Source organism: Pseudomonas sp. URIL14HWK12:I12 (genome assembly GCF_003097135.1).
Classification (GTDB): domain Bacteria; phylum Pseudomonadota; class Gammaproteobacteria; order Pseudomonadales; family Pseudomonadaceae; genus Aquipseudomonas.
Map to the genome: position 1 here is coordinate 284257 of NZ_QEQL01000004.1, position 56767 is coordinate 341023.

The window sequence follows — 56767 nt, forward strand, 5'->3', positions numbered from 1 at the left end:
AAGGCCCTAGGCCTTAAGAGAGTGCCCGGAAAATTTCAACCAGCTCGTACTGAAGGTCATCGGCCACAGCTAGCCAATCCTGAGCTTGTTGATGCGAAAAGATCGCCGAGAGGACGAGCGGCCATTGTTCGGCCACCACGGGAGGCGCGCTGGCCAGCAAGGGCGCTGCGCGATCGAGGATATCCACCATCAGTAACGCCGCTTCGATTTCCCGTGCCAGGCGAAACAGCTCGGCGCAGCGCACCAGTTCGTCCACCAGCGTCGGCTCAGGCATCGAAGGGCTCCGGCAGGATCTGGCAGCCGGCGATGGCTGCGCCGTCGCGGCTGGTATTGATGAAGCGCACGTGAGGGCGCTGTTCTATATAGCGCTCAAGCTCACACAGGTAGCTGCGGAAGTTGAGCTGAGTGCGCACGCGCTGGCCATGGCCGTCCAGTACCCAATGGCGAGCGTCGCTCATGGTGGGGCCCAGTTCGCCATCCAGCCAGCCGGCGTGGGTGCGATCACCGGGAAAAGCGAAATCGGCGCCAAGCAGCGCGACCTGGGCCGCCCCCATGCGCACGGCGAGATCGACCGCCGGGTGAATCACGCTGCCCGCCGAATGCAGCAAGGCCATCGGCTGGCGCTTTCGCAGCGCCTCATAAACGGGGCTGGCCGAGCAGGCTACATAACGCGGGCCTCGCCAGCTCTGGATCATCTCCGGGGCCAGCAGCGGCAGGTACACCAGCGTGACCCCTTCGTTGCCTTCAGGGGGCAGGTGCCGGTGGTTGATGCGCTGGTCGAGGGTTACAACTATGTCCGGGACAATGCCTTGCTCGATCAAGGGCCGATAGGCCGTGTCGACCGAAATCAACAAAGGCCGCTCCGGCTGCTGGCGCAATGTGCGCAGGTAATCGAAGTGCTGCTCGAGGGTCGGCCCGGTAGCCAGAACACACGCGCGCATGCCAGGGCGGCTGCCAAACAGTTCTGCAACGCTGGGGTCCTGCGCAAGAAACGGCGCATTGGCCGCCAGGCGCTCGACGATTTCAGGCGTGTCGGCTTTGAACGGCTGGTTGTTGAAGGCCAGGTGCAGTTCGCTGACCAGCCGATCACGCACCTTGGCGTTGGCGTCGTCAGCCAGCACCAGCTCCGGCGGCGGAGCGAAGAACGGCAGGCGTAACTCGCCCCCCTCGAATGCCTGCGCAAGATGCAGCCGCGGGTCGGCGAGCCAGTCACAGTGATCCAGCAGCTCAAGCACCAGGCGAAACAGCGCCAGGTTGAGCACATAGACCTCGAGCCGCTGCAACGGCCGCTGCAATAACGCCCTGGGCAGGTCACCCAGGCCAGGGCCATACAAATGAAGGCAGGGTGCCTCAGGGTAGCTGGCCGCCTGCAGTTGAGCTTCTGCCAAGCGGTCGTGGCGGCTGCTGAGCTGGATACCTTGAACCGAGAGCGTGGAGCCAAGCCCTTCGACCAGCTGAGCATCGAGCGCCTGGGCCTGGGCCTGCTCGACAGCCGCGGCCAGGGCCGGCCAGCGCGCCACCAGCACGGCCATGTTCGCCGCCAAACACTCGCTCATCGCAGGCTCCAGCCAGGGTCAGCGGTAAAGGATAGCCGAACCCCACGACAACCCGACACCGAAGCCGCTGATGGCCACGCGGCGCCAGGTGGAATCGAACAGGTGCCGCTCAAGCAGCAACGCGATGCTTGAAGAGACAGTATTGCCGGTTTCGAGCATATCCTTGACGAACTTGTCAGGGCCTTGCTCCTCATCGAAGCGACGCGCAACCGCATCGACGATGGCTGCGCTGCCCTGGTGGATGCAGAACGCGTCGATCTCGGCCGAGGTCAGCCCTTGCGCGTTGAGCAACTCATTCAGATGAGCCGGCACCTTGACCAAGGCGAAGTTGAAGACCTGGCGGCCGTTCATGTAGAACTGGCCATCGGTGACTTTCAGGTGCTCGGCGCCGCTGCCATCTGTGCCGAAACGCGCGCCGCCAAGTTTCCAGGCCGGGTCGTGGCCCATCCAGGTCGCCGTGGCGGCATCGCCGAAGAGCATCGCTGTATTGCGGTCTTCGGGGTTGACGATTTTCGAGTAAGGGTCGGCGGTCACCAGCAGGCCGTTCTTCAGGCCCGCCGCTTCCATGAACCCCTTGAGCGCGTAGATCCCGTAGACGTACCCCGAGCAACCCAGGGAAATATCGAAAGCGGCCACATGGGTGGGCAGGCCGAGCTTGTGCTGGACGATGGCGGCAGTATGGGGCAGGCCTTCCTCGTCTCCGTTCTGGGTCACCACGATCAGGGCGTCGATCGCATCGAGATTCAAGTCGGGGTTGCTGGCCTGCAAGTTGCGCACCGCGGCCACGCACAGGTCGGAAGTTTCCTGGCCCGGGTCTTTGCGCGGCAGGAAGGCCGAGCCGATCTTGCCGAGTATGAAGGTTTCGTCCTTGCCGAATTTGGCGCCTTGGGCGTAGTTGTCGACGCCAGCGCTGGGGATGTAGCTCGCAATGCTTTTGATGCCAATCATCGTGGCTTCCTGAATCTTTCAACGTCCAGCGGCGCGCGTGGCAGGCGCTGGTTGGAATGGCGGCGCCAAAGCCCCGGCGCGGCCTTATTTATCATGACATGACTGTGAAGATGCGCGCCATGACCAGCAGGTCACGCTTGGACGTCATTTTTCTGCAACCTCTACTTCCACCAACGCCCAGGACAGTGGCGTCCCTCGCGCGATAGGTGCGCGAGCTCGGCTGCCGAGCACCGCATCCAGGTGCCGGGGCGCCAGCCCCAGGCCAGGTCGGATCGCCCGCACGCAACTGGCATCGAGTACCTCACCGGCCGCGACATCCCGGACCACGTAAAGCGAGCGCCGGTACACCAGCGACTTGCGCTCGGCCTCTGTCGGGCCATAGTGCACGCGCCCCAGGGCCTGCCAGGCGCGCTCGGTTTCCGTGACCAGGCACGCCAGCTCGGCGGGCTCAAGCGAGAAACTGGCGTCAACGCCGCCGGCCGCGCGGCTGAGTGTGAAATGTTTTTCAATCACTGTTGCGCCCAACGCCACCGCTGCTACCGCCGCCCCGACGCCAGCGGTGTGATCAGACAGCCCCACTTCGCAGCCAAACAGCTCACGCAGGTGCGGCAGCGTGCGCAGGTGGGTGTTCTGCGGGCTGGCGGGGTAGGTGCTGGTGCACTTGAGCAGTATCAGGTCCTGGCAGCCGGCGGCACGCGCGGTGGCTACGCTGAGCTCCAGCTCCGCCAGGCTGGCCATGCCCGTGGAGATGATCAGCGGTTTGCCGGTGGCCGCTGCGCGACGAATCAGGGGCAGGTCGGTGTTTTCGAAACTGGCGATCTTGTACGCCGGCACGTCCAGGCTTTCGAGAAAATCCACCGCGCTCTCATCGAACGGAGAGGAAAACGCCAACATGCCGTGCTTGCGCGCGCGTTCGAAAATCGCGGGGTGCCATTCCCAAGGGGTGTGCGCCTGCTGGTAGAGCGCGTACAGCGAGGTGTCGGCCCAGAGGCTGTCCGGGTCGCTGATGTGAAACTCCCCCTGGTTCAGGTCCAGGGTCATGGTGTCGGCGGTGTAGGTTTGCAACTTGAGCGCATGGGCGCCGGCTGCGGCCGCGGCATCCACGATCGCCAACGCTGTATCCAGCGACTGGTTATGGTTGCCGCTCATTTCCGCGATCACCAGCGGCGCGTGGCCGGGCCCGATAGCTCGATGGCCGATGTTCATGAATGCTCCTTGGGAGATGTGGTAATGGCCGCCAGGGCGTTCACCACCCGTGCGGTGCCCTGCCCGTCTACCAGTGTGCGGCCGCGTGCGGCCATGGCAGAGGTGGCGATCGGATCAGCCAGCAGCGCCGTGACCGCCCCGCGTAGCGAAGCTTCGCTGACCTGCTCGGCATCGCCCAGATAGCGGTGCGCTCCGGCTGCTGCCAGGCAGGCGGCATTTTCACGTTGATTGGCCGCCACGCTCAGGCACAGGGTAGGCACGCCGATGGCTGCGCGTTCCCAACTGCTGCTGCCGCCTGCCCCTATGCACAGCCCGGCCTGGCGCAGCAACAGGGGCATCTCTGAAGTAAAACCGTACAGGCGCCAGCCCGGCCGTTCACCGACCAGCGCCTCCAGGGCGGGATGATCGGGGTTGCCGGCGCCGGCTACCAGGGTGGCCTGCACCGCGGGGATGCTCGCCAGTGCCCGGGCGACCTTCAGCGTCACCCCTCGCGGGTCGAAGCCGCCCACGCTGACCAGTATGCGCTCCAGCGGCTGCGCAGGCGCCGGTGGCTGAGCGTACTCCGGCCCCAGCAGGGCGTAAGCCGGGCCCAGCAGGCATTGGCCACCCGCCGGTAGCCTTGCAGCGTAGCGTTCGGCGCTGGCGGTCAGGTTCTGATCGAGCAGCAGGTCGCAGGCATGAGGCCGATCAGCCAGGTCGTCCACCACCATCAGGTGCCGAGCCAGCGCCCGCGCGCCCTGCTCCCAGTGATGCGCCAGGTCGTAATGATCGACGATCAGCCAATCGGCCCTGGCTCCTAAACGTTCACGCCAGTGGGCCCAGGCCGGCGCATGGTCACCCGACCAGGGTAACCAGTGCGCGCCGGCTGTTTCGATCTGCTGCGGGTCGAAGCCCGGCAATGGCTGGCACAGAAAGGTCACTCTCGCGCCTTTGGCGATGAGGGCGCGCGCCAGCACCAGGCAGCGTGCAAGGTGGCCGCGGCCTAGGGTGGTGCTGGCGTCGCAGCGCACCAGTACCTTCATCGCTTGAGCTCACCGCTGTGCCAGAGCACCTGCTGCATCAGCTCGGCGCGATGCCAATCTTCCTCGGTGTCGATGTCCTGCACCCGGTGGCGCGGCAGGATTATCGGCAAGCTTGCGCCAGAAAATACCGGTGTGCCGGCTAGCCAGGCCTGGCGGCGGCCCCAGTAAAACTGGCCGGCGTCCTGATACGCCACTGGCAGGTCTTGGGAGCGAGTACCGGCATGTTCAGGGTACAGCGGCGCCACCCCGCTTTCACCCAGCACCAGCGCACGCTGTACCGGAAAACCGAACGCGCACACCGAAAATGCATACTCATGCCGTGGGCTTGCCTGCAGCCGCCAAAGGCCCTCGCGCAGGGTTTCAGGTGCCAGTAGCGGTGCGGTAGCGTAAAGGCAGCAGACTATCTCATGTGCCGGCAAGCGGCTCACGGCGTCTGCGACCACTGCTGAAGTACCGGTGTAATCGTCGGCAAGTGCCGCGTCGCGCATGAACGGCACGTCGGCGCCCTCAGCACGGGCAACCGCAGCGATCGCCTCATCGTCGGTGCTTACCACAATGCGCGCGAAACAGCCGGCGGCCTGGGCGGCACGGATGCTCCAGGCAATCATGGGCACGCCATTGAACAGCCGTATGTTCTTGCCAGCGATGCGCTTGCTGCCGCCACGTGCCGGGATCACCGCCAATGGGCCAGTCATCGTACGCACTCCAGCGCATCAAGCAGTGCTGCAACCACCTGGTCCTGCATCGCATCGGTCAGGTCGGCATACAGGGGCAAGCTGATCGAACGCTTATAGCACGCCTCGGCCTCCGGGAAATCGCCCTCGGCAAAGCCCATGCGGCGGTACCAAGGCTGCAGATGCACCGGGTGATAATGCACGTTCACGCCGATGCCCGATGCGCGCAAAGCGTCGAAAATCGCGCGGCGATGGGCCGCAGGCACCTGCACCACATACAGGTGCCAGGCCGAGTCGGCCAGCGCCTGGGGTTGCGGCAACGCAACGCCGGCGGCCTTGAGCGCCTGCGAATAGCGATCAGCCAGCGCCCGCCGCCGTGCGATGAAACCGTCGAGCTTGGCCAATTGCGACAGGCCAAGGGCTGCTTGCAGGTCAGTGGCGCGGTAGTTGAAACCCAGCTCGATCTGCTGGTAGTACCAGCCACCTTCGCTGGGGCCCTCCATGGCGGCCGGGTCGCGGGTGACCCCATGGCTGCGCAAGCGGCGCAGATGCTCGGCGGTAGCCGCATCGCGCACCAGCACCATGCCGCCTTCACCCGTGGTGATGATCTTGACCGGGTGAAAGCTGAACACCGTCATGTCGGCAAATGCATTGCTTCCCACCGGTGCCCCCGCGTAGCGAGCGCCGATGGCGTGGGAGGCGTCCTCGATCAGGGCGAAGCCATAGTGGTCAGCCAGTGCACGCATACCTTGCAGGTCGCAGCTCTGCCCGGCGAAGGCTACCGGCACCACCACCTTTGGCAGCCTGCCCTGGGCGCGTGCGCGCTCCAGCTTTGCCTGCAGTGCCGGCAGGCTCATGTTGAGCGTGCCGGGGTCGATGTCGACGAAATCCACCTGCGCGCCACAGTAAAGGGCGCAATTGGCAGAGGCGACGAAGGTGTTGGGCGAGGTCCAAAGCCAATCCCCTGCGCCCAGGCCTGCGGCGAGGCAGGCGATGTGCAATGCGGCAGTGGCATTGCAGACAAACACCGCATGCGCAGCGCCGCAGCGTTCGGCAACAGCGCGCTCGAACCGCTCGATGGCTGGCCCCTGGGTCAGCCAGTCGGAGCGCAGCGTCTCGACCACCGCCTGGATGTCGGCATCATCGATGTGCTGGCGGCCGTAAGGGATCATGCCAGGTGCTCATGCATCGCACGGATGGCCTGCACGTCCAGAAACTGCGGGTTTGTGTCGGAGCGGTACTCGAAGTCCTCGGCCACCGGCACACCGGTATCGCCCGTGGCGTCGATGGCAAAATCCACTTCAACCTGGGTGAAGCGCACTGCCGGCTGAATGGTGTAATGCTGGGCGAACTCCAGGGTCATGCGTGCATCGTCCTGCGGCACCATCAACTCATGAAGCTTTTCGCCGGGCCGGATGCCTACGGTGTGTCGCGGTAAACCAGGGGCCAGCGCCGAGGCTAGGTCGGTGATATGGATCGACGGCAGCTTGGGCACGAAGATTTCGCCGCCGTGCATACGGGCGAAGCTGTCCATGACGAATTGCACACCGTGATCGAGGGTGATCCAGAACCGCGTCATACGCTCATCGGTAATGGGCAGATGGTCGGCCCCCTCCGCCAAAAGGCGGCGAAAGTACGGCACCACGGAGCCGCGAGAGCCCGCAACGTTGCCGTAGCGCACCACACAGAACCGCGTAGCATCCCGGCCTGCAATGTTGTTGGCAGCGACGAACAGCTTGTCAGAGAGCAGCTTGGTGGCGCCGTAGAGGTTCACCGGGCTAGCGGCCTTATCGGTCGACAGCGCCACGACTTTTTCCACGCCGTTCTCGATGGCCGCAGCGATGACGTTTTCCGCCCCGTTGACGTTGGTGCGGATGCACTCGCCCGGGTTGTATTCGGCAGCGGGCACTTGCTTGAGCGCGGCAGCGTGCACGACGAAATCAATGCCCCGTAAAGCGGCCTTCAGCCGATCAGCGTCGCGTACATCGCCCAGGAAGTAACGCATGCACGGCGCATCGAAATACTGCTGCATTTCGTATTGCTTGAGTTCGTCGCGCGAGAACACCACCACCCGACGAGGGCGGTACTGCTCCAGCAGGCGGCGGATGAAACGCTGGCCGAACGAGCCCGTGCCGCCTGTGATGAGAATCGATTTTCCGTCGAACATGTGGCTGCCCTGCTCCGGTGACAGATCTTTGACCCCTAGGGGGTCGATGCCCGTTCCGGAGCAAGATACAGGCCAGCGCGCTATTGCAGCAGGCCCTCCCAGGCATTGCTGGCCGCCGGCTCAAGCTGCCAGGGCTCGCCATGCTGGCGATACTGCCGGCTGTAGGCAGGGTCTTGGGCGAAACTGTGAGGCCATTGCTCGCGAAGATGAGCCAGGGCCCCCGGCGCCTGCTGCAGCGCTTGAGCCCTGCGCACTTGCGCGTGGGGCGTGGCCACCAGCAGAAACCCATGGCCTTCAAGGCGCAGGCTCAGGTCGATGTCGCCGCCCTGCTCCAGCCCTGCGTTCCAACCGCCCAGTTGCTGCAACAGGCTCTGGCGTATCAACAGGCAGCAGCCATTGAGCGCGGAGTATTGATGCTCTGCCTGTAGCCGCTGCAGCGGCGTTTCAGCATCCAGTGCCTGGCCGGCGAAGGCCGGCAGCGGGGCCTGGTCGGGCAGCAGCAGCCAGCCAGCGCCCTGCACCTTGCCGTCAGGGCCGACTACCACACCGCCTGCGGCGCCCACCTCGGGGCGTTGCGCGTGGTTGAGCAACGCATCCAGCCAGTTAGGCGTCATCACTTCGCAGGCGGCGTCGAGGAACACCACAAACTCCCCGTTGGCCAAGGTCGCCAGGTGGTTGGCCTGGGTGGCAGCGCCCTGCCCCGCCAGCCCGTCGATGCAGTGCAAACGGCGGTTGATCGCCGCCTCGGTGCGCAGCCATTCGTTGGCACCGGTCAGCGCTTCACTGACCAGCACCTCGTAGCGTTGGTAGCGGGTGCGCTGGAAGATACTGCCCAAAGTGCGTTGCAACTGGTCGGCGTCGGCATCGCCCGTGAGCACCACGCTCACCAGCGGGGCGTCGCCATGGCGGTACTCGACGCTGAGCACGCCCGCGTCGTTGCGGTGGACCAAAGGCGAATAGCCCAGCGCCGCCAGGTGGGCGCGCAGCGCACGAGCATCACTGTCCGTGCCGGCACTGGCTGGTTTGGCGGTAATGCAAAGCGGGGTATCCAAGTGCGCAAGGCCTGCCAGGCCCTGGCGCTCGATCAGCCGCAACAGCAAGTCGAATTCGGCCGACTCGCGATGCTCTGCGCGGTAACCGCCGGCCTCCAGGAACACCTCACGGTTGACCAACCAATGGCTGGCCATCAACTGAGGCACACTTTTGAGCAGGTCCAGGTTCAGCGACGGGCGCACCAGCGCCGACAGCGCGCCGTCTTCGTTGCGCTGCACCAGGTCCAGTGCGACCGCACGGCAGCCCTCGGCACCTTGCAGCTCAAGCGCCGCCTGCAGCAATGCGCCGGGCAGCAGTTGGTCGCCGGCCCGCAGCACTAGCGTCCATTGCCATTGGCCCTGGCGGATCACCTCGTTCATGCGTTCAGCCTGGTCCAGCGCATTGGTGCGAATAAAATGCAGGCGATCATAGGCACTGGTACGCACCGGCACCGCACCGCCGGTCAACACCACGATGCGCAGGTCGGGCCATTCGGACGCGGCCAGGCTGTCGAAGGTAGTTTGCAGGCGGTTCATTTCGCTGTCGGTGTCCAGCACCAGCACGCCGAACACCGGTGCGCCCGGCGCAGCACGCAGTTGCGCCAGCGCCTGATCGCGCTGGGCCGGGCTGGGCGCAGCCTGGGCGATCCATTCCAGCACCGCGCCCGAGGGGCGGGTGGCCAACAGCTCGGCGGCGGGCGTGGGAATCGCCTGATTCAGGCGCAGCTGCCAGGCCGCCAGGCGCTGGGCCAGCTCGCCCTCGCCCTGCTCGGCCAGCAACCGCAGCGCACGGCTGATCACATCCGGGTTAAAGGCATTTTGCTCCAGCGCATCGAGCAACCGGGCCAGTTCCGATTCCGTGGTGTCGTTGGGGTAGCGGCGCAGCAGCTCACGCTGGGTCACCAGTACCCCTTCAAGCTGATCGAGCTGCAGGCGCGAGGCCGGCATGCTGTGCAGCAGAAACTCGATGCGTTCCAGCTCCTCGAAGAATGCCGGGGTGTAGAACGGCAGCTCCAGGCACTGACGGGGGCGGAACAACCGTTGCGGCCCGTCGATGGTCTTCCAAGGCGAGACCAGCAGGCTCTCGACCACCAGCGATCGCCGTGCCTGCAAGCAGTGAAGCAGGTCCTGGAAGATGTCCAGCGCCACGCCTTGGCCTTCGCTGTCGTCCAGGCCCTGGGTGCCCTGGGCAAGGCGCAGCGCATAAGCCTCACGCTCGGCCACCGACTGCGCGTCGGGGTAACCCAACACCGTCATGATGTTGGTGTCGTGCTCGGAAACCCCCAGGTTCACCTCCCGCACCACGTACGGCTGCGGCAGCATCCGTGCGCAGCCGTTGGCCAGCAGATGCCAGGCGTGGGTGATCTCCATCCATTCGAAGCGGGTGTCGGGGGTCTGCGTCGCCGCCCAGTCGCCCAACAGGGCCGTGCGGGTCACGGCATAGAACGGCGGAATGTACTGGCTGAAGAACGACTGCAGGCGCGCAGCAGGGTCGGCATCGTCGTAGTCTTCGCGCACCTTTCGGTCGCGCTGGAAATACTCGACCTTGTTAGCCCCAGCGGCGTACATCAAACAATAGCCATGGCAAACGCCATAGCTGGGGTTTTGCGCCAGGAACGCTGCGGAGTCTGCCAGAGCGTCGTGCAGCAGAAAATCGTCATCGGCCGCAAACGCCATCAGTGGGGTGCTGACCTGGTCGATACCGTACTGCAGCTTGCCGACGATGCCGGTGTAACTGAATTGCGGCAGGTGCCGGTAATCGACATTGGGCGGCAGCACGCCTGCTTGCGCCTGGGTGCTGGAGTCCAGCACCAGTACCCGGCACGGCAGCGTCTTGTAGAACTCCAGCGCGCGCAGCAGGTGCCGCGGGCGGTTGTGGGTCAGCAGTACAAGGGTGAACTGCTCGTCGAGCGAAAGCGTGTCGGTGCTGGCTGGCATGGGGTCCCCGCAGTGTTCGTTTGGGCGCATGGCGTCGATGTGGCTCAGCCGCGGCGCTTGAGGTAGCCGTCGGGCGCGACGGTGATCAGCAGCTTGTGCTGCATGGCATGATCGATCTGGAAGTCTGCGGTTTCCTTGAGCCAGGCGTGGACCGCGGTCTTGGGGTTATCGCCATGGCCCCAGGGGCGGTCGGGGAAGGCATCGGCGGGCATGTCTTCGACGATGGTGTCGAGCACCACGCAATAGCTACCGGGTGACACCATCGGCCCATAGGCCCGCAACTCTCCCAGCACGTGGTCATGGGTGTGATTGGAGTCGAGCACCACCAGCACCTTTTTGCCCTGGGCGCGCTGCGCCACCTGGGCGACAACGGCGGCGTCCACGCTGGAACCTTCGATCAGCGTCACCCGTTTGAACATCGGATGCGCTTCGATGGCCTGGCGGTTGTGCGCACGGATGTCGATGTCGATACCGATCACCTCGCCGTGGCCGATCAACTCGAGCAACGAGGCGTAGTAAAGGATCGAGCCGCCATGGGCAACGCCGCACTCGATCACCAGGTCCGGCTGAACCGACCAGATGATTTCCTGAAGCGCCAGCATGTCCTGCGGCAGTTGAATGATCGGCCGGCCCATCCAGCTGAAGTGGTAGCTGTACTTGTGCCGGGCAGAGGCATTGAAAAAATCCAGAGCCAACTGTTTGAGCGGGGCGTCTTCGCCTTGGGCGCGAACTTCGGCATCGCACTGGGCGGCGAACTGCTGTTGAGGGCTATCGGTCATGGCGGGCTCACTCATGGTCAAGAAATTCGGGGCGGTCCACGGCCTGGCAGGCGAAACGCCCTTGGGTCATGGCGCGGATTTCATCAAGGTAGTTGGAGTTCATCACCAGCATGGGCGAGCCTGCGGGCAGTTCGGCCATCGCCTGTTCAGGCGATATGACCGGTGCAGCGCTCACAGGCAGGTAGCGGCCTTGCTTGGCACGATTGATGTCGACCACCGCGCGCACGCGCACGCCGGCTCGTTGGAGAAACAGGCTGAAGATCACGCCTTTGGAAGAACCGCCCCACAGCGCGATCTCGCCGCCATGGGCCTGTGCCAGCGCCACCGCGCGAGCAAGGCTGGCGGTAAAGGCAGGGCCCGGAGGCGCCAGCCTTGCCAGGCCGGCAGGCTCACGCAGCGTGGCCAGGTCGGCGATCACATAGAGGTACTGCTCGCCGAACACCCGGCCACTGGCGACCACCCGGCCGAACAGCGCGCGCAGGTCATCGAGGCGGAAATAATTCACATGCTCGTAGAACAGATCGAACCAGGCGTTGTGCGCCAGGATCCAGTCAAGGCACGGCACTTCGATGTAGATCAGCCCGCCCCCGTTGGCCTCGGCGATGGCGCGTAAAAACGCCAAGGGCTCGTTCATGTGCTCCAGCACATGGCGCAGGATCACCCCGTCGCCGCGCACCCCCAGGGCCGCATCGAACGGCGCCTTGATCACGTCGGGGCTGTCGCCTTCGTAGGCCGGGTCGACACCGACCACCTCATAACCGCGGCCCTTGAGCAGCTCGATGAAGTGCCCTTTGCCGCAACCCACCTCCAGCAGGCGGGTGCGGCCGATGTGCTGGCCGATCAGCCGCTCGACCTGATCAAGGTGCGCCTTGAACGCCGCCGACAGGCCCTGCTCGTTCTGGTAATCGGCGTCGTAGGTCAGCAGCGACGGATCGAACGCAGCATTTCGCACCAGGCCGCTGCGCTCGTCCTGCACCAGGCGCAAGCGCCCGACAGGCGAAGCCTTTGCCGCCTCGGGGCTGGCATAGGTGCGGTTTTGCAGCACCGGCAATTGCTCGGCATGGTAGAGCTCAGCCATCCACAGGCTCCTTGAGCAAGGCTCGCAAACGGGTTGGGTTGCCCCAGAACGCCAGGGGCTCATGGGCAGCGTACGGGTAATGGCCCAGCACCAGCTCAAGGCTGGCACCGCGCTCGAGCAGGCGCTGCTCGACCAGCGCCCGCAACGAAGTCGGCCTGCCACTGCAGCAGTTGATCACCCCATGATCGCCCGGCACGGCCAGCAGCCGCGCCAGGTAGCCTGCCGCCTCGGCCACCGGGAGGTAATCACGTAATTGATCGCCTGGTGACATGCAGAACTGGTGCTCTCCGGCATCGATGGCGCGGTCCAGACTTGCCAGTAGACTGTTGGGGTTCTGCCCCTGGCCATGCAGGTAAAACAACCGCCACCATTGCAGGGTGAAGGGCTGCTGGCGCTGCAATGCCTGCAAAAAGCCCAGCAGGCTGTACTTCGCCAGGCCGTAGGCAGTCACCGGCTGCGCCGGCATTGATTCGCTCAGCGCGCCGTCGTGCAGGCCGTATTCGAAGCAGGTGCCGGTCACCGCTACCCGCTCGACGCCCGCCTGCACCACCGCCTTGATGAAGCGGTAATGGGCAAACAGGTTGTGTTCGTAATGGAACGCCGCCTGGTAGTTGGGCAGGTTCTGCCAGGCCAAGTGCACGAGCTGCTCGACACCCTCGGCCAATGAGCCGACGTCTAGCGACGGGTCGTCAAGGTCTGCCTGCACCCACTGCACCTGGGCAAAGCCCGGGAGTGCGCGGGCACTGGCCACATCGCGGGCCAGCGCGCGAACCGTATGGCCGGCCGCGAGCAAGGCTCGCAGCAGATGCTGGCCGATGAAGCCGGTGCCGCCGGTAACCAGCAGCTTCACAACGCGACCCCAGTGAAGGCTGGCGTCAGCAGCGGGTGCTGCTTGTCGCGCTCGGACAGGTTCGCCACTGGCAGGGGCCAGGGAAGGTTCAACGCAGGGTCGTCGTGGCGCAGGCCGCCTTCGTGGCCAGGGGCGTAGTCGGCGTCAGTGAAATAGAGCACCTGTACCTGCTCGGTCAGCGCCTGAAAACCGTGGGCGAAGCCTTTGGGGATCAGCAAGCTGCGACCATCCCCCGCTTCCAGCCGCTCGGCGTGCCATTGCAGGAAGGTCGGCGAGCCTTGGCGGATATCCACCACGATGTCCAGGATCGCCCCCTCCAGGCAGGTGATCAGTTTGCTTTCGGCATGGCCCGGCAATTGATAGTGCAGCCCGCGCACGGTGCCCAGGCCCTGGGTGGTGGAATGGTTGATCTGGCGAATGTCGAAGCAACGGCCCTGAAGCGCCAGGCGCCCCTGGCAGAACAGCCGGGCAAAGCGGCCGCGGTCATCGTTGAACACTCGCTGGTGAATACGCGCCAGGCCTTCCAGCGCCAGAGGTTCGAGGGTGTAGTCGCTCATGGTTGCAGTCCGTAGTCATGGAGCTGGGCAAGGGTCAGCGCACGCAAGTCATCGCCCTGCCGCCATGCACGATGCCAGGCCAGGGTCTGTTCGAGGCACTGTTGCAACGACCAGCGCGGTGCCCAGCCCAGCCGGCTACGGGCCAGGCTGCTGTCCAGGCGCAACTGCCCGGCTTCGTGAGGCTGCTCGCCGCTGGCGCGTATCACCCGCACCGGCTCTGGCCAAGCCCGCTCAAGCGTATCGATCACATCGCTGACAGGGCTCATGTCGACATCGCGCGGGCCGAAGTTGAAGGCACCCGCGAACGCCGGGCCTTGCTCGACCAGCCGCTGGGCCAGCCGAAGGTAACCGCTCAACGGCTCCAGCACGTGCTGCCAGGGGCGCACCGCCTGGGGGTAACGCACGTGCAAAGGTTGGCCGGCGTCCCAGGCGCGGAAGATATCCGGCAGCAGCCGATTGGCAGCGAAATCACCGCCGCCCAGCACGTTGCCGGCGCGCGCGGTCGCCAGCGCCAAACCGTGCTGGGCGTACCGGGAGGCGGGGAAAAACGAGGCAGCCCAACACTGGGTCAGCAACTCGCAGCACGCCTTGGAGCTGCTGTAAGGGTCATGGCCGCCCAGCGGTTCGTGCTCTCGGTAGCCCCAGGCCCACTCCTGATTTGCGTAGACCTTGTCGGTGGTGACCACCACGCAGGCCTGTACGCCGGGCACCTGGCGCACCGCCTCGAGCAGGTGCAGCGTGCCCATCACGTTGCTGGCGTAGGTACCGGCGGGGTCGCTGTAGCCTTCGCTGACCAGCGGCTGAGCCGCCAGGTGCAGCACGATCTGCGGTTGCGCCGCCTGCACCGCCGCCAGCAGCGCAGCGGCATCGCGTACGTCACCCCGCAGATCGGTCAGGTCCGCCGCCACGCCCGCCAGCTCGAACAGGCTTGGCGCAGTGGGCGGCGCCAGGGCAAAGCCTGTGACCTGCGCACCCAGGCATCGCAACCAAAGCGATAGCCAACTGCCTTTGAACCCGGTATGGCCGGTCACCAGCACTCGCTTGCCGGCCCAGAACGACGCACTCATGGCCATTGCTTCCAGGGTGCCTGGCCACTGGCCCACAGTTGCTCAAGGTGGTTGCGGTCACGCAGGGTATCCATCGGCTGCCAGAAACCGTCGTGCTGATAGGAATTGAGCTGCCCATCGGCCGCCAGCTGCACCAACGGCTCGGCTTCCCAGGACGTCTCGTCGCCTTCGATGTAGGGAATCACCTTGGGTGAGAGCACGAAGAACCCGCCGTTGATCCAGCCGCCCTCACCGCGCGGTTTCTCGGTGAAGCCCAGCACCCGATCGCCCTCGCGCTCCAGCGCGCCATAGCGCCCCGGGGGCTGCACGGCCGTCACGGTGGCCAATTTGCCATGGGCGTGGTGATGCCGGATCAGTTGCGCGATGTCGACGTCGGAAACGCCGTCTCCGTAGGTGAAGCAAAAAGCGCTTTCGTCCTCGACGTAACGCGAGACGCGGCGCAGGCGCCCTCCGGTCATGGTGCTTTCGCCAGTGTCCACCAGCGTCACGCGCCAGGGCTCGCTGTAGTTCTGGTGAACATCCATTCGGTTGTTCACCATGTCGAAGGTCACGTCGGAGGTGTGCAGAAAGTAGTTGGCGAAAAAGTCCTTGATGGCGTAGCCGCGGTAGCCGAGGCAGATGATGAAGTCGTTTACGCCATGGGCGGAATACTGCTTCATGATGTGCCAAAGAATTGGCTTACCACCGACTTCGATCATCGGCTTGGGCTTGAGGTGTGACTCCTCACTGATCCGTGTACCGAGGCCGCCCGCCAGAATCACTGCTTTCATGCCGTACCCTGTCCGTTTAATTGACACGCACAGGGGCTATTCAGAAACCGTGCCAGCTCGGCAAGCTGGCGGGCTATCTCAGTCGGCGAACCAGCCGTTGAACCAGTGCCGCAGGTTTTCGCCACGCAGCACGTAGTCGCGCATCACCACTTCGTGCAGCGCATCGCCGCGGGCCTGGTTGAAAGCCGGGTCGTCAAGGTGCTTGCGGATCGCCGCCATCCATTCCTCGGTGCTGTTGGTTTCCACCCGAGTGGCAGGCAGATAACCACGGTAGGCCTTGGTGTCGGAGCAGATCACCGGGAAGCCGCAGGCGCCGTATTCAAGCAGGCGCAGGTTGCTCTTGCAGTCATTGAACTCGTGCAATTCCAACGGTGCCAGCGCCAGGTCCAGGTTCAGGCTCGAGAGCTTGGAGGGGTACAGGTTCAGCGGCACCACCGGGTGAAACTCGCGCACGTAAGGGCGCAGCGCTTCAGGGCACATGCCAAAGAACACCCAGTCGACCTCGTCGGCCAGCAGCCGCACCACATCGGCAATCAGCTCAAGGTCGCCCCGGTGGCTGGTTCCCCCACCCCAGCCCACACGCGGCTTGCGCGAGGTGTTGCGCTGGGCGCGCTGGGTCGACCACAGGTGCGGGGCGAGCATGTTGGGCACCACGCGAATATCGCTGTGCATGTGTGCAAGCTTTTCGGCCAAAGGCTGGGTCGACACCACGACCCGATCGCACAAGCTGATGCCGCGGCGCACGAGGGCTTCCATGTCGCCGGGCATGTTCCGGCCATGAGCGTTCTTGGAGGGCACGTTGACCACGTAATCGTCCAGCTCGTACACCCGCTTGGCCTGGGAATACTTGCTCAGCTGCTCCATCTGCTCCACGGTGCCCCGCGAGTAGCGGCATTGCAGCACGATCACCTGCGGGTCCAGCCGCTCCAGCGCGACCATGGTCGGCATGCCGTCGATCAGCCGGCCTTGTACCCACCCGGCCTTTTCAAGCTCAGTGAATGGCTGCACCACCCGATAGTGCCCCACCGCCGAGCGGTCTACGGGCAGCGCCACCACGGTCGGCAACACCGGCTCGACGAAAGGGTCCCAGCCGGTGATTTCGCCCGGTTCCATGCTGAAGGCCACATTGAACACCGCAAGGTTCGGGTTATAGGCCGGGTCGCGGGCGATGGTGGGCAGCCAGCGCCGATACAGTTGCTCTTCATCCTGTTCGTTGGTGGCCATGCCTGGCAGCAGGTCAAGGCCCAGGCGCGCCTCGGGCGTCCATACCACCAGGTAGCCGGCACGGCCAAGGCGCAGGCACAGGTCGGTTTCGCTGAAGTTATCGCGAAAATGCTGCTCGTCGAACCCACCGATGTCGAGGAAGGCCTGGCGGTCGACCATCAGGCTTTCCAGCGCGACGCTGCTCCAGTTCTGGGTCGCTTGAAGCCGCTGCATGTAACCTTTGGCATTGAGCGCTTCGTTGGTAAAAGGCGAGTTTGCCGGGCCGTTGAGCGCCAGCACCTGCCCGGCACGCGACACACGCCCGTCCGGGCGCAGCATCTTGGCACCCACCACGGCCACCTCAGGGCGCTGCCCATGGTTAGCCATCGCGGCCAGCCAGCCCGGCTCGAATACCAGCGCGCGGCGGTCCAGAAACAGCAACAGCTCGCCGCGCGCCGCGCCAGCAGCGAGGTTGCGTGCACTCGGGGCATGCCCGGCGCAGGCGCGAGCATCAACCACCCGCAAACGCTCGCTACCCAGCCCCTCTATGCCACCCAGCCAGCGCACCGTGGCCTCATCGGGCTGGTCGGCAACGAGCAGTACTTCGAATGCAGCCCATTCGGTCTTGGCGAAAAGGTTATCGACGCAGCGCTGCACCACCTCCGGTTCGGTGCCGCACAGGATGACAATGCTCACTCCGGCTGGCTGCCCATGGCCATAGCGCACGTGGCACAAGCCCTGTTCGGCATCGCGCGCGACCTGGGCGCTCAGCCCCAGCCGGCCCAAGTGCGCTTCGAGCAGCGCGACACTCCGCTCGGCCACCGAGGGCGAGCCCAGCCACTGGGCGAAGCTGTAGCGTGACTCCACCAGGAGTTCGGCGATATGGCCTATCACCCCCGGGCCGCGCTGCTCCACCAGGCGCCAGAGCGCATCGTGGGGAGCCAACTCGCCCATCGAATCCGCCAGGCCACCGACACCCTTGAGGGCAGCCAGGTCGAACGCCAGCAAACGGCCCACATAGGGGTAAGCCCGCATCAGGTCAAGGTTGAAATCAGGGCGGAATACCGGCTCCTGGGAAATACCCCCGCGCACCGCGCCCTCATCGCTGTAAAGGCAAGCCACGCCCGGGCGAACGGCAATGCGCTCGGCAAGGATCAGCAGCGCGTCATCAAGCAGGCGATCGCCATCGCGCAGCAGGTAAACCCAATCGGCTTCCAGAGTGTCGAGCAGCGCTTGCACCTGCGCCCAAGGCTGCGCCTGCATGGGCAGGTAGCGCACGCCATCCAGCGCGCGGTGGTCGGCCTGCTGGCGGGCGGAGACCACCACCACCTCGCTCGGGGCATAGCTCTGTGCCGCAAGGCTCGCCAGGGAGATATCCAGTGCGTGCTCGGCGTGGTCCAGCACCACCACCGCCACCCGGGGCTGGTGTGGCCAGCTGGCCAGGCGCCGAGGGATCAGCGCCTTGGCCGCGGGCGTCAGGGTGCGGCATTGCAGCCACTGGGCAAGCACCTCTTCGAAGCTGCTGGCAAAGCTGCCAACCCGGCCGAGCAAGTGCGTCTGCTGGGCCATCAGGATGCGCATCAATGGGTGCTCGGTCCATTCCACCGGCGCCTGCAATGCAGTGTCGGTCAGCGGCCGCATACGTACCCAGCCGTCGGCTGGCGGTTGCTCGCCGCCGCGCTGGCGCAGCATGTCTTCAAGCCAGCGCGCTTCGTCGTCGCGGGCAGCGACGATCGGCGCTGCATCGCTGAAGCGCCCATCGTGCAGGCGCTCGAAGCACAACACGTGATTGATCGTGGCCAGTTGGCCGCGGCGGAACAGGCAGCAATACAACGCCAGGTCCAGCAAGCCGCCGAAGCCGTTGTCACAGAGCACCGGCACCAGTGCCTGGGCTTGGGCGGTGCGCATCAGGGTGGAAGAAAGGCCGCCGTAGACATTGATCGGTGAGCGCTCGATGATCGCCAGGATGTCGACCCCCAGCAGCACCGACCCCTTCGGGGTGATCACGCAGTTGCCCAAACGCGCCGGCAACAGATGGTCGTGCGCATCGCAATATTGGCGCTGGCAGGTGACCAGCTCGACGTCGGGGTTGAGCTCCATCGCCCTGACCTGCATCGCGATGCAGTCAGGCAGCAAGCGGTCATCGTCGCACAGCACCTTGACGAATTCGCCCCGCGCTTGCGCTACCGCCTGGCGTACATTGCCGGCAAAGCCCAGCCGCGCAGGGTTGCGCAGGTAGCGTACTGGCCGAGCCATCTGCTGCTCGGCCGCCTGCACGCTGCGCTGGATGCTGTCGCCTTCGCTGTCGTCGCACACCACCACTTCCAGCGCTTCATAGCTTTGCGCAAGCGCTGTGCGCAGGGCGGCGTCGAAATAGCGCGGGTTATAGGCAGGGATGACGATGCTGACCAGGGCGGGGGAAGTCACGGCTCACGATTCTCCTGAAGCATCAGGTGTGCCCGTGCTGCTGCTCACCTGAGCAAAAATGAAAAAGGCCGGCCTCGCGTTGGCGAGCGCCGGCCAGCAAAGCTTAGAGGCGGTTGAACAGGCTCAGTTGCGAAACTTTGCTGAAAGTCAGCTGCGCGGCCTGCAGCATGGTCTGCTGAAGGGTTACACGCGTCATCACCTCGGCATAGTCGCTGTTTCGGATCGACGACGCCGTATTGGTGTTGGCCAGGGTCAACGACTCATTGGTGGCAGTCTGGATGTCCAGGGCATTGCCGCGCGCACCGATGGAGCTGACCGCATTGCCAAGGGTTTCGGCACCGCTGTTGAGGTTCGAAAGGCTCGCATTCAACTGGGCCTGGAAGTTCTGCTTGGCCGTGGTGTTGCCGTCGATCGGGGTGGTCAGTGCCTGGCGCAGTTGGGTCAAGGTGTCCAGGATGTTCTGGGTCTGATGGTTATCCACCGCGACCTGGAACTGATCACCGGCCTGGGCAGCACCGCTGAGCTGGAAAGTCACACCGCCGACATTTACCGAGGTTCCCGGCGCAGTCACCGGGGCCGTTGCCACCGGCTTGCTGTCGTCGGTGATCGGCGCTGCGTAGAGGGCGACGTTGTTGGCGTCGGTGTATTTGACCACCGCGGTACCTTGTGGAAAGGCACTGTTGTAGGTCGCCGCATTGCTCACGCTGGCGCCGGTGACCACTGCCGTGGAGGCATTGCCGGGGTTGCGGTTCACCGTGAAGGTGTCAGGCGTGGACTGCAACGTGAAACTGCGCCCGGTCAGGGCGGTGGCCGGGTCTTCGCCCTTGGCCAGGTTGACGTCCAGGTTCAGGCTCAGCCCGCGAAACCCAACACTCTGGCCAGTGGTGCTGGTGACCTCACCGTTCTGCGAGAGCTCGCCGGTCAGGTCATTGCCGCTGGCATCGGTGATCTTCAGCTGGGTCGCGCTGGTGAAGGTAATGGTGTAGGGCTCGCCCTTGCGAAAATCGCTATTGAACGTCGCGCTGCTCTGAACCAAACCATTGGAGATCACCGCCTTGCCATCGGCGTTGCCGGCAGTGACGCTGGTACGGGCTGTATTGACCGCCTGCTCGAACACCGAGTAACCGGTTTCGTTGATGCCCACCGACAGCTGGTCGCCCACCTGCAGGCTCTGCACGGTCTGGTCACCGTTGTAGCTGTAGGTGCCGTCGGCGTTCTTGCTGAACGGTGCGACATCGCTCTTGGAGCCGGAGAACAGGTACTGGCCGTTCTCGTCCTTGCTGTTCATCAGCGTCTGCAACTGGTCCTGGATCTGCCCCAGTTCCGAGGCGATCGAGCCGCGGTCGGCGTCGGTCATTGCACCGTTGCCTGCGCTCATGGCCAGCTCGCGTGCGCGCTGCAGCACTTGGGTCACGCTGGTCAGCACGGCCTCGGACTGGCCCAGCTTGTTGGTCACCGTAGTGATGTTGCCCTTGAACTGCTTGAGCATCGAGCTCTGCTGGTCGAGTTGAAGCAAACGGGCGGCGCCCACCGGATCGTCTGCACCGGTTTTCACGCGCACCTGGGTGGTGGCTTCCTCGCTGCTGGCGACCAGGTTGTTGTAGTTGCGGGCGTAGTTGGTCGAGCTGCTATCGAAATATTGGGCGGTAGAGATACGCATCATGGCGGGCAACTCCTCAGAGCGCGTTGATCAGCGTGTCGAAGATCGACTGCGCTGTCTTGATGATTTGCGAAGAAGCGGTGAAGTACTGCTGGTACTTGACCAGCGAAGAAGCTTCTTCATCCAGGCTCACCCCCGAGACCGAGTCGCGGTTGTTCTTGGCCGTGTCGAGCAGGCTGCCGGTGAGGCCTACGTCCGTCTTGGCCTGAGCGGCCTTGGCGCCGACGTTCTCCACCAGGGAGGCATTGGCGTTGGTCAGGCTCATGCCGGTATTGCCGTCACGTACGCCGATAGTGGCCTTGGTTTGCAGCGCCAGCAGTTGCTGAGCATTGCGGTTGTCGGTCTTGCCGGCGGAGTTGAACGCTACGCTGAAACTGTCGGACGCGGCGGGCGATCCGTTGAGGGTCATTTCGGCGCTGAATGTCTTCTGCGCACCACTGCCATCGAGAATCGGGTTGCCGTTGGCGTCGACCATCGGGATGGACAAGCTCAGGGTGTTGGCCTGGCCCGGCACAATGCTGCCGGTACCGATCGACGCACCTTGGGCGTTGTACATCGTGTAGTTCTGGCTGCCACCGCTGGCCGCACTGAACACCAGCTTCACGGGCGTGGAGTTCTTCACTGCGTTCTGCATTTCGCTGAGCGCAACGGGGTCGCTGGTGTCGAGCTGGGTGGTCAGCGTCGGCTGGGTAATCACGCCGGTGCCGGTGTTGCTGCTGCCAGCGGTGCCCACCAGCGGCGCGGCGAAGGCCAGCTTGCTGGGGTCAGTCAGGGTGGTGCCGATGCTGTTGGTACCCGAGCGGGTTGGCTGCACCTTGAAGCTATCGCCAGCGCTCAGGCCACCGCCATTGAGCGACAGCTGGAAGCCGTCGATGGTCGGTGCAGGCGAGTCGCTGAGCTTGTAGCTGCCCATGGAGGTGCCGTCGGAGCGCGTCACGCTGTAGTTGTCGGCGTCGCTGAACTTGACCTGGTAGTCGTAAGTGGTCAGCTGGCTGGTGTCGGTGATCTTGACATCCAGGTTTCCGGAGGCGGCATTGTTGGTGATCGCGCCCACGCTGCGCTGGGTGATGGCAATGCTGTTGTTGATGTCGGCGAACAGCGAGCTACCGAATTGCCCATTGGCATCGAGGCCCTGCCCCAACTGGGTATTGACGGCGTCGCTGACGGTCAGCGCGATGCGCCCCAGCGAGTTGATGGTGGGGTTGAGCACGTCGCTGCGATACCGCAGCAGGCCGCCGATGCTGCCACCGGTGGCCACCGAGGTGACATCGGTGGTGAAGTTGGGCATCTGCAGGGTCAGCGAGAACTGGCCACTGTCGGTGGTGCTTGGGCCAGCACTGAGCTTGTTGGAATTGACCCCGCTCACCAGCGGCTGGCCGGTGCCCAGGTAAACGTCATAGCTGCCGTCCCGCTCTTGCACGGTCACACCCACCAGCTCATTGAGCGAGCGTACGGCCTCGTTGCGCGCATCGAGCAGGGAGTTGGGCTGGGTACCGGAAGCCGAAAGCGCAGAAATCTGCTGGTTGAGCGAAGCCACCTGGCTGCTCAGGTTGTTGACCTGGTCCGACAGCGCCTTGAGTTGCGAATTGATGCCGTCGTTCTGCTGGCTCAACTGGCTGGAAATCGACTGGAAGCGGCTCGACAGGCCCTGTGCCTGGGTCAGCAGCAATTGCCGCGCCGAGCTGTCGTTGGGGCTGGAGGCCGCGGTCTGCAGCGAGGTGAAAAAGCTGGTTAGCGCCGAAGCAATGCCGGTGCTGCTGTCGGACAACAGCGAGTCAGTGGCATTGACTTGGGTCTGATAGGCCTCGGCATCGGCGCTCAGCGACGTGGTGGTCTGAAGCTGCCGCTCCATGTAGCTGTTGTAGATCCGGCGAACGTCGGAAATGGTGGTGCCGCTACCCAGGTAGCCGACGCCGATGTTCTGCATGCCGGTGGCCGCGGTCGAAACCGTCTGGCGCGAGTAGCCCTTGGTGTCGGCGTTGGCGACGTTGTTGCCGATGACGTTCATCGCCGCCTGGTTGGCGGTCAGGCCGCTAAGACCGATATTGATCAGATTCGCCATGGTTCAACCTTACTCACAAAGCCTTAGTGGTGGCGCTGCTGGCCGCGTAATTCTCGTAACTCTGAAGCTGCCGGGCGATCGCAGTGATCTTGCTCGCGTAGTTCGGGTCGGTTGCATAACCGGCCTTCTGCAGCTCTTTCACGAATTGTTCCGGGTTATCGGCAGCCTTGAGCACACCTTGATAGCGATCGTTGTTCTGCAGCAGGTTCACCAGGTCATGGAAGCTGTCGGCGTAAGAGCCATAGGCACGGAACTGGGCCGTTTCCTTGACCACCTGGCCGTTTTCATACTCGCTGGTGACCGCGCGCGCCGAGTCGCCCTTCCAACTGCCGGTAGCCTTGATGTTGAACAGGTTGAAGCTGCTGCTGCCATCGTCCTGGCGAAGGATCGATTTACCCCAGCCGGTTTCCAGCGCTGCCTGAGCGACGAGCACGGTAGGGTCCACACCAATGCGCGCAGCGGCATCCTGGGCCATGGGCAGCATGGTGGCGATGAATTCGTCGGGCGACTTGAACGCGGCCTTGTTCGGCGCCAGCGGCACTTGGGAATAACTGCGCGTGCCGGCTGCGGCCGCCGTACCGCTGGTGATGCTCTGGGTCCAGTCGCCATAGCTGCCCTCGCCCTGCACCGGCTTGGCCGCATTGGCGCCCGCAACGGCCTGGGCAATGGTTGAGGGCGCACTGCCGGGCACGCTGATGCGATTGGCTTTTTCCGGGTGCAGCAGGGTGAATTTGGCAGTGGTCTCGCCGTCTCGTGCCAGCTTGCTGGCGTCGGTAGACGGCACGATGCCGGCCAATAGCCGGTCGGCGGCCTTGCTTGGCAATTGCAGCCGGCGCTCATTGAGCTTGGCCATGTCATTGTGCACTGAAGCGTTGCGGCCATCGGCAGCAGCGTCACGCTGGGCTCCGAGCATGTGCTGGCTGTTGTCCACAGTGCGATTGAACGGGTTGCGGCCATCGCCGACGCTGTGGCCGGCACTCTTGGAAAGCTGGCGCATCAGCACGTTCTGCAGGCCGATGCCGTTGCCCTGGTGCGACATGCTCACGGCCAACTGCTGGTCGTACATGTCCTGGTACTGCTTGACCGTAGAGCTGTTCATCGGGTCGCCTTCGGCGAACACGTTGTTGGCCGACCGCATGGACTTGAGCATCTCACCGACGAACACCGACTCGAACTCCTGAGCCACCTTGCGCAGGTTCGCCTCGCTGTCGCGATCACCGTACTTGAGCGAGCTCAAGCGGTTCAGGTCGGTGTAGGCAGCGCTATCGGTTGCGCCAGTGGCGGTGCTGCCCTTAGGCATGTCCATGGGCCGGCTCCTCAGATCACGATCAGGTCGGCTTGCAAAGCGCCGGCCTGTTTCAAGGCTTCAAGAATCGCCATCAAGTCGCTGGGCGCAGCGCCTACCTGGTTGACCGCACGCACGATCTCGTCAAGCGTAGTGCCTGGGCCGAACTTGAACATCGGCTTGGCTTCCTGCTCGGCATTGACCTTCGAACGCGGCACCACGGCGGTCTGGCCGTTGGACAATGGGCCGGGCTGGCTGACGATAGGGTCTTCGGTGATGGTGACCGTCAGGCTGCCGTGGGTCACAGCTGCCGGCGAAACCTTGACGTTCTGGCCGATCACGATGGTGCCGGTACGCGAGTTGATGATGACCTTGGCCATGGCCTGGCCCGGGTCTACCTCCAGGTTCTCGAGGATCGACAGGTAATCGACGCGCTGATTAGGGTCCAGCGGCGCGGTCACACGCACCGAGCCACCATCGACGGCCGTGGCCACGCCGGGGCCAAGCAGCTCATTGACCTTGTCGACGATGTGCTTGGCGGTGGTGAAGTCGGGGCGGTTCAGGTTCAGGGTCAGGTAATTGCCCTGGTCGAAGCCGCTCGGCACCGAACGCTCGACCATGGCACCACCCGGGATGCGGCCGGCCGACGGGACGTTGACGGTGATCTTGGAACCGTCGCGGCCTTCGGCGTCAAAACCGCCCACCACCAGGTTGCCCTGGGCAATGGCGTACACGTTGCCGTCGATACCCTTGAGCGGCGTCATCAGCAGGCTGCCGCCGCGCAGGCTTTTGGAGTTACCGATCGACGACACAGTGATGTCGATGGTCTGGCCCGGCTTGGCGAAGGCGGGCAGGTCGGCATGGATCGAGACCGCTGCAACGTTCTTGAGCTGGGTAGTGCTGGTGCCGGCGGGCACCTTGATGCCGAACTGGGCCAGCATGTTGTTGAAGGTCTGCAAGGTGAACGGGGTCTGGGTGGTCTGGTCACCGGTGCCGTCGAGGCCCACGACCAGGCCATAGCCGATCAACTGGTTGCTGCGCACGCCTTGGACGCTGGCGATATCCTTGAGCCGTTCAGCCTGGGCAACCCCGCCCAGGCCCAGAAACAGGAAAGCAGCCACCAGCACAGCGTTGAGTTTGGTCATGTTCGTGCGCACTCAGAAAGGGTAATACGGGCTGCCGAAAAACCGGTCCAGCCAACCCGGCTGGCTCGCCTCCGCGAAGGAGCCGGTGCCCGAATAAGTGATGCGGGCGTCAGCGACACGGGTGGACGACACGGTATTGTCGGTCGCAATGTCATCTGCACGAATCAGGCCAGCTATGCGAACCAGCTCTTCGCCGGTGTTGAGGGTCAGCCATTTCTCGCCCCGCACGGAGATGATGCCGTTGGGCAGCACGTCGGCCACGGTCACGGTAATCGACCCCGTCAAGGTATTGGCCTGGGCCGACTTGGCATCACCGTCGGTAGAGCGGGCGCCGCTGTAGCCCACGCTCAGGTCGGCACCGTTGCCACTGATCGGGTTGGTGCCCTTGACCGCCCCGCCGAACAGCGCAGTCAGGCCCATCTTGTTGCTGCTGTCCTTGCTCACCTTGGAGTTGGCGCTTTTGGAAGCCGACATCTTCTCGTTCAAGGTGATGGTGATGATGTCACCGACCCGGAACGCCTTGCGATCGGTGTACAGGTTCTGGTCGAAGCCGGCCTGGTAGATCGAGCCGTTGTTGGCCGCTGCCGGCAATGGCGTACGCGGCAACACCGGCGCGTAGTACGGGTCGTTCGGTCTGGGCGGAGGCGACATGCAGCCCCCGAGCAAGGTGGAGCCGACCAGCAACACAGCGACAGGCAGACGTTTCATTTGAGCTTCGACCTCACAGGAGTTACTGATCCTTCAGCCGGTTGATGGGCAATTACAGGTTCTGAGTCAGGGTGCCAAGCATCTGGTCGGCGGTAGAAATGACCTTGGAGTTCATCTCGTAGGCGCGCTGGGTGGTGATCATGTTCACCAGCTCTTCAACGGTACTGACGTTGGAGTTCTCCAGGGTGTTCTGCAGCACGGTGCCGAAGCCGTTCAGGCCCGGGGTACCGACGTTGGGCGCGCCGCTGGAAGCGGTTTCCAGGTACAGGTTGCCGCCGATAGCCTGAAGGCCGGCCGGGTTGACGAAGTCGGCGGTCTGGATGTTGCCGATCACCTGGGAGGCGGCGTTACCGGCAGTGGTGATCGAGACAGTGCCATCGGTGCCTACGGTGAAGCTCTGCGCTTCGGCGGGTACGATGATCGCCGGCTGCAGCGGCGTACCGTTGGCGGTGACGATCTGGCCGTCGGAGTTCAGGTGGAAGGTGCCATCGCGGGTGTAGGCGATGGTGCCGTCAGCCTGGGTGATCTGGAAGAACCCGTGGCCGTTGATGGCCATGTCCAGCGGCTGGTCAGTCGTCTGCAGGCTGCCTTCGGTGAAGTTCTTCTGGGTGCCGACGATGCGCACACCGGTACCGACCTGCAGGCCGGATGGCAGCTGGCTGTCCTGGGTGGACTGAGCACCGGGCTGGCGCTTGATCTGGTAGAGCAGGTCCTGGAACTCGGCACGGTCTTTCTTGAAGCCGGTGGTCGAGACGTTGGCCAGGTTGTTCGAGATGGTAGCCAGGTTGGTGTCCTGGGCGGCCAGGCCGGTTTTACTGACCCAAAGAGCTGGAAGCATGCTGTTCTCCTGTACGCCGCGGGGCGGCCGGTACTGTCAATAAAGGTGTGGGTTATCAGGTCATTTGCAGGACGCGTGCCATCGACTCATCATCTTCCTTGGCCGTGGTCATCATCTTGATGTGCATTTCAAATTGCCGGGAAAGCGCCATCACCTGGGTCATTTCCTCGACCGCGTTGACGTTACTGCCCTGCAGGAAACCTGAAGACACCTGCACATTGGCATCCACCGCCGCGGGCTGGCCGCTGGTGGTACGAATCAGGCCATCGGTGCCTTTGGTCAGCTCGCTGTCCTTGGCACTGACCAGCTTCAGCCGGTCGACCACTGCCATCACCGACGGGCTCTGGCCCAGGGAACGGATGCTGATGGTGCCGTCCTGGCCGATCTCGATCTTGTCGTCCGGCGGCACGGCGATGGTGCCCCCGTTGCCCAGCACGGCAAGGCCGGTGCTGGTGCGCAATACACCCAGCGCATCGACGTTCAGGCTGGCGCTTTTGGTGTAGGCTTCTTTGCCGTCTGCGCCCTGCACCGCGATCCAGCCTTCGCCGCCGATGGCGATGTCCAGGTCACGCCCGGTCTCGATCATCGGGCCACCGCTCATATCGGTAGCGGGGCGCTCGGTCATGGCATAGGCGCGCGAGGGGAAGGTGTCGCCGAACACAGGCATGGAGCGGGCCTGTTCGAGGTCCTTCTGAAAACCGTTGGTGGAAACGTTGGCCAGGTTGTTGGCGTGCACCTTCTGTGCAAGCGCGTTCTGGCTGGCACCGGTCATTGCCACGTAAAGCATCTTGTCCATCGAGCATCTCCCTCGGCGCGGTTGCCACCGAAAACTGTGAGTTGCCATGGCTATAGCAAAGGGCGGGCCAACTTTGAGATTTCTTCTGCAAGCCGCGAAATACGGGGCCTGTAGCGATAGGGAGGAATTTTGACGCTGCCGGGGCGCCGAAAAAACGTCGACACCTTGCCGCCTGGCGGCAAAGCGGCAAGCAGAAACCTGCCTTGGGGCATCACACCCGGTTTCTGCCTGCCATCAGCCGGTACCGCTCAGGGGCGGCAGCCGGCATTCTGAAACGGCCCTGCAAAACGCTGAAACTGGGGGCCAGGGTCGGTCTGCACGCAGATGACCTGGCCGCCGGCCATTGCACGGTACTTGTACCAGGGCGCGGGGCCGGCGCTGGCGCTGCCGTTGAGCAGCGCGAGCAATACCATTAAACGCACCACCATCGTGACGACTCCTTCCGGTAAAAGCCGGAAAACCGGCGGCGTCCGTGCCGCCCTCGCCTATCAGGTCATCTGAATGATGGTCTGCATGATGGTGCTTTCAGTGGAAATGGTCTTGGCGTTGGCCTGGTAGTTGCTCTGCGCCTTGATCAGGTTCACAAGCTCAGCAGTCAGGTCGACGTTCGACTCTTCCAACGCACCGGCGTTGAGCGTGCCCATGGTGCCACTTTCCGGCGTACCCACCACCGGCACACCGGAGGCGGCCGACTCGCGCCAGCCGGTGTTGCCGTTAGGGGTCAGGCCCTGCACGTTGGCGAAGTTGGCCAGCACCACTTGGCCAATGGTCTTGGACTTACCGTTGCTGTAGGTACCGAACAGGTTACCCTGGGCATCGATGCTCAGGCTCGACAGGCTGCCGGTGGCATAGCCGTTCTGATCCTTGGCGGTGACCGCAGAGCTGGTGTTGTAGGAGGTGGTGTCGGCCATGTTCAGGTTCAGGCCGCCGGCGGCCTGGGCCGAACCGTTGGGCACCATCACGCCTGCGGCGTTCTTGGCCGAAGGTGTCCAGTCGTCCATCAGAAACTTGCCGGTGCCCGATACAGTGAAACCCTTGCCGACGGTAGGCGTTACCGGCGTAGCGGTGGCCAGTGCGCCGCTGGAGCTGAACGTCATGTCGACCTGATACGGCTCGGTGCTGCTAGGGTCGCTGGGGTTCACACCGTCGACCGTGGCGTACATCGACCAGCTATTGGTACCGGTCTTGACGAAGTACTGGGTCATGCTGTGCGAGTTGCCCTGGCTGTCGTAGATATCGGTGCTGAAGCTGTAGTTGTAGGTGTTGGTGTCAGAAGCCGAGAACGGCGTAACAGAAGGCGCCGCTGAGCTGGAGTTCAGGTTCATGGTTTCGCTGAGGGTGTCGGTCGGCTTGGGCGCCAGGGCCGAGGTATCGACCTTCAGCGGGGTCATCACTCCCTGAATGACCTTGCCGTCGGCGTCCACGCCATAACCCAGCAGCTGATTGTTGTTGGCATCGACGATGTTGCCGGCCTTGTCAGTGCCAAAGGCGCCAGCGCGGGTATACACACGGCTGCCGTTGTCGCTGGTGATGAAGAAACCATTGCCGTTGATGGCCAGGTCCAGGCTGGCACCGGTATTGGTGATGGTGCCTTGGGTGAACTGCTGGGAAATCTGCTCGGTGGTTACACCCGAGCCTACGCCGTTCTTGGCACTGCCCAGAAACAGCGAGTTGGCGTACACGTCACCGAATTCGGCGCGTGATGATTTGAAACCGGTGGTCGCCGAGTTGGCGATGTTGTTACCGGTTACGTTGAGTGCGGTATTGGCTGCATTGAGGCCGCTGAGGCCGACATTGAACGACATTGATTAATCTCCTGGCCGATGTATCGGCTTACAATCCAACGGTTTTGACTTGCGACAGCGCGATGCTCGAGCCATCGGCCAGTTTCAGGGTCATATCCCCAGCGGTGCTGCCCACGGTCACACTGACGACCGTCGAAGGCAGGTAAGTGTCCATCGCGACGCCTTTGCCATCCTGAGTGGCACTGGCGCTGAATTTGTAGGTACCGGAGGGCAACGGGTTGCCTTCGTTGTCGGTACCGTCCCAACTGAAGCCGATATCGCCAGCGCTCTGCTTGCCCAGGTCGATGTTCTTCACCACATTGCCGCTGGCGTCATAGATGTTGACGGACAAGTCGGTGGTGGCTCCGGTCAGCGCCACCTGGCCGGTCATGCCGTTGGCGGTATTGACCAGGGTAGAACTCGCCTTGCTGATAACCGAGTGGCCGACCAACGAGGAGGCCTGCAGCGCTTGCGACGAGGTGTAGTTGCTGGCCAGGCCCGAGACCGTCTCATTCAGGTTGCTCAGGCTCTCGACGCTGCTGAACTGGGCCAGCTGCGCCACGAACTCGGAGTTGTCCTGCGGGTCCAGCGGGTTCTGGTTCTTCATCTGAGTCACCAGCAGCTTGAGGAACGCATCCTTGCCCAGGGCGTTCTTGCTGGTGTCGGTCGAGCTGGTCGTGCCGGCGGCACTGGACTTGCTCGAAGGCAGCGCGTAGTCCGAAAGGATCGACGAGCTGGTGCTATCGGTAGTGGTGGTCATGGTCGGTCCCTTGGCTTACTGGCCCAGCGTCAGCACTTTCTGCATCATGGTCTTGGCGGTGTTCATGATGTCGGCGTTGGTCTGAAACGACCGGCTCGCGGAGATCATGTCGGCCATTTCCTCAACCACATTCACGTTCGGGTAGTACACATAGCCGTCCTTGTTGGCGGCCGGGTTGTTGGGCTCGTAACGCGCCTCAAGGTTGCTCTGGTCCTCGACGATCCCCGAAACCTGCACACCCTGAGCGCCACTGCCTGCGTCATCGAACAGCGAGCCGCCGGCGCCAGCGCCGCCTTGCTGGCCAGCCAGCACGGTGGCGAACACCGGGTGGCGTGCACGGTAGGTCTGGTCCAGGCTCGACGATACGGTCTCGGCGTTGGCGATGTTGCTGGCCACGGTGTTCAGGCGAGTGGTCTGGGCGCTCATGCCGGTACCGGCGATGTTGAAAACGCTCGAAAGAGACATCGGTTACTCTCCGCGAAGGGCAGTGACCAGCCCTTTGAATTTGTTGTTCAGCAGCGTGAAGCTGGCCTGGAAGTCCACAGCGTTCTGCGCGTAGGTCGAAGATTCGAGCTGGGCGTCGACGGTGTTCTGGTCCAACGAAGGCGCGTTGGGCACCCGGTACTTCAAGGTCGAGTCTGCGCCACTGTCGAACCCTTCAGCGGCGATGTGCTGGGCATTGGTACGCTCCAGGGCAAATTGGCCGCCACTGCTCTTCTGCGCCTGCGCTGCCAGCACGGAGGAAAAGTCCATGTCCCGGGCCTTGTAGTTGGGGGTATCGGCGTTGGCGATGTTGTTGGCCAGCACCTCAGCGCGCTTGGCGCGAAAGTTCAGCGCCTGCTCGTGAATGCCCAGCGCCTGGTCGAAACTGATGCCCATGGTCGCAAACCTCTAACGTGAAATCGGTGATGACGAATACCCTATAGCAAGTGCTGTGCCAACTCCGCCAAAGCCTTCTAACTCAACGCTTGTAGCCTTTTCCCCGATGTGGGCTGCCAGAAAAGCGGCAATTGGTTTCCGGTAAACGGCGGCAAAAACGGCAATACGGTGGCAAAGGGTTTGCCGCTTTTATGGCGGCGGCAATTCGTCGCGCGAGGATGAGATAGCAAGGGCCGGGCCAACACCGAGGCTTTGGGCGGCAAGCAATTAGGGTTCAGATTATTGGCAGCAACGATGCGACTGCTAGCGGCAATGCCAAGGCCGCAAGCAGAGTCTGGCAGGCGATGATCCCGGCCATCAGCGGGGCATCGCCGCCCAACTGGCGAGCCATGATGTAGGAGGAGGAGGCGGTGGGCAGGGCTTGGAATACCAGCACTGCGACCGCAGCCGCGCCATCGAGGCCACACAGATGGCATGCCAGCAGCGCCGCCAGCGGCATCAGCAGAAATTTGGCGAAAGAGGAAAACGCCAGTGGCCGCAGCCACCGACGAGCAGCGCTCAGCTCCAACGCCGCGCCTACACATAGCAGCCCCAGCGGTAGCGAAGCCTGACCCAGCGCTCGCAGGGCAGGCTCCACCATGGCCGGCAAACCGATGCCCAGCCCATGCAGAGAAATTCCTGCAAAGCACGCCAGCACCAGCGGGTTGAGTGCCACCTGCCGGGCGACCTTGGCCGGCGGCATTCTCCCGCCGCTGCCAAAACGCGCGAATACCAGCACACACAGAATATTGACCGTTGGCACGATCGCAGCGTTGGCGACCGCCGCCAGCGCCACGCCCTGGGCACCGAATAGGCCAACCATTGCTGACACGCCTACGTAATTGTTGAAGCGCACCCCACCCTGGAATACCGAGGTAAAGGCCGCATCTTCACCGCCTACCCAGGCCCGGGCGCCGACCAACAGCGCGGCAACCAGCAGCGTGGAGCCCACCAGCGCTAGAATCATCGCCTGCACCGGCACCCCATCGAGCCGCGCAGTGGCCATGCCATGCAGGAACAGTGAAGGCAACAGCACGTAGTAGCCAAGCCGCTCGGCTTGTGGCCAAAAACCCTCCGCCAGAAAACCACTGCGCCGGAGCCAGGCACCCATGGCGATCAGCAGCGCGATAGGCACCAGGGCAATCAACAGGGCTAGGGTCATGCGCCTCCCGCAGCGTCATGCCTGGCGCGGCGGCGATCTCGCCGCGCCACAGCTGCAGTCATTTGGCTTGGTAGATGATACCGGGGCTGCACTGGACCATCTGATAGTGGTCTGGCAAGCCATTGAGGGCTTCGGACGCCCCAAGGAACAGATACCCTCCGGGCTTGAGCACGCCATGGATGCGTTTGAGGATGTCTTTTTTCACCTCGGCAGAGAAGTAAATCAGGACATTGCGGCAGAACACCACGTCAAACTTGCCCAGCACCGAATAGCTGTCGAGCAAGTTGATCGGCCGGAACTCGACCCGCGAGCGGATCGGCATCTTGACCGCCCAGCGCCCGCCCGGCTTGCTGTCGAAATACCGCTGCAGACGATCCGGCGAAAGGCCCCGGCCGATGGCCAGGCTGTCATATTCGCCACTCTTGCAGTTGGCGAGCATCGAAGGTGACAGGTCGGTCGCCACGATCTGCGCCCCCATCTTCATCGCACCGGGGTTGCTACGCTCGAATTCGTCGAAGGTCATCGACAGCGAATACGGCTCCTGCCCCGAAGAACAGGCCGCCGACCACACCCGCAGGCGCTGGCCGGGGGAAGCCTTGAGCATTTCCGGGATGACCTTGTTTTTCATCACCTCGAAGGGGTAGGTATCGCGAAACCACAGGGTTTCGTTGGTGGTCATCGCATCGACCACCTGCTCACGCAAGCCCCCGCGGGGCTGGCTCTGGATACGCTGCACCAGCTCACCCAGAGTTTTGATGCCCTGCTGCTCCATCAATTTGTTGAGCCGGCTGGAGACCAGGTACTGCTTGTTCTCCCCCAGCAGGATGCCACAGGCTTTTTCCAGGAAATTCCTGAACTGTTCGAAATCTAGATTGGCCGTTGACAAGCTGCCGCCCCTACTCAAGAAAAGATCGCCAGGCGCTGCGCCCCTGGCCTGTTTAATCACAATCAGCCGCGTGCGTTGATGCGTTCGACTACCCGCGCCGCCAGATCGTCCGGGCGAAACTTGGCCAGGAAGTCATCGGCACCGACTTTCTTGACCATAGCCTGGTTGAACACCCCCGAAAGCGAGGTATGCAGAATGATATGCAATTTCTGCATGCGCGGGTCGTTACGGATTTCCGCCGTTAAGGTATAGCCGTCCATTTCCGGCATTTCGATGTCGGAGATCAACATTAGAAATTCCTGGGACGGGTCCTTGCCCTCGGCCACCATGTTTTTTAGGTATTCCAGCGCCTGGCGGCCATCATTGAGGGCCGTAACCTCAACCCCAACGGTTTCCAGGCAGCGCGTCACCTGCTTGCGCGCTACCGAAGAATCGTCCACGGTCAGCACTCGCAAGGTGGTGGCCTTCTGCTGGACCTCCTCGGTGATCACGCCACTGGAGACGCTCTCAGACATCGGCGACACTTCCGAGAGGATTTTCTCCACGTCGATGATTTCCACCAACTGGTTTTCGACCCGCGTCACCGCCGTGAGGTAGTGATCCCGGCCAGTACCCTTGGGTGGCGGATGAATCGCCTCCCAATTCATGTTCACGATGCGTTCGACCGAGTGCACCAGAAAACCCTGAATCTTGGTGTTGTACTCGGTGATGATTACGAACGCGTCACCCATCTTCTCGAGGCTGCGACCACCGGTCGCCAGCGCCAGGTCGAGAATGGGAATGGTCGCCCCGCGAATGTTGGCTACACCACGCACCACTGGGTTTGCTTTGGGCAACAGGGTCAGCTTGGGGCACTGAAGCACCTCACGAACCTTGAACACGTTGATCCCATACAGTTGCTGGCCGTTCAGACGGAACAACAGCAGCTCAAGGCGGTTCTGCCCTACCAGTTGTGTGCGCTGGTTCACTGAATCCATTACACCAGCCATGTTTGAAGCCTCCGCATTGAACTGTGAAGCGCGCGGTAGCACCGCGCCCAGCCTGATGAAGCAAGTTGGCATGGCCCTTGCTAAAGCCCGGACATGAACACGAAAACGCCATTTTCACGACGACTGATTCACGGCCTGTTCGGCTTGGCCACCTTGATAAGTTTCATCGGCTCTGGACGCTGCCTCGCCGATGACGATGTCACCTTGCCCGAACAGCTTATCGGTGTCACCCAGGGGTTTCTTGAGTTCACGGTGGAAGATTATTTGGCGAAAGCACAAATTGATGGCCGACCGGAGATAGAAGTCAACAATCTTGACCCTCGATTGAACATGCCCGGCTGCGATCAGCAACTTGCAGCTTCGCTGCAGAGCCCGGCAACGCCGGTGGGCCGTGTGGTGGTGAAGATCCGTTGCGAAGGTACGACGCCCTGGACCGTGTTCGTACCGGCGCAAGTGCATCTGCTTCGGCAGGTGGTCACCGTGACACGGCCAATGAAGCGCGAGGAGATCATCGGCCCTGGGGACGTGGCCATGCGTGAACGAGATGTCGGGCCCTTGACTCAAGGTTACCTGACGGCACTTGAACAGGCGGTAGGGCTGAAGTTGGTGCGCCCTGCGGGAATGGACCAAGTGCTTGCGCCGGTGCAGGTGCAGCAGCCGGAGGTAGTGCGCAAGGGTGATCAGGTGGTGATCACCGCTTCCAGTGGCGCTATCGCCGTGCGCATGCCGGGTGAGGCACTGGCCGACGGTGGTGCAGGCGAGCAGATCCGCGTACGCAACCTGCGCTCCAATCGCGTGGTCAAAGCTCGGGTAACGGGGCCCGGGCAGGTAGAAGTCTCGATGTAGGCCTAGCCGAAACTGGCATCCAGAGCTGGTTTTTCCTACACTCTGGCCCTGTTCGACGGCTCCGCGGCGATGAGCGAATTTTTTTCTAAAGTTCTTTCTCATTGCGCCGAAAACAAGGCAAGCGTCCAGAATCCCCGAGGTTTTACATCATGGTTATCGACTTCAACCGCGTGAACGGTGGTACCACACCTGTTAGCGGCACCACCCGTACCAATGGCGTTCGCAGCACCGAAGCGACCAGCCCCGCCAGCGCTGCCGAAAAAACCAGTGCCGCGGCTGATACCGTCAAGCTGTCCGACAACGCCCAGTTCATGCAGAAAGTCACCGGCGACCTGCAGAACCAGCCGGTGGTCAACAGCGCAAAAGTTGCCGAACTGAAAGAAAAGATCGCCAACGGCAGCTACAACGTCGACCCGTTGAAAACTGCTGGCAACATGCTGAAATTCGAAGCCGAGCGCTAAGTTCGGTCGGCTTCGCTGGCCTTGACCCTTTGAGCACGAGCCGCCATGCAAGACACCACTTTGCTGCAACTGATCGAAAGCGACCTGGAGCCTGCGGGGCAACTGCTTGAGCTGCTCCGGGCCGAAGCGGTAGCCCTGTGCGGCCGTGACATGGCGCTGCTGGAAAATATCCTGGCACGCAAACAGTCGTTGATTGTTCAGCTGCAGCAGCATGGCCTCCAGCGCAGCCAGGCCTTGAGCCTGCTGGGCATGAGCCCTGATCGTGAGGGGCTTGAAAGCCTGGCGAAAATCTCCGGCATCGGTGATGAGTTGCTGGCCAAGAGCGAGCTGCTCAATGAGCTGCTCAATCAATGCAAGGCCGTCAATGAAGAAAACGGCCGCGCCATAGCCCAGCAGCAGCACGCGACAGCTAACCAGTTGCGCATTCTCAATGGCGGCGAGCCTCCTTCGCTGTACACGGCGACCGGCACCAAGTCAAAACTGGGCACCTATCGCGCATTCAGCCAGGCGTGATCTGCGGGTTCCAACACGGCCACAACAGTGGCACAATGCCATTGCCGTTATCTTCCGCCTGGAGAGTTTCCCACCGTGTTCAATAGCTCGGCCGACGACGCCCCTCAGCCACCCAAGGTGCTGACTACATCGCTGGAGATCCTGGCAAACCTTCGCGCGTTGCAAGATAGCCACGACCCTTTGATCGTCACGTTCCCCGAGCGGCAGCAACGGTTTCAGAGTTATGTCATCGACGTCGACAAAGACTCAGGGACGCTGATGCTGGACGAGCTGATCCCACGCGATGGCGAGCGTTTCATGTTGGCGGGCGAGCCGTTCAAGGTCGAAGGTTTTCACGATGGCGTGCGCATTGCGTGGGACACCGCCGGCCCGGCTGCACTGGTGGATAACGACCATGGCCGAGGCTACCGCTGCAGCGTCCCGGGCGAACTGATCTACCACCAGCGCCGGAACGCCTTCCGTGCAGCCTTGAAGCTATCGTCGCTGGTTGACGTAGAACTGGCGGGCGACAAGCTGCAAGACAAACTCCGCGGTAAATTGCTGGATATTTCCGCAACCGGTTGCAAACTGCGTTTCGAAGGCGATGTCGGCGGGCGGCTCCAGCTAGGCCAGGTCTACGAACGTTATGCTGCCGCCCTGCCCTTCGGCCCGATCACCACGCCTGTTGAGCTGCGCTACCTGCACTTCGAAGAGCGCCTGGATACCACCTTCGCCGGTGTGCGCTTTCATAACATGTCAGGGCTGGTGAGCCGCAACGTCGAGCGCTTTGTCTATCAGCTGCAGCGCGAAGCTCGGCGCTTCGATAAAGACGACTTCTAAGCCCCAGCGCGCCTTCGAAAAGCCCGGCCAATCGCCGGGCTTTTTCATGCCTGTCATTGCACAGGCGGCGTGTCTGTTTCGTGCATCTGCTCCTGGACCACATGCTCGTCGACGCGCGGGTCGAGTGCCGCAACCAGGGGCGAAGCGGTCATGTTGTCGGGGGTCGGCACGTGATGCAAAGGCGCATCCTCGACCTGATGAAGCCCCGTGACAGCCTTGGGCCTGATCAGCACGACCAGCAAGAGCGCGCAGAGGCTGAAAAACGCGTAGAGCATCTGATGGCCGAACAACTTCATGAGTACGCCGGCGGCCAACGGGCCGATACTGGCGCCCAGGCCGTAGGTCACCAGCAGCATCGCCGTGAGCGAAACCCGCCGCTCCGTCTCGACATGGTCGTTGGCAAATGCCACCGCCAGTGGATAGAGGCTGAACTGCAACAGCGACGCGCCGAACCCCATGATGAACAGGGCCTCGAGCGGTAGCGCGGAAAACACTGCAAGCGGCAGGGTCGCCAAGCACAGCAGCCCGGCGATGATGCGAATCAGCCGGGAGCGGTCGTAGCGGTCCGACAACCAACCCAGCGGCCACTGCACCACCAGCCCTGCGAACACGCAACAGCCCATGAACAAACCGATCCGCTCTGTGGCCAACCCTTGCCCGGCTGCGTACAGCGGCGCCAGGCCATAGAACGAGCCTATCAGCAAGCCTGCGCCCAGCACGGTCGTCAGCGACTGCGGCACGCGACTGAGGAAGAACTTTGGCTCCATCGGCACCGGGTGAAGCGCGGCAGGGTGAATACGCTTGGTGACCGCCACCGGCACCAGGCATAGGGCGAAGCACAGTGCCACGATCATCAGCAAGTCGGGGCCGAGCTGCGGGTGAGCGACCAGCAGCAGTTGGCCGAGTACCAGGCCGAGATAGGAAGCCACCATGTAGCCACTGAACACCAGGCCGCGCTGACGGGCTTCGGCCTGCTCGTTGAGCCAGCTTTCGATCACCATGTATTGCGACATCATCCCCATGCCTACCAGTAGGCGCAGAGCAAGCCATACCGGCAAGTAGCCGACGATGCCGTGCCCAAGCACAGCGGCGGTCACCACACCGGCACAGGCCGTGTAAGCGCGTATATGGCCGACCCGAGCGATAAGCCGGTGGCCCAGCTTGCCGCCCAATACAAGGCCGAAGTAGTACGCTGCAGTGAGCGCCCCGACCCACAGCTCATCGACCCGGTCAGCGGCCAGGCGCAAGCTCAGATAGGTGGTCAGAAGGCCAGAGCCGATCAACATCATCAGCGCAGCAAAATACAACGCGCGAAAATTTTTCCAGACTTGACGCATCGGGCTGCCCAACGGGCTCCTTGATTCGGATGAAGAGATCGGCACGCCCAGCAAGAGCCGGTGCCGCGCATGGCCTTCGATGAATACGACGTTCAACAGTTCAATGGCAACTTTGACGTTGCAAGCAAGCCATTGGCCACACTCATCGCATCTCGCCGCGCCCTAACGTAAACGCTCGCACCGCCCTCGGGGAAATTCAAGCCTGGCAGCTGGAAATGGCGTTCTTCCCGGCGCTCTTGGAACGGTACAGAGCGCGATCGGCACGCAGAAGGAGTTGCTCCTGCGTTTCATCCCGGCCCAACTGCACTACGCCGAAGCTCATCGCCACAGAGAAGCTGCCAATGGGTGGGAGGGCCAGCAGCCGCTCCCGAACGCGGGCTGCCAATGACAGCGCCTCCTGTTCGCATGCCCCGGGCAGCACCAGCATGAATTCGTCGCCTCCCCACCGCGCGAGGGTATCGACCTCGCGAATACACAGGCTGATAGCCTGGGTCGCGGTGATCAATGCAAGGTCGCCGCAGGAATGGCCGTGGGCATCGTTGATACGCTTCAGGTCGTCCATATCCATTGCGATAAGCGACAGCGATTGCTGGAAGCGCTGCGCTCGCTTGTATTGATGGCACAGCACTTGTTCCAGGCGGTGGCGATTAGCGACGCGAGTCAGATTATCGGTTTCCGCCAGGCGCCTATTCTCGTCAAGCTGGCGCCGCAGCGCCTCGTTCAGCTGGCGGAGTTCGCGCGTGCGCTCAGCCACTCGCTGCTCAAAGGCTTCGTCGAGAGGATTACGCGCGCAAATCACTCTGTGCGCGCCGACCATGCGCGCAACCGAGCCGTCCGTGTTACGAGCGATAACCCGAGCGCGATCTTCTATCAAAAGGTAGCTGCCGTCTTTGCACCGGCAACGATACTCCACCTGATAACGGGCTGAGCGCTTGTGAATGTAATCATCGAAATGGCGCATTACGTTGGCCAGATCGTCAGGATGGATAACGCTTTCCCAGGTGTCGACGTCATTGGTAAGGCTATGGGCGGTGTAGCCGAGCATCTCGTACCAGCCAGGGCTGCGGTAGACATAGCCGGTGTTGGCGTTCCAGTCCCAGAGCCCGTCGCTGACGATCTCCAGAATGCTGTGCAGCACTTGCTCGTTAACGTCGCCCACCCTTGCACACGCGGCTTTCGGTATCTCGGCCATGCATCGTCCCTTGATCGCCTTGTCTGGCCAAGGCGCGAGGAAGCAGTTTAATGCACGAAACTTGCAACTTGTTGAAAATATCATTCCAGTGCGGGCGATGACAAAACCTTCGCCCTGAGGGCATACACGACCGTACGCCCTCCCCAATAAGGCCCATGATGTAGGCTAAAGGGTGCCGGCGTAGAGAGGTATGAAAGCGCTCGAATGAGCGATCGAGAAATGGCGTCCCCGGCAGGAATCGAACCTGCACCAAGGCCTTAGGAGGGCCCCGTTCTATCCATTAAACTACGAGGACGCAGCAGCGCCCGCGGGCCCGCTCCAAGCGGCCGGCCGACGAAAGCGGGGCAATTCTGGCAGCTTTAATCAGCTGCTTCAAGCACTTGGCAGCGCGGTGGCTCCATGATTGAGCCCGCGACGGTAAGACATCGCTTACAAGCGATCGGCCACTAACCGGTCATGCATTTTGCACTGCCCGTACCCGGTCATCGTGCAGATTGCATGTGAAAGCAGGCCTGGTTTATCTATAAGATGTTGATTTACATAGATAAAATATCACCGTGCGAATGGCACGACTCCTGCTCCAGATTAAGCATGGCAATAGCCCACACTTGAACCGGACTGATTTCATGAACGCCATCCTTTTCGCACTTAACGTAATCGCGCTCGCGGCATTGGTAACTCTTCACCTTAATACCGACCGTAACGACATGGCGCTGGTTCAAGCTGATACTCAGCACTGGGTCGCCCGGCCAGTCGCGCAACGCGCTGTCATGGATACACAACACATCCGCGCCAGTATGGTCCGCAGCCAGTCCCCTGCCGCACAAGGGGAGCTCGACGGTATGGAGATGGGACAGCCTGCTCCCGTTGAACGTTACGTTTTCTGATTCAGGAGTTTGCCATGTCGCTTTCTGCCGCTGTTTTCCTAGTCGCCACCTGCCTCAGTGTGCTCGGCGCTCTAGTGGCTGATGCCAACGGTGTCGCCGATGGCAAGGTGCTGATGTTCGCCGCCGCATGCTTTGCCGCATTAACGCTTTTGGCATTGATTCGAGGCAAGAGGGTCAGGTTCAACCCTCAGTTACGCTGACGCCGCAAAGCAGCGTCAATAACGCCAACAACGGCCCGCACGGTGACCGCTAAATCTCCGGAGTTGTCTATTCGGACGATATCGACGCCTCCCACCTGCCATTGGCCGGGTTCTTTCAGCAAGGCGTCATTACGCATCAGCCGGCTTTCAATCGCCTCGTCTGTCTCGCGCCCTCTTCCCCGCAAACGCTCCTCCAGCACCCCAGGCGCAACCGTTAACATGATGGGCAGCAGATCAGGATAGCGCGCCAGCGCCTCAGGCAGGTGACCGCGCGAGCCATTGATCAACACGCTTTCCCCCGCCGCCAGGCAAGCCTCGATAGTGTTGGGAATCCCGTACCACAGCTCATTGGCGCGCCAGCACAATGCGAAGGCACCTGCTTCGCGCATTTGTGCGAAGGCTTCGGGCGTCGCCCCCAAAGCACGCTCACCTCGCGACTCCGCCGAACGAGTGATCACTCGCTGAACGACCTCCACGCCCAATGTGGCGAGTTGCTCACGCGCGGCATCGATCACGCTGTCTTTTCCCGAGCCTGAAGGGCCCATCAAATACACCAGTAGTCCTGAATACATAGCCGATGGCCCTCTGCCATTGAACTTGAGCAGGTTTTGATTGCCTTTAGCTGAGACCCCAAAAATGGCGGCGCCTTGCTATGATAGTGGCCTATAGCCAGATCGCGTCGTTAAGTCTTCACTTGCGTGACCGCCATAGGCTTTGGGAGGAGTCTTAATTTTTCCAACCAGTACACATTTTCGACAATAGGTACTGGCACAAAGCCGTTACCCAAGTCAGAATTTGTCACAGAATTGGCGCCAAGCTTATGACGCATTAATGCATCATACCGCCCGCTGCAGACAATTCAGGTGGAACGATTGGCAAATTGTATTGTCGAACCGGCATTCTGCGGCCAAACCTTCCGAGAACCGCTTTCCCTGAACTCAATCGGTAATCCTATGCGCCCAATGAAACAGGCAGTTTATTCCAGCCGTACCGCGGACAAATTCGTGGTGCGCCTTCCTGACGGGATGCGCGAGCGCATCGCTGAAGTCGCTCGTAATCATCATCGCAGCATGAACTCGGAAATCATCGCGCGCCTTGAACAAAGCCTCATCCAGGAAGGCGCTTTGGGCGAAGAACTGAGCATGCGCCTCGATAGCCCAGAGCTGTCATTGCACGAGCGAGAGCTCTTGCAACGCTTTCGCCAGCTTTCCCATCGTCAGCAAAATGCACTGGTTTCGCTGATCGACAGCACCGATGTGAATACCGACGACAACTGATTGGGCGGGTGCTGCAGGAAACACAAAAAACCGGCCTTCGAGCCGGTTTTTTCGTTATCGCTTCAACCTCCTAAATCAGGAATACGGTCGCCAGCCCCAAAAAGATGAAAAACCCGCCGCTATCGGTCATGGCGGTGATCATTACACTGGAGCCCATGGCGGGATCGCGCCCTACCCTCGCCAGCGACATCGGGATAATAACCCCCATCAACGCCGCCAGCATAAGGTTGAGCGTCATGGCCGCAGTCATTACCACGCCCAGCGACCAGCTGTCATAGAGCAGCCAGGCGACCACCCCGATCACCCCGCCCCAGATAAGCCCGTTGAGCACAGCGACGCCCAACTCTTTCTTCATCAGCCGCTTGGTATTGCGAGGGCTGACCTGATCCAGCGCCATCGCCCGAACGATCATGGTGATGGTCTGGTTGCCCGAATTGCCACCGATGCCCGCCACGATTGGCATCAACGCAGCCAAGGCGACCAGATGTGCAATGGACTCTTCGAACAGCCCGATCACACGTGAGGCTATGAAAGCCGTGACCAAGTTGACCGCAAGCCACGACCACCGGTTGCGCAACGAACGCCAGACCGAGGCAAAGATGTCTTCCTCTTCACGAAGGCCGGCCATGTTCAGCACTTCGGTTTCGCTCTCTTCGCGTATCAGGTCGACCATCTCGTCGATGGTGAGGCGGCCGATCAAGCGGGCGTTCTTGTCGACCACTGGCGCCGAGATGAGGTCATAGCGCTCAAACGCCTGGGCTGCTTCGTAGGCGTCGGCGTCAGGGTGGAAAGTCACCGGGTCGCTGGCCATGACATCGGCAACTTGTTTGTCGGGGTCATTGACCAACAGCCGCTTGATTGGCAGCACGCCCTTGAGCACGCCTTGATTGTCGACCACGAAGACTTTGTCAGTGTGCCCCGGCAGCTCGCGCAGCCGGCGCAGATAGCGCAGCACCACCTCCAGCGTGACGTCTTCGCGAATGGTCACCATCTCGAAGTCCATCAACGCGCCGACCTGGTCTTCCTCGTAGCTCAGCGCCGAGCGCACTCGCTCGCGCTGCTGCGCATCGAGGCTTTCCATGAGCTCGTGAACGACGTCGCGGGGCAACTCCGGGGCGAGGTCGGCCAACTCGTCGGCGTCCATTTCGCGGGCGGCGGCGATGATTTCATGGTCGTCCATATCGGCGATGAGCGTTTCGCGCACCGCATCCGAAACTTCCAGCAGGATATCGCCATCGCGCTCCGCCTTGACCAACTGCCATACGGCAAGCCGATCTTCCAAGGGAAGCGCTTCGAGAATGTAGGCCACGTCTGCGGAGTGCAGGTCATCGAGCTTGCGTTGCAGCTCGACTTGGTTTTGCCGGTGAACCAGGTCATCGACGCGAGCCTGGTTCTGACCTTCCTGGCGATGAGTAAGGTCTTCCACGACGCGCTGGCGCTGCAGCAACTCGGTGACTTGTGCCAGGCGATCCTGCAGGCTGTCCTGCAGTTTTTTGACTTCTACTTCGGTCATAGGCGTACTCCACTCCCAGCAGTGGACCACGCCGGGAGATCATTGAATCAATGCTGTGTAGGCGAAACGCTTGTTGAAACTTCTACTGGGGGTGTCCATGGAGGGTATTCCAGAGCCCCGGCGGGGCTGACGGCGGCAATGATACCTGCTCGGCGAACCAATGGCGAAAGAAAATTGGCGCAAAACAATCGCTTGCAGGCATAGCCGGCAGCGATGCGCGTGGGCCGGAATCAAATGGAAAAACATGCCTGCCAAGGCACCGCGGCTGAGCGCTACGCTAGTCAGCGAAGCGGTAGACCGTCATATCAGGGAGGATGTGCCATGCACTGGATGGTTTTTTTCGCAGGCCTGGTTGTGCCAAGTGACGTGCTGGGGCAGGTAGTTCAACGCTGCCCCGGCGAAAGCGGGCACGTGACCTATACATTCGGTGCCTGCCCCGACGGCACGGCGGGTGAATCGGTAAGAGCCTACAACCCCCCACCTGGAACCGTGGCGCCGCACCGGGTGAGTAACACGCCGAGGGTCGCAGTGCCGCTGGTGATCGTTGGGAACCCGGCACCGCAAGGGCCGCCTGCAGTGAAGCCGCCTAAACCCAAACTATCCAAAGCCAAGAGCAAGCGGCCGCGTTACCGCACCATCGATCACTGACGCATGCCCACGGGCTGATGGGCCAGAGGATCGGCCACACCGTCTCCCTCGCCTTCCACCTTTTCGCCTTTGTCCTTACCCTCGGCAGACATGTGCTCGATCACCGCATTCATCTCCGCGCCAAGCAGCAGCACCGCGGCCGAAATGTAGAAGTACAGCAGCAGCACGATGATCGCCCCGATGCTGCCGTACATGGCGTTGTAGTTGGAAAAGCTCTTGACGTAGATCCCGAAGCCAACCGAAGCAATGATCCACACCACAACCGCCAGTACCGAACCGGGGGTTATGAAGCGAAACTGCTGTTTAACGTCCGGCATCACGTAATAAATGAGCGCCACCGCCATCATCATCAACACCACGATCAGTGGCCAACGGGCCAGCGTCCAAAGCGTCACGATGAATTCTTCGATACCCAAGCGAGCGGCGATCCAATTCATCACCTGAGGGCCAAGGACCATCAACGCTGCAGCGCTGAGCAGCATGCCGGCCAGCCCCACGGTGTAGAGCACCGAGAGCGGCAAGCGCTTCCAAAGCGGGCGCTGCTCATTCACATCGTAGGCAGCGTTCATGGCGCTCATCAGCAACCTCACGCCTGCCGAGGCCGTCCATAATGCAATCAGGATACCTACCGATAGCAGCCCGCCCTGGGACTGCTGCAGCTGATCGATCACCGGGTTGACCTGGTCGAGGGCCTGGGGCGGCAGTACCAAGGAAGATTGCATGCGCAGCCAACCGAAAAAGTCCGGAAGGTGCAGGAAACCAATCAAGGCAATCAGAAACAGCAGGAATGGAAACAGCGAAAAGAGCATCTGGTACGCCAATGCCGATGCGTAGGTGGGCATCTCGTCGTCGACGAATTCCTTGACGGTGCGCACCAGTACCTTGCCCAAAGGCAACTGTTTCATATCGGGAAAAATCATCCTGCCTTCCTCTTGCATTCCGGGTTTGCGCCCTTCTGACAGCACAACGGCCATCCCGGGATGGCCGCTGCTATTGCACCCGATCAGGGGGTCAGTGTTTACTGACCGCGTCCTTGACCTTGCCTTTCGTCTGCTGAGCTTCGCCTTTGATTTCCTGGGCCTTGCCCTTGGCCTGCAGCTCGGCACTGTCGGTAGCCTTGCCGACCCCTTGTTTCACTTTACCAGCCGCTTCGTTTGCCATGCCTTTGACTTTGTCTTTGGTGCCACTCATGAGTGAAACTCCTTTGTGGGGATTGAATGATTTCAATCGACATAAAGTTGACCCAGCGCAACGCTGGCAAGTTTCAACGGATATTCATCGCGGTGTTCGGGCCGACGAAGGGTAACCCCCTCAGCGCTTTTCGATTCGATCGTCAAGAATCACCAGATGCCCTTCTTTATAGAGCGAACCGATTGCCTTCTTGAAGTTGCCCTTGCTGACACCGAACAGGTCGGCGATCAACTGCGGATCGCTCTTGTCGCACACCATCAGTGTGCCGCCGCCCTGATTCAATTGCTCGAGGATGCGCTGTTGCAGGTCACTACCGCTAGCTGCGCCGGGCGGCTGGAGGCTCAGCGAGATCTTGCCATCGGCGCGCACCTCGCGAATGTACCCCCGCTCGCGCGACCCTTTGCGCAGGAACTTGAACGCCTCATTTTTGTGAATGAGGCCCCAATGACGATGCTCGATGATGGCGTTGAACCCCAGGTCAGTCTTGCCCGTGACGAGCAGGTCGACTGCTTGGCCTGGGGTGTAGTTCGCGGGGGTTTTGTCCAGGTAGCGGTCGACCCGCGCGCTGGCTGTGATGCGCCGGGTGCGTTGGTCGAGAAAGACATACACCACCACGTAGTCGCCGACGGCCGAGGGGTGTTTTTCTTCAGAGAAAGGAAGCAACAGGTCCTTGGGGAGCCCCCAATCCAGGAACACACCGATGGCATTGACCTGCACCACCTTGAGGCTGGCGAACTGGCCGACCTGAACCTTGGGTTTGGCAGTAGTGGCCAGCAGCCGGTCCTCACTGTCCAGGTAAACGAACACGTTGAGCCAGTCGTCCACCTCTATGGGAGTGCCCTTGGGCACGTATTTGTTCGGCAGCAGGATCTCGCCATCGGCGCCGCCATCCAGATACAGGCCGAACTCGACGGCCTTGACCACTTGCAAACTGTTGAAACGCCCCACCAATGCCATGTCTTGGCTACCTCGTATACGATCCCGCACATTCTACCTGTATATCCCCAGGCATGCCCGCAGCGACAGGAAATCAGGGTTCGCGTGCGCACCGGTGGTCGGCCCAGCGAAGCGGGTCGACGAACGGTAGCCAGCTATGCAATTTCACCGGTATCCTGCAACCCGTCTATTTCGGGCCTGCCAACCGATTTCTTCAGGCGCAACAGCAGGAGCGAATGCATGCCGAACCTTATCAAACAATGGCCGTGGCTGGTGCTGAGCCTGGCAGCTCCCAGCCTTGCCCAGGCGCAGTTGCTTCAGCGCCAGCTCGGGGACTTCGACCTGACGCTGGGCACAACCCCGTCACGCACCATGGCCCAGGGCCTGGTGAGCCCAAGTGCCGGCACCGCCGTGCACGGCGGCCTGGACCTCGCCCACGACAGCGGCTTCTACGTTGGCCAGTGGGCGCCGAGCCTTGGCCTGAGTGATGGCAGCACCCTTGAGCTGGACTCCTACGCCGGCTACAAACGTCGCCTTGGCCCTTCGCTGGGTTATGAGGTCGGGGTAATGAACTACGCCCGCCCTCAACTCGACAACGCCAGCAGCCATCAGCTGTTTGCCGGCTTGAGATTTCTGGGTACCCGTATTGGTGCGGCGCTGAGCGCGGCGAGCGAAACGCGCGCTGGCACCCTGTATGCCGATTTCGGGTCGTTGCCGCTATGGGGGGTGGGCCTCAGCATGAAGGTTACCCATTATCAACTGGCCAGCCCTTACGCCCTCGACGGCGGCGGCCAGGTGGCTGCGTACAGCGATTGGTCAATGCAGCTGTCGCGCCCTTGGCGGGGCACCGACCTGAATGTCAGCTGGAGCAATTCCGACCTCGACGGCCAGGGGTGCGCAGCGTATGCCGGGCATAACCCCGAATGCGGCAGCACGCTCATGCTGCGAGCTGCCCGCTCGTTCTTTTAACGGAACCCTGTCTCCGGTAAAGGCCTCTATGGCGGTGAACCTGCCGCCTGCGAGGCCTTGCCATGCTGTACGCGCTGAGCCGGACACTGCTGTACCTCACTGCCCTGCTGGCGCTTGCCAGCTGCACCCGCCTTGACCTGGCCTATCGTAATCTGGACGTGCTCATTCCTTGGTCGCTCAGTGACTACCTGGACATGAACCGCCAGCAAAAACGTTGGCTCAACGAACAGCTCAAGGAGCAACTGCAGTGGCATTGCACCACGCAGCTGCCCGGCTACCTGCCATGGATCGATCGATTCCAGGCCATGGTGCGTGAAGGCTCGGCAAGTGATGCGCAGTTGCAGGCTCTGACACATGACGCCGAGCTGGCAGTGAAACAGGTGGCGCAACAGATCACCCCCTCTGCGGTGCAATTGCTACAAGGGCTGAGTGACGAGCAGGTGGCGACCTTGCGCCAGGCATTTACCGATGACCTTGCAAAACGCCGAAAGGCGTTGGTGCAGCCGCCATTGGCGGAACAGATCGACGAACGCGCCGAACGCATGCAGGACCGCCTTAAACCCTGGATCGGAAAACTCAATGACGCCCAGCGAACATCGGTTCGCGCCTGGTCGAGCCAGCTTGGGGCTCAAAATCGCGCATGGATGGACAATCGTGAACACTGGCAGACCTTGCTACTGGCCGCCCTGGAGCAGCGCCACCAACCTGGCTTCGCCGACCGCATTGGGCAGCTGCTCCAGGAGCGCAGAGCGCTATGGACCAACGATTACCGCGTGGCGTGGAACGCTACTGAGTTGGCTACACGCCAACTGATCATCGCGCTGCTTTCGACCAGCACATCCGAGCAGCGCATACAGTTGCTGAGCCGGCTTGAAAAGCTCAAAAGCGATTTCTCTGAGCTGGAATGCTTCAAATCCGCACGCAAGGCCGATGACGTGTAAACGCCTTAATCTTCCGACTTGTCAAAACGAAGGCTCCACGCTGGCCGTTTACACATTCGGCTCCTCTGGCAGGCCCACTGTACGAGCCGTGCGGCATTAGGCACACTGGCCCTGCGGTTTTCACGACCCCGCCTGCGGAGCCTCCATGCCTGACCGACACATGCCCCCTGCCCTGCGCTTCATGCTCGCCGCCCGGCGCATGGAATTGAGCAGCCTGGAAGGCTTGGCCCTGACCTGTGAGCTGGTAACGCGGATATGCCAACTGGTGCATGCTCTGCAGCGCGAGCGCGGTTATTCGAATCTCTATCTGGGCAAGCCCGACCACGTGCACCTGAACCAGCTACATCGCCTGAGCGAGGACGCACAGCTCATCGAGCAGGCGGTGTGCGCCCGGTTCGAGGCGATGGGGCTAGACACCACGGGCGCCGTAGACTGCGCGCGGTTATTCAACCGCATCGCCTTTGTGCTGCAGAGCCTGCAGGCGCTGCCGCCGTTGCGTCGGCGCATCCGCGAGCGGCGGCTGGAGCCGCATCAAGCCGTGGTCGGGCTGACTCAGATGATCGATAGTTTGCTGGCGGTGGTGCGAGAAGCCGCCAACAGTGCCAGCGACCCGGCGATCACTCGGCAACTGGTGGCGCTGTTTACCTTCATGCAGGGCAAAGAACTTGCCGGCCAGGAACGTGCTACCGGCGTAGCCGGCTTCATCGCTGGCTGGTTCGATGCTGCCCTGCATGCCCGTATGGATGAACTCGGCCACGCGCAAGCACGATGCTTCGACACCTTCGTTCGTTTCGCCTCGGAACGCGCCCTCGCGTTATGGGAGGCTCAGGCTGTAAGCGAAAACACCGAGCAGTTCGAGGCGTTGCGCATTGTGGCGCTACAGTCCACTGAACAGGCGCAGGTCGATGTAGGCTTTTCGGAACTGTGGTTCGACCTGTGCACCCAGCGCCTCGACGCGTTGCACGGTATCGAGCAAGCGCTGACACAAGCGCTGGCGCACCTCTGCCAACGCAGCATCGCCGCCGCCCGCAGCGACCTGGAGAACCACCGCTTGCTGCTGGGGCGCCTGGCGCTGCTCGATGCAGACCCGCCGCAGCCTCCCGGCGCGCTGGCTAGCGAACCTGGCGTGCTAGTGGATGCACTGGCTTCAGGCGGCTCGGTGCTGGACCTGCTCCGGGCACAGGCGCAGCGCTTGGCCAAGGTTACCGAGGAACTCGAAAAAGCCCGCAGCCCGCTGACAGCCCACCCGTAGCGAGGTGTTCAACGATCAGTTGCCCCTCCAAGCCAGTGAAAGGGTGGGAGGTCGATGATACTGGCCGGCGTTGAGGGTCAGGCACCATGCTTGTGCCTGGGTGGGCAGGTCAGCGCCGCAGGGGCGGCCGATCGGCGAGAACCCAAGGGCAGCGTGCAACGGGTGGTCATGATCATGGCCATACGGCAGGGCCACATACAGCGCGAGAAACCCCTCCTCTGCCAACGCCTGGATCAATGCTTTGTATAACGTCTCGGCAATCATGGCCTGCCCGGGGCCGGGCAATGCATGCACGTGCACATCCACCGACCAGCGCAGCCCCAGCCCGGCTCGGTGCGCACTCGCCCAGGCCAGCCCCTGTACCGCGCCTTCGGCAGGCGCCTGGGCTACCAGGAACGGATAGCGCCCCAAGGTGGCTTCTATCAGAGCGCCGGTACCGATTTCGCTGTGCGGGATTTCGACGGCTAGCGCCATAGCGCTGCCGGGGTGAGCGAGAACCTGCCAGGCCGCTGCCCGGTCGGCCAGGAGCGCCGGGCGTATCGTTGAAAAGGTCATACCAAGAACTCCGCCTTGAATACATGGCGCGGGCCGTCCTGGGCTTGCCATTGAATACTTTTGAATCGAGTTTGAATCCAACTTTTAGGGTAATACAACCCCGGGCGGATGTTCGGCACTGACCTGAATCAAAAGTGCTGCACAATGGCATGCAAGGTGCTGGCATTGTGACAGCCATCACACTGCGATTGGACAACCGCCCATAGGGCAGCCATCTTCAGATGCACGACTATAAAGAAGCCAAGCCTGAAGCCGCGCCGATGAACATCCTTCACGACCCTCACCTCGATGGCCATTTGCCCGACGTCGACCGCCCTCGTCTGATTGAAGCACTGCGCAATCACTGCTCAGGCATGAGGCTGCTTACCGAGGCCGAGGAGCTCGCGCCCTATGAATGCGATGGGCTTTCAGCCTACCGCACCCCGCCCCTGCTGGTGGCTTTGCCGGAGCACGTTGAGCAGGTTAAAGCGCTGCTGCGCGTTTGCCATCGCCAGGGGGTGCCAGTAGTGGCGCGTGGCGCAGGCACGGGATTATCCGGGGGCGCATTGCCGCTGGCTCAAGGGGTGCTGCTGGTGATGGCGCGCCTGAACCGGATACTTGAGCTCGACCCTGCCGCCTGCCGGGCCCGCGTGCAGCCGGGGGTGCGTAACGCCGCCATCTCCCAGGCTGCTGCAGCCTATGGGCTTTACTACGCCCCTGACCCCTCCTCGCAGATCGCCTGCTCGATCGGCGGCAACGTCGCCGAGAACGCTGGCGGTGTGCATTGCCTGAAATACGGGTTGACGGTCCATAACATCACTCAGGTAAAGCTGCTGACGATGGCCGGCGACGAACTCACCTTTGGCAGCGAGGCACTGGACGCGCCAGGCCTGGACCTGCTGGCGCTGTTCACAGGCTCGGAAGGTTTGCTCGGTGTGGTCACTGAAGTAACCGTCCGGCTGCTGCCGCGGCCCCCACTGGCGCGAGTGCTGCTCGCCAGTTTCGAAACGGTCGAACACGCGGCCGAGGCCGTAGGCGCAATCATTGCCGCCGGTATCGTGCCGGCAGGGCTCGAGATGATGGACAACCTGGCAATACGCGCTGCCGAGGACTTCATCCAGGCAGGCTATCCGGTGGATGCCCAGGCCATCCTGCTGTGCGAGCTCGACGGCGTTGCAAGTGATGTCGAGGAGGATTGCGCACTGGTAAGCCAGCTACTTCGCGACGCGGGCGCACAGGCAGTGAGGCAGGCCCGCGACGAGGCCGAACGCCTGAAATTCTGGGCTGGGCGCAAGAACGCATTCCCTGCCGTTGGCCGCCTGGCCCCGGACTATTACTGCATGGACGGCACTATCCCGCGCCGTGCGCTGGCCCAGGTGCTGCGAGGCATTGCGCAACTGGCCCAGGCCCATGGGCTGCGTGTGGCCAACGTGTTTCATGCCGGGGACGGTAACATGCACCCGCTGATTCTGTTCGATGCTGACCAGCCGGGCGAGCTACATCGGGCCGAGGCACTGGGTGGCAAGATCCTGGAGCTGTGCGTAGCGGTCGGCGGCAGCATCACCGGCGAACACGGCGTCGGCCGGGAGAAGATCAACCAGATGTGCGCGCAGTTCAACACCGCCGAGATCGCACTGATGCATCGAGTCAAAGCGGCGTTCGACCCCGAAGGGCTGCTCAACCCCGGCAAGAATGTACCCACCCTGCAGCGTTGCGCGGAATTCGGCGCGCAGCATGTGCACCACGGCCAGTTGCCCTTTGCAGACTTGGAGCGTTTCTGATGCTGGGCCAGGACGCAATTGCTCGGTGGCGCGATCAGATACGCGCGGCGCGCGCCGACCACACGGCACTGCTTATTCAAGGCAGCGGCAGTAAGCGTTTTCTCGGCCCAGCCAAGCATGTTCCCATGCAACTGATCGACACCCGCGACCACCACGGCATCGTCCACTACGACCCTACTGAGCTGGTGCTCACCGCGCGCGCCGGCACCTCGCTGGCCCTCATCGAGGCTGCGCTGGCCGAGCACCGGCAGATGCTTGCCTTCGAGCCGCCCCACCTGGGCCCCGGGGCAACGCTCGGGGGTGCGGTCGCCAGTGGCCTGGCCGGCCCTCGCAGGCCGTGGGCTGGAGCAGTACGCGACTTCGTGCTGGGGTGCCGCTTGGTCGATGCCGAGGGCGAGTTGCTGCGCTTCGGTGGTGAAGTCATGAAAAACGTTGCCGGCTACGACCTTTCACGGCTGATGGCCGGAAGCTACGGAAGCCTTGCCCTGATTGCGGACGTTTCGCTCAAAGTGCTTCCGGTACCCCGGGCACGGAAAAACCTGAGCCTTGCGATGAACGCCAGCCAGGCCCTTCAGGCACTGGCCCAATGGCGCCAGACGCCGTTGCCGCTAAGCGCCGCCTGCCATGATGGCCAGCGGTTGCATCTGCGCTTGGAGGGGGGTGAGGGCTCTGTGGCCGACGCTGCTTTGCACCTGGGGGGAGAACCTTTGGATGAGGGCTTTTGGCAGGCACTGAACGAACAACGCCACCGTTTTTTCGCGAGCGGCCCGGTGTGGCGGCTGGCGCTACCGCCAGGCTGCCCTGAACTGGCCTTGCCGGGCCAGCAGTGGTTGGACTGGGGCGGCTGCCAGCGTTGGCTGTGCAGCGATGAGCCCGCCCAGCGCATTCTGCAAGCCGCCAAGGAAGCTGGCGGCCACGCACGCCCCTGGCGCAACGTGCCTGGCCAGGTTCCCCATGCCCTGGAGCCGCGCTTGGTGCCACTGCACCAAAGGCTCAAGGCAGCTTTCGACCCACACGGGGTGTTCAACCCCGGCTGGCTGCACCCGGAGGTCTGACCATGCAAACCCGCCTCAGCGAACAGGCGCTCCAGGCTCCGAGAGCCGAGGAAGCAGAGCGCATCCTGCGCAGTTGTGTGCACTGCGGGTTCTGCAACGCCACCTGCCCTACCTACCAGCTACTGGGCGACGAACTCGACGGCCCGCGCGGGCGCATCTACCAGATCAAACATCTACTCGAAGGCCAGCCGGCCAGCGCGCTGACCCGGCAGCACCTGGACCGCTGCCTGGGCTGCCGCAGCTGTGAAACCACCTGCCCGTCGGGCGTTGATTACCATCACCTGCTCGATATCGGCCGCGCCACGCTGGACCAAGCGCTGCCACGGCCGGCAAGTGAACGGTGGCTCCGGTGGGGGTTGCGCCGGCTAGCCGAACACCCGCGCTCGTTCGGCCTGGCCCTGCGTGTGGGCAGTGTGCTCAAGCCATTGCTGCCCTCGCGGCTTCAGGAAAAAATCCCTGGCCCGGCACCGGCACCTAGCGCCCGCCCTGCCCGCCGACATGCGCGGCATGTGCTGATACTCGAAGGCTGCGTACAGCCAGGGCTGTCGCCCAACACGAACGCCGCTGCGGCTCGTGTGCTCGATCGCCTAGGCATCAGCGTGCAGCCGGCTCACCGCGCTGGCTGCTGCGGGGCATTGGCCTATCACCTGGATGCCCAGAGCCAGGGGCTGATGCACGCCCGAGCCAATATCGATGCCTGGTGGCCAGCGTTGCAAAGCGGCGCCGAAGCCATTGTGCAGACTGCCAGCGGCTGCGGCGCCTTCATCAAAGACTACGCGCACCTGCTCGCTGAAGACGCGGCGTACGCCGAAAAGGCCCGAGTGGTCAGCGAGCGAGCGCTTGACCTTGCCCAGGTGCTGGCACGCGAGCCTCTGGAAACTGCCCTGCCGCGGCTGGCAACGATGCGGGTGGCCTTTCATTGCCCCTGCAGCCTGCAGCACGCCCAGGGGTTAGGGGGCGTTACCGAAGCCCTGTTGCGTCGGCTCGGCTTCGAGCTGGCCGACGTACCCGATGCCCACCTGTGCTGTGGCTCAGCGGGTACCTATTCAATCACGCAACCGGCACTGGCGAAGGCCCTGCGTGATCGCAAGCTCGATGCGTTGGAAAGCGGTGGGGCTGCGGTGATCGCCACCGCCAACGTAGGCTGTCAAAATCACCTCGCCAGCGCAGGGCGCACCCCTGTGCGGCATTGGGTCGAACTGTTGGACCTTGCCCTGTCCTGAACCTTCAAGGAGCATCGAATGCAGACCAAGCACATCCTCGGCCACGCCGAAGCCACACGCATCCTGGCAGCAGCCCGGGCACATGCCCAGGCGCACCAGTGGGCGGTGAGTATCGCGGTGGTCGACGACGGCGGCCACCTGCTGGCGCTCGAGCGCCTGGACGGTGCTGCCGCCAGCACCGCCTACCTGTGCACCGAAAAAGCCCGATCCGCCGCACTCACCCGTCGCGAATCTGCCGACCTGGAAAACATCGTCAAGAACGGCCGCACCGCTTTTTTATCGGCCCCACTGCTCACACCCCTGGAAGGAGGCGTGCCGGTGGTTTATCAGGGCCACGTGGTGGGCGCGGTGGGGGTGTCGGGGGTACGGTCCAGCGACGACGCCGACATAGCGCGAGCCGGTATCGCTGCGCTGGGCTGACCGCAGTGGCCGGTGGTCGGCGCGCTTGATGAGCCGAGCGCAGAACCTTTGGGGCCATGGTATTGTCATAGGCGATGTCATTTCGATATCACTTCTTTTCTCTGGTGACTACCATGGCCTCAGGCGCCCCTACTCCTCTAAACGAAACCCAGCGCCTGGCGTGCGTCTCCGCGCTGCGGCTGCTGGAAGCGGAGCCTGACCCCATGCTAGACCAGCTGGTGCGTACCCTGGCCTTGCAGTTCCAGGTGCCTATCTCACTGGTCTCGATCATCGACGAACGCCGCCAATGGTTCCGTGCCCGCACGGGGCTTGCCGCCGCGCAAACGCCGCGGGATCAATCCTTCTGTGCGTACGCCATCCTTGGCAAAGAAGTCTTCCAGGTTCCAGACACCCACCTGGACCCACGTTTTGTGGACAACCCGCTGGTCACGGGGGAGCCGGGCATAAGGTTCTATGCCGCTGCGCCGCTGATCACCGACGACGGCATGGGCCTGGGTGGCCTGTGCATCATCGATACGGTGCCGCGCCCACCCCTGACCCCCGACCAGCAGGCTGTGCTTGAACACTTCGCCCAGCTGGCCATGCTGCGTTTGACCCACCTGCGCGGCGTAAGCTACCTGGATGCCCCCACAGGCCTGTTCAATCGCCTGCGCCTGGAGCAGGACATTGCGCTTGCATTGGCGAACCGCGGGCATAGCCTGGTGGTGATCGACTTGGTAACCCCAGGCTTTCTGAACGATATCGTGAGGGCGTTGGGCTACAACTTCTCCCAGGAATTGGTCAATGTCCTGCACCATGCCCTGCGGGATCACCTGCCGCCGGGCCAGGCGCTGTACAAGATCACCCCTACCCGTTTTGGATTTCTGCTCGCCAGTGACCAAGTGGGCGCCGAGCGCGCCTTCGCGCGACTGTTGAGCGCCTTCGAAGCACCGCTGGCCTGCGGCAATATTCCGATTCAGACCCAACCAGGCATCGGCGCGATCGCTCTTGAGCACGAGGGTGGCGACCTCGAGCGGGATTGGCTGCGCCTGGCCGTGAGTGCGGCCGACGACGCACGCGGCAGGGGCACCGGCTGGTGCTGGTACGAGCCACACCTGGACCTGGCCCAGCAACGCGCGTTTTTGTTGCTGACTTCCCTGGCCGAAGCCGTGCGCAGCGAGAACCAGTTTCACCTGGTCTATCAACCCCGGCTGGAGGTGGCCAGCGGGCAGGTCACAACCGTCGAGGCGCTGCTGCGCTGGCAGCATCCCGTGCTGGGCCCGGTAAGCCCTGGTGAGTTTGTGCCGCTGGCAGAAAAAACCGCGCTGATGGAGCCGTTGAGCCTCTGGGTGCTCAAGCACGTCGTTGAGCAGGCCGCAAGGTGGCAGCGGCAAGGCCTGCATTTTCGGGTGGCCATCAACGTCAGTGCACCGGACCTTGCCAGTGCGCGGTTCACTGACAAGCTCGTTGAGTTGGTGACGCTGCACGGGTTGGACCCGCACCGCCTGGAGATCGAATTCACCGAAAGTGCGCTGTCGCAGAACCTGAGCATGGTCCGGGACCAACTGCTGCGCTTGCGTGCACTGGGCATGGACATTTCGATAGATGATTTCGGCAGCGGGTACAGCAACTGGAGCTACCTCAGCCGTCTGCCGGCCACGACGCTGAAGCTCGACCGCTCATTGATCCAGAACATCACCGAACAGGAAAAGGACTACCGGTTAGTCGAAGCGATGGTGGAGCTGGCGCGCCGGATTGGCTACCGCACGGTGGCCGAAGGCGTGGAAACGCCGCAGCAGTATGCCCTTGTGAGCGGGCTGGGCTGCCAGCAGGTACAGGGTTTCCTGATCGCACGGCCGATGGCAGCCAACGCACTGGAGGCCTGGATGACTCACCAGCGCCGAGACATGGCAGCCCAGTTGCGCCAAAGCGGCCCCTGATTATTCTCGCCAGTCAGTGCCTCTGGCCATTAGGCGATTGGCATTGAACATCAGCGACTCTATGGCAAACGGCTTCGCCAGAAACGGGCCCACCGGCCGGCGCCGGGCATCGCCGGTGTACCCAGATACTGTCAGTACAGGTACCGCGGGCCAGAGTTCGGCAACGAACCAGCCCAGCTCCAGGCCGTCCAGCTCACCTGGCATGCGCACATCGGTTACCAGCAGGTCGACCTTTCCCGAGCAGGCCTTGAGTAATTGGAGTGCCTCGTTGGCATCATTGACACCGCTGACCTTGAAGCCTTCTTCGCGAAAGGCCTCGCACAGCACGGTATTGAGCAGTATCTCGTCCTCCACGACCAGCACGTGGGGTGGCTGGGAATGTTCAACCATGGCGGCCTCTCGATCGTTTCGTCCTTGCTCATTTATGTGAGTGCGGCTGCCTGCTGAAAATTTCACACCAGTCGTCTGCTGCCCGGCATGACCATTCGCCCGTTCAGAGGCAAATCCGATGGAATTTGTCTGGACAGCTACGTTCCTTTACTGCGTGAACGTTAATACAGTTATCGAGAACGCTGCGCATGCCTAAC

General features: G+C 62.6%; 56 protein-coding genes and 1 tRNA gene (1 of these 57 cut by a window edge). 16 read left to right on the forward strand and 41 right to left on the reverse strand.

Annotation, left to right across the window (positions count from 1 at the left end; all coding sequences use genetic code 11):
• Positions 1–13: 13 nt before the first annotated feature.
• The 31 genes from F474_RS13980 to F474_RS14130 all read right to left on the reverse strand — a co-directional run bounded on the left by F474_RS13980 (position 14) and on the right by F474_RS14130 (position 34266).
• Positions 14–274 carry a hypothetical protein gene (locus tag F474_RS13980; RefSeq protein WP_097085009.1) on the reverse strand — a complete coding sequence of 87 codons (261 nt, stop codon included), beginning with the start codon at positions 272–274 and terminating at the stop codon, positions 14–16.
• Positions 267–1556, reverse strand: coding sequence for a motility associated factor glycosyltransferase family protein (locus tag F474_RS13985; protein WP_097085008.1), 1290 nt, complete (start codon positions 1554–1556; stop codon positions 267–269). Before F474_RS13985 ends, F474_RS13980 begins: the two co-directional genes overlap by 8 nt.
• Positions 1557–1574: 18 nt before the next feature.
• Positions 1575–2504 (reverse strand): ketoacyl-ACP synthase III, encoded by a 930-nt coding sequence (locus tag F474_RS13990; RefSeq protein ID WP_097085007.1) that lies wholly within the window; start codon positions 2502–2504, stop codon positions 1575–1577.
• A 144-nt stretch (positions 2505–2648) separates the two neighbouring features.
• Positions 2649–3710 (reverse strand): pseudaminic acid synthase, encoded by a 1062-nt coding sequence (pseI, locus tag F474_RS13995; protein ID WP_097085006.1) that lies wholly within the window; start codon positions 3708–3710, stop codon positions 2649–2651.
• Complete coding sequence (pseG, locus tag F474_RS14000) at positions 3707–4732, reverse strand: UDP-2,4-diacetamido-2,4,6-trideoxy-beta-L-altropyranose hydrolase (RefSeq protein ID WP_097085005.1); 1026 nt, start codon at positions 4730–4732, stop codon at positions 3707–3709. Before pseG ends, pseI begins: the two co-directional genes overlap by 4 nt.
• Positions 4729–5427: a pseudaminic acid cytidylyltransferase gene (gene pseF / locus F474_RS14005; RefSeq protein WP_097085004.1), complete on the reverse strand. Its 699-nt coding sequence runs from the start codon at positions 5425–5427 to the stop codon at positions 4729–4731. Before pseF ends, pseG begins: the two co-directional genes overlap by 4 nt.
• Complete coding sequence (pseC, locus tag F474_RS14010) at positions 5424–6578, reverse strand: UDP-4-amino-4,6-dideoxy-N-acetyl-beta-L-altrosamine transaminase (protein WP_097085003.1); 1155 nt, start codon at positions 6576–6578, stop codon at positions 5424–5426. The genes pseF and pseC overlap by 4 nt, the downstream gene beginning before the upstream one ends.
• Positions 6575–7573 carry a UDP-N-acetylglucosamine 4,6-dehydratase (inverting) gene (gene pseB / locus F474_RS14015; protein WP_097085002.1) on the reverse strand — a complete coding sequence of 333 codons (999 nt, stop codon included), beginning with the start codon at positions 7571–7573 and terminating at the stop codon, positions 6575–6577. The genes pseC and pseB overlap by 4 nt, the downstream gene beginning before the upstream one ends.
• Before the next feature lie 80 nt (positions 7574–7653).
• Positions 7654–10542: a TIGR00180 family glycosyltransferase gene (locus F474_RS14020; protein WP_165830317.1), complete on the reverse strand. Its 2889-nt coding sequence runs from the start codon at positions 10540–10542 to the stop codon at positions 7654–7656.
• A 44-nt stretch (positions 10543–10586) separates the two neighbouring features.
• Positions 10587–11321 carry a cephalosporin hydroxylase family protein gene (locus F474_RS14025; RefSeq protein ID WP_097085000.1) on the reverse strand — a complete coding sequence of 245 codons (735 nt, stop codon included), beginning with the start codon at positions 11319–11321 and terminating at the stop codon, positions 10587–10589.
• 7 nt (positions 11322–11328) lie between these two features.
• Positions 11329–12399: a class I SAM-dependent methyltransferase gene (locus F474_RS14030; RefSeq protein ID WP_097084999.1), complete on the reverse strand. Its 1071-nt coding sequence runs from the start codon at positions 12397–12399 to the stop codon at positions 11329–11331.
• Positions 12392–13249, reverse strand: a complete 858-nt coding sequence (locus F474_RS14035; RefSeq protein WP_097084998.1) for an NAD(P)-dependent oxidoreductase — start codon at positions 13247–13249, stop codon at positions 12392–12394. Before F474_RS14035 ends, F474_RS14030 begins: the two co-directional genes overlap by 8 nt.
• A complete protein-coding gene (locus F474_RS14040) occupies positions 13246–13806 on the reverse strand; it encodes a dTDP-4-dehydrorhamnose 3,5-epimerase family protein (protein WP_097084997.1) in 561 nt (186 codons plus the stop codon). The genes F474_RS14035 and F474_RS14040 overlap by 4 nt, the downstream gene beginning before the upstream one ends.
• Entirely contained in the window at positions 13803–14888 is a 1086-nt protein-coding gene (rfbG, locus tag F474_RS14045) for a CDP-glucose 4,6-dehydratase (RefSeq protein ID WP_097085256.1), read from the reverse strand. The genes F474_RS14040 and rfbG overlap by 4 nt, the downstream gene beginning before the upstream one ends.
• Positions 14870–15643: a glucose-1-phosphate cytidylyltransferase gene (gene rfbF, locus F474_RS14050; protein ID WP_097084996.1), complete on the reverse strand. Its 774-nt coding sequence runs from the start codon at positions 15641–15643 to the stop codon at positions 14870–14872. Before rfbF ends, rfbG begins: the two co-directional genes overlap by 19 nt.
• A gap of 78 nt (positions 15644–15721) precedes the next feature.
• The gene (locus F474_RS14055; protein ID WP_097084995.1) at positions 15722–19273 is read right to left on the reverse strand and encodes a glycosyltransferase; all 3552 of its coding nucleotides are present in this window, start codon (positions 19271–19273) and stop codon (positions 15722–15724) included.
• A gap of 103 nt (positions 19274–19376) precedes the next feature.
• Positions 19377–20933, reverse strand: a complete 1557-nt coding sequence (locus F474_RS14060) for a flagellar hook-associated protein 3 (RefSeq protein WP_097085255.1) — start codon at positions 20931–20933, stop codon at positions 19377–19379.
• Between the two features lie 16 nt (positions 20934–20949).
• On the reverse strand, positions 20950–22995 hold the full coding sequence (flgK, locus tag F474_RS14065) for a flagellar hook-associated protein FlgK (protein WP_097084994.1): 2046 nt from the start codon (positions 22993–22995) through the stop codon (positions 20950–20952).
• A gap of 13 nt (positions 22996–23008) precedes the next feature.
• Positions 23009–24301 (reverse strand): flagellar assembly peptidoglycan hydrolase FlgJ, encoded by a 1293-nt coding sequence (gene flgJ / locus F474_RS14070; protein WP_097084993.1) that lies wholly within the window; start codon positions 24299–24301, stop codon positions 23009–23011.
• An 11-nt stretch (positions 24302–24312) separates the two neighbouring features.
• Positions 24313–25425: a flagellar basal body P-ring protein FlgI gene (locus tag F474_RS14075; protein WP_165830318.1), complete on the reverse strand. Its 1113-nt coding sequence runs from the start codon at positions 25423–25425 to the stop codon at positions 24313–24315.
• A 12-nt stretch (positions 25426–25437) separates the two neighbouring features.
• Positions 25438–26133 carry a flagellar basal body L-ring protein FlgH gene (gene flgH, locus F474_RS14080; protein WP_097084992.1) on the reverse strand — a complete coding sequence of 232 codons (696 nt, stop codon included), beginning with the start codon at positions 26131–26133 and terminating at the stop codon, positions 25438–25440.
• A gap of 52 nt (positions 26134–26185) precedes the next feature.
• Positions 26186–26971, reverse strand: a complete 786-nt coding sequence (gene flgG / locus F474_RS14085) for a flagellar basal-body rod protein FlgG (RefSeq protein ID WP_097084991.1) — start codon at positions 26969–26971, stop codon at positions 26186–26188.
• 55 nt (positions 26972–27026) lie between these two features.
• Entirely contained in the window at positions 27027–27767 is a 741-nt protein-coding gene (locus F474_RS14090) for a flagellar basal body rod protein FlgF (RefSeq protein WP_097084990.1), read from the reverse strand.
• 248 nt (positions 27768–28015) lie between these two features.
• Positions 28016–28195 (reverse strand): hypothetical protein, encoded by a 180-nt coding sequence (locus F474_RS14095; protein WP_097084989.1) that lies wholly within the window; start codon positions 28193–28195, stop codon positions 28016–28018.
• Between the two features lie 60 nt (positions 28196–28255).
• Positions 28256–29572 carry a flagellar hook protein FlgE gene (flgE, locus tag F474_RS14100; RefSeq protein WP_097084988.1) on the reverse strand — a complete coding sequence of 439 codons (1317 nt, stop codon included), beginning with the start codon at positions 29570–29572 and terminating at the stop codon, positions 28256–28258.
• A 28-nt stretch (positions 29573–29600) separates the two neighbouring features.
• Positions 29601–30311: a flagellar hook assembly protein FlgD gene (locus F474_RS14105; RefSeq protein ID WP_097084987.1), complete on the reverse strand. Its 711-nt coding sequence runs from the start codon at positions 30309–30311 to the stop codon at positions 29601–29603.
• Positions 30312–30326: 15 nt separating this feature from the next.
• On the reverse strand, positions 30327–30776 hold the full coding sequence (flgC, locus tag F474_RS14110) for a flagellar basal body rod protein FlgC (RefSeq protein WP_097084986.1): 450 nt from the start codon (positions 30774–30776) through the stop codon (positions 30327–30329).
• Positions 30777–30779: 3 nt separating this feature from the next.
• The gene (gene flgB / locus F474_RS14115; RefSeq protein ID WP_097084985.1) at positions 30780–31190 is read right to left on the reverse strand and encodes a flagellar basal body rod protein FlgB; all 411 of its coding nucleotides are present in this window, start codon (positions 31188–31190) and stop codon (positions 30780–30782) included.
• Between the two features lie 274 nt (positions 31191–31464).
• The gene (locus F474_RS14120) at positions 31465–32391 is read right to left on the reverse strand and encodes an AEC family transporter (RefSeq protein ID WP_097084984.1); all 927 of its coding nucleotides are present in this window, start codon (positions 32389–32391) and stop codon (positions 31465–31467) included.
• A 58-nt stretch (positions 32392–32449) separates the two neighbouring features.
• Complete coding sequence (gene cheR, locus F474_RS14125; protein ID WP_097084983.1) at positions 32450–33277, reverse strand: protein-glutamate O-methyltransferase CheR; 828 nt, start codon at positions 33275–33277, stop codon at positions 32450–32452.
• Positions 33278–33339: 62 nt separating this feature from the next.
• Complete coding sequence (locus tag F474_RS14130; protein WP_097085253.1) at positions 33340–34266, reverse strand: chemotaxis protein CheV; 927 nt, start codon at positions 34264–34266, stop codon at positions 33340–33342.
• Positions 34267–34359: 93 nt separating this feature from the next.
• Here F474_RS14130 and flgA point away from each other — a divergent pair, with 93 nt between their 5' ends.
• The 4 genes from flgA to F474_RS14150 all read left to right on the forward strand — a co-directional run bounded on the left by flgA (position 34360) and on the right by F474_RS14150 (position 36905).
• Positions 34360–35112, forward strand: coding sequence for a flagellar basal body P-ring formation chaperone FlgA (gene flgA / locus F474_RS14135; protein ID WP_097084982.1), 753 nt, complete (start codon positions 34360–34362; stop codon positions 35110–35112).
• Between the two features lie 149 nt (positions 35113–35261).
• Complete coding sequence (gene flgM / locus F474_RS14140; RefSeq protein ID WP_097084981.1) at positions 35262–35573, forward strand: flagellar biosynthesis anti-sigma factor FlgM; 312 nt, start codon at positions 35262–35264, stop codon at positions 35571–35573.
• A gap of 45 nt (positions 35574–35618) precedes the next feature.
• The gene (locus F474_RS14145; protein WP_097084980.1) at positions 35619–36086 is read left to right on the forward strand and encodes a flagella synthesis protein FlgN; all 468 of its coding nucleotides are present in this window, start codon (positions 35619–35621) and stop codon (positions 36084–36086) included.
• A 75-nt stretch (positions 36087–36161) separates the two neighbouring features.
• The gene (locus F474_RS14150) at positions 36162–36905 is read left to right on the forward strand and encodes a flagellar brake protein (protein WP_097084979.1); all 744 of its coding nucleotides are present in this window, start codon (positions 36162–36164) and stop codon (positions 36903–36905) included.
• Between the two features lie 53 nt (positions 36906–36958).
• Here F474_RS14150 and F474_RS14155 read toward each other — a convergent pair whose 3' ends face one another.
• The 3 genes from F474_RS14155 to F474_RS14165 form a co-directional block, all read right to left on the reverse strand.
• Positions 36959–38242, reverse strand: a complete 1284-nt coding sequence (locus tag F474_RS14155) for an MFS transporter (protein ID WP_097084978.1) — start codon at positions 38240–38242, stop codon at positions 36959–36961.
• A 196-nt stretch (positions 38243–38438) separates the two neighbouring features.
• Positions 38439–39434: a sensor domain-containing diguanylate cyclase gene (locus F474_RS14160; RefSeq protein WP_097084977.1), complete on the reverse strand. Its 996-nt coding sequence runs from the start codon at positions 39432–39434 to the stop codon at positions 38439–38441.
• 220 nt (positions 39435–39654) lie between these two features.
• Positions 39655–39729, reverse strand: a tRNA-Arg gene (locus F474_RS14165).
• Between the two features lie 331 nt (positions 39730–40060).
• Here F474_RS14165 and F474_RS14170 point away from each other — a divergent pair.
• Both F474_RS14170 and F474_RS14175 read left to right on the forward strand, forming a co-directional pair.
• Complete coding sequence (locus tag F474_RS14170) at positions 40061–40321, forward strand: hypothetical protein (RefSeq protein WP_097084976.1); 261 nt, start codon at positions 40061–40063, stop codon at positions 40319–40321.
• 14 nt (positions 40322–40335) lie between these two features.
• On the forward strand, positions 40336–40521 hold the full coding sequence (locus tag F474_RS14175; RefSeq protein ID WP_097084975.1) for a PA3371 family protein: 186 nt from the start codon (positions 40336–40338) through the stop codon (positions 40519–40521).
• On the opposite strand, the gene phnN is transcribed toward F474_RS14175, so the two are convergent.
• Complete coding sequence (gene phnN / locus F474_RS14180; protein ID WP_097084974.1) at positions 40509–41093, reverse strand: phosphonate metabolism protein/1,5-bisphosphokinase (PRPP-forming) PhnN; 585 nt, start codon at positions 41091–41093, stop codon at positions 40509–40511. The two genes, F474_RS14175 and phnN, sit on opposite strands and share 13 nt — an antisense overlap.
• A 381-nt stretch (positions 41094–41474) precedes the next feature.
• On the opposite strand from phnN, the gene F474_RS14185 reads away from it, so the two are divergent.
• On the forward strand, positions 41475–41798 hold the full coding sequence (locus tag F474_RS14185; protein ID WP_097084973.1) for an Arc family DNA-binding protein: 324 nt from the start codon (positions 41475–41477) through the stop codon (positions 41796–41798).
• A gap of 70 nt (positions 41799–41868) precedes the next feature.
• Here F474_RS14185 and mgtE read toward each other — a convergent pair whose 3' ends face one another.
• The 4 genes from mgtE to F474_RS14210 all read right to left on the reverse strand — a co-directional run bounded on the left by mgtE (position 41869) and on the right by F474_RS14210 (position 46107).
• Positions 41869–43311, reverse strand: coding sequence for a magnesium transporter (mgtE, locus tag F474_RS14190; protein ID WP_097084972.1), 1443 nt, complete (start codon positions 43309–43311; stop codon positions 41869–41871).
• Between the two features lie 641 nt (positions 43312–43952).
• Positions 43953–44879 (reverse strand): YihY/virulence factor BrkB family protein, encoded by a 927-nt coding sequence (locus tag F474_RS14200; protein ID WP_097084970.1) that lies wholly within the window; start codon positions 44877–44879, stop codon positions 43953–43955.
• Between the two features lie 91 nt (positions 44880–44970).
• Complete coding sequence (locus tag F474_RS14205) at positions 44971–45150, reverse strand: CsbD family protein (RefSeq protein WP_097084969.1); 180 nt, start codon at positions 45148–45150, stop codon at positions 44971–44973.
• 120 nt (positions 45151–45270) lie between these two features.
• On the reverse strand, positions 45271–46107 hold the full coding sequence (locus tag F474_RS14210; protein ID WP_097084968.1) for a S1 RNA-binding domain-containing protein: 837 nt from the start codon (positions 46105–46107) through the stop codon (positions 45271–45273).
• Positions 46108–46326: 219 nt separating this feature from the next.
• Between F474_RS14210 and F474_RS14215 the strand changes: the two genes are divergently transcribed.
• The 3 genes from F474_RS14215 (at position 46327) to F474_RS14225 (ending at position 49248) form a co-directional block, all read left to right on the forward strand.
• Positions 46327–47055 carry a TorF family putative porin gene (locus F474_RS14215; RefSeq protein WP_097084967.1) on the forward strand — a complete coding sequence of 243 codons (729 nt, stop codon included), beginning with the start codon at positions 46327–46329 and terminating at the stop codon, positions 47053–47055.
• 62 nt (positions 47056–47117) lie between these two features.
• On the forward strand, positions 47118–47996 hold the full coding sequence (locus F474_RS14220; protein WP_097084966.1) for a DUF6279 family lipoprotein: 879 nt from the start codon (positions 47118–47120) through the stop codon (positions 47994–47996).
• Positions 47997–48141: 145 nt separating this feature from the next.
• A complete protein-coding gene (locus F474_RS14225; RefSeq protein WP_097084965.1) occupies positions 48142–49248 on the forward strand; it encodes a nitrate- and nitrite sensing domain-containing protein in 1107 nt (368 codons plus the stop codon).
• A gap of 15 nt (positions 49249–49263) precedes the next feature.
• Here F474_RS14225 and F474_RS14230 read toward each other — a convergent pair whose 3' ends face one another.
• Positions 49264–49803, reverse strand: a complete 540-nt coding sequence (locus F474_RS14230) for a GNAT family N-acetyltransferase (protein WP_165830319.1) — start codon at positions 49801–49803, stop codon at positions 49264–49266.
• A gap of 260 nt (positions 49804–50063) precedes the next feature.
• Between F474_RS14230 and glcD the strand changes: the two genes are divergently transcribed.
• From glcD to F474_RS14255, 5 genes are all read left to right on the forward strand, one after another.
• Entirely contained in the window at positions 50064–51563 is a 1500-nt protein-coding gene (gene glcD / locus F474_RS14235) for a glycolate oxidase subunit GlcD (protein ID WP_097085252.1), read from the forward strand.
• Positions 51563–52618: a glycolate oxidase subunit GlcE gene (gene glcE / locus F474_RS14240; protein WP_097084963.1), complete on the forward strand. Its 1056-nt coding sequence runs from the start codon at positions 51563–51565 to the stop codon at positions 52616–52618. Before glcD ends, glcE begins: the two co-directional genes overlap by 1 nt.
• 2 nt (positions 52619–52620) lie before the next feature.
• Positions 52621–53841, forward strand: coding sequence for a glycolate oxidase subunit GlcF (gene glcF, locus F474_RS14245; RefSeq protein ID WP_097084962.1), 1221 nt, complete (start codon positions 52621–52623; stop codon positions 53839–53841).
• Between the two features lie 18 nt (positions 53842–53859).
• Positions 53860–54261: a heme-binding protein gene (locus F474_RS14250; protein ID WP_097084961.1), complete on the forward strand. Its 402-nt coding sequence runs from the start codon at positions 53860–53862 to the stop codon at positions 54259–54261.
• A 113-nt stretch (positions 54262–54374) separates the two neighbouring features.
• Entirely contained in the window at positions 54375–56180 is a 1806-nt protein-coding gene (locus F474_RS14255; protein WP_097084960.1) for a bifunctional diguanylate cyclase/phosphodiesterase, read from the forward strand.
• Here F474_RS14255 and F474_RS14260 read toward each other — a convergent pair whose 3' ends face one another.
• Positions 56181–56570 (reverse strand): response regulator, encoded by a 390-nt coding sequence (locus F474_RS14260; protein WP_097084959.1) that lies wholly within the window; start codon positions 56568–56570, stop codon positions 56181–56183.
• Positions 56571–56758: 188 nt separating this feature from the next.
• On the opposite strand from F474_RS14260, the gene F474_RS14265 reads away from it, so the two are divergent.
• Positions 56759–56767, forward strand: the 5' portion of a protein-coding gene (locus F474_RS14265) for a DUF6555 family protein (RefSeq protein ID WP_097084958.1). It continues 261 nt past the right edge of the window; 9 of the gene's 270 nt are visible here — the first part of the coding sequence; the start codon lies at positions 56759–56761; its stop codon lies beyond the right edge, outside the window.

Coding starts and splice junctions, on each gene's coding strand:
- F474_RS13980 (WP_097085009.1), bottom strand. CDS start 274: ATGCCTGAGCCGACGCTGGTGGACGAACTGGTGCGCTGCGCCGAGCTG.
- F474_RS13985 (WP_097085008.1), bottom strand. CDS start 1,556: ATGAGCGAGTGTTTGGCGGCGAACATGGCCGTGCTGGTGGCGCGCTGG.
- F474_RS13990 (WP_097085007.1), bottom strand. CDS start 2,504: ATGATTGGCATCAAAAGCATTGCGAGCTACATCCCCAGCGCTGGCGTC.
- pseI (WP_097085006.1), bottom strand. CDS start 3,710: ATGAACATCGGCCATCGAGCTATCGGGCCCGGCCACGCGCCGCTGGTG.
- pseG (WP_097085005.1), bottom strand. CDS start 4,732: ATGAAGGTACTGGTGCGCTGCGACGCCAGCACCACCCTAGGCCGCGGC.
- pseF (WP_097085004.1), bottom strand. CDS start 5,427: ATGACTGGCCCATTGGCGGTGATCCCGGCACGTGGCGGCAGCAAGCGC.
- pseC (WP_097085003.1), bottom strand. CDS start 6,578: ATGATCCCTTACGGCCGCCAGCACATCGATGATGCCGACATCCAGGCG.
- pseB (WP_097085002.1), bottom strand. CDS start 7,573: ATGTTCGACGGAAAATCGATTCTCATCACAGGCGGCACGGGCTCGTTC.
- F474_RS14020 (WP_165830317.1), bottom strand. CDS start 10,542: ATGCCAGCCAGCACCGACACGCTTTCGCTCGACGAGCAGTTCACCCTT.
- F474_RS14025 (WP_097085000.1), bottom strand. CDS start 11,321: ATGACCGATAGCCCTCAACAGCAGTTCGCCGCCCAGTGCGATGCCGAA.
- F474_RS14030 (WP_097084999.1), bottom strand. CDS start 12,399: ATGGCTGAGCTCTACCATGCCGAGCAATTGCCGGTGCTGCAAAACCGC.
- F474_RS14040 (WP_097084997.1), bottom strand. CDS start 13,806: ATGAGCGACTACACCCTCGAACCTCTGGCGCTGGAAGGCCTGGCGCGT.
- rfbF (WP_097084996.1), bottom strand. CDS start 15,643: ATGAAAGCAGTGATTCTGGCGGGCGGCCTCGGTACACGGATCAGTGAG.
- F474_RS14060 (WP_097085255.1), bottom strand. CDS start 20,933: ATGCGTATCTCTACCGCCCAATATTTCGATAGCAGCTCGACCAACTAC.
- flgK (WP_097084994.1), bottom strand. CDS start 22,995: ATGGCGAATCTGATCAATATCGGTCTTAGCGGCCTGACCGCCAACCAG.
- flgJ (WP_097084993.1), bottom strand. CDS start 24,301: ATGGACATGCCTAAGGGCAGCACCGCCACTGGCGCAACCGATAGCGCT.
- F474_RS14075 (WP_165830318.1), bottom strand. CDS start 25,425: ATGACCAAACTCAACGCTGTGCTGGTGGCTGCTTTCCTGTTTCTGGGC.
- flgH (WP_097084992.1), bottom strand. CDS start 26,133: ATGAAACGTCTGCCTGTCGCTGTGTTGCTGGTCGGCTCCACCTTGCTC.
- flgG (WP_097084991.1), bottom strand. CDS start 26,971: ATGCTTCCAGCTCTTTGGGTCAGTAAAACCGGCCTGGCCGCCCAGGAC.
- F474_RS14090 (WP_097084990.1), bottom strand. CDS start 27,767: ATGGACAAGATGCTTTACGTGGCAATGACCGGTGCCAGCCAGAACGCG.
- F474_RS14095 (WP_097084989.1), bottom strand. CDS start 28,195: ATGGTGGTGCGTTTAATGGTATTGCTCGCGCTGCTCAACGGCAGCGCC.
- flgE (WP_097084988.1), bottom strand. CDS start 29,572: ATGTCGTTCAATGTCGGCCTCAGCGGCCTCAATGCAGCCAATACCGCA.
- F474_RS14105 (WP_097084987.1), bottom strand. CDS start 30,311: ATGACCACCACTACCGATAGCACCAGCTCGTCGATCCTTTCGGACTAC.
- flgC (WP_097084986.1), bottom strand. CDS start 30,776: ATGTCTCTTTCGAGCGTTTTCAACATCGCCGGTACCGGCATGAGCGCC.
- flgB (WP_097084985.1), bottom strand. CDS start 31,190: ATGGGCATCAGTTTCGACCAGGCGCTGGGCATTCACGAGCAGGCGCTG.
- F474_RS14120 (WP_097084984.1), bottom strand. CDS start 32,391: ATGACCCTAGCCCTGTTGATTGCCCTGGTGCCTATCGCGCTGCTGATC.
- F474_RS14130 (WP_097085253.1), bottom strand. CDS start 34,266: ATGGCTGGTGTAATGGATTCAGTGAACCAGCGCACACAACTGGTAGGG.
- flgA (WP_097084982.1), top strand. CDS start 34,360: ATGAACACGAAAACGCCATTTTCACGACGACTGATTCACGGCCTGTTC.
- flgM (WP_097084981.1), top strand. CDS start 35,262: ATGGTTATCGACTTCAACCGCGTGAACGGTGGTACCACACCTGTTAGC.
- F474_RS14145 (WP_097084980.1), top strand. CDS start 35,619: ATGCAAGACACCACTTTGCTGCAACTGATCGAAAGCGACCTGGAGCCT.
- F474_RS14155 (WP_097084978.1), bottom strand. CDS start 38,242: ATGCGTCAAGTCTGGAAAAATTTTCGCGCGTTGTATTTTGCTGCGCTG.
- F474_RS14160 (WP_097084977.1), bottom strand. CDS start 39,434: ATGGCCGAGATACCGAAAGCCGCGTGTGCAAGGGTGGGCGACGTTAAC.
- F474_RS14170 (WP_097084976.1), top strand. CDS start 40,061: ATGAACGCCATCCTTTTCGCACTTAACGTAATCGCGCTCGCGGCATTG.
- F474_RS14175 (WP_097084975.1), top strand. CDS start 40,336: ATGTCGCTTTCTGCCGCTGTTTTCCTAGTCGCCACCTGCCTCAGTGTG.
- phnN (WP_097084974.1), bottom strand. CDS start 41,093: ATGTATTCAGGACTACTGGTGTATTTGATGGGCCCTTCAGGCTCGGGA.
- F474_RS14185 (WP_097084973.1), top strand. CDS start 41,475: ATGCGCCCAATGAAACAGGCAGTTTATTCCAGCCGTACCGCGGACAAA.
- mgtE (WP_097084972.1), bottom strand. CDS start 43,311: ATGACCGAAGTAGAAGTCAAAAAACTGCAGGACAGCCTGCAGGATCGC.
- F474_RS14200 (WP_097084970.1), bottom strand. CDS start 44,879: ATGATTTTTCCCGATATGAAACAGTTGCCTTTGGGCAAGGTACTGGTG.
- F474_RS14205 (WP_097084969.1), bottom strand. CDS start 45,150: ATGAGTGGCACCAAAGACAAAGTCAAAGGCATGGCAAACGAAGCGGCT.
- F474_RS14210 (WP_097084968.1), bottom strand. CDS start 46,107: ATGGCATTGGTGGGGCGTTTCAACAGTTTGCAAGTGGTCAAGGCCGTC.
- F474_RS14215 (WP_097084967.1), top strand. CDS start 46,327: ATGCCGAACCTTATCAAACAATGGCCGTGGCTGGTGCTGAGCCTGGCA.
- F474_RS14220 (WP_097084966.1), top strand. CDS start 47,118: ATGCTGTACGCGCTGAGCCGGACACTGCTGTACCTCACTGCCCTGCTG.
- F474_RS14225 (WP_097084965.1), top strand. CDS start 48,142: ATGCCTGACCGACACATGCCCCCTGCCCTGCGCTTCATGCTCGCCGCC.
- F474_RS14230 (WP_165830319.1), bottom strand. CDS start 49,803: ATGACCTTTTCAACGATACGCCCGGCGCTCCTGGCCGACCGGGCAGCG.
- glcD (WP_097085252.1), top strand. CDS start 50,064: ATGAACATCCTTCACGACCCTCACCTCGATGGCCATTTGCCCGACGTC.
- glcE (WP_097084963.1), top strand. CDS start 51,563: ATGCTGGGCCAGGACGCAATTGCTCGGTGGCGCGATCAGATACGCGCG.
- glcF (WP_097084962.1), top strand. CDS start 52,621: ATGCAAACCCGCCTCAGCGAACAGGCGCTCCAGGCTCCGAGAGCCGAG.
- F474_RS14250 (WP_097084961.1), top strand. CDS start 53,860: ATGCAGACCAAGCACATCCTCGGCCACGCCGAAGCCACACGCATCCTG.
- F474_RS14255 (WP_097084960.1), top strand. CDS start 54,375: ATGGCCTCAGGCGCCCCTACTCCTCTAAACGAAACCCAGCGCCTGGCG.
- F474_RS14260 (WP_097084959.1), bottom strand. CDS start 56,570: ATGGTTGAACATTCCCAGCCACCCCACGTGCTGGTCGTGGAGGACGAG.